53 protein-coding genes and 7 tRNA genes (1 of these 60 cut by a window edge) are annotated in these 55,434 nt (G+C 71.1%); 39 read left to right on the top strand and 21 right to left on the bottom strand.

The window, feature by feature from the left end:
- The 4 genes from IQ210_RS30600 to IQ210_RS30585 form a co-directional block, all read right to left on the bottom strand.
- A protein-coding gene (locus tag IQ210_RS30600) for an FMN-binding protein (protein WP_194082396.1) crosses the window boundary here: on the bottom strand, positions 1-484 show its 5' portion. It extends 296 nt beyond the left edge of the window; 484 of the gene's 780 nt are visible here — the first part of the coding sequence; the start codon lies at positions 482-484; its stop codon lies off the left edge, out of view.
- 74 nt (positions 485-558) lie between these two features.
- On the bottom strand, positions 559-1,941 hold the full coding sequence (locus tag IQ210_RS30595; RefSeq protein ID WP_194082395.1) for a ferredoxin reductase family protein: 1,383 nt from the start codon (positions 1,939-1,941) through the stop codon (positions 559-561).
- Positions 1,942-2,016: 75 nt separating this feature from the next.
- Complete coding sequence (locus IQ210_RS30590; RefSeq protein ID WP_194082394.1) at positions 2,017-2,448, bottom strand: FMN-binding protein; 432 nt, start codon at positions 2,446-2,448, stop codon at positions 2,017-2,019.
- 10 nt (positions 2,449-2,458) lie between these two features.
- Positions 2,459-3,808, bottom strand: coding sequence for a ferredoxin reductase family protein (locus IQ210_RS30585; protein WP_194082393.1), 1,350 nt, complete (start codon positions 3,806-3,808; stop codon positions 2,459-2,461).
- Positions 3,809-4,001: 193 nt separating this feature from the next.
- Here IQ210_RS30585 and IQ210_RS30580 point away from each other — a divergent pair, with 193 nt between their 5' ends.
- Positions 4,002-4,742, top strand: coding sequence for a response regulator transcription factor (locus IQ210_RS30580; protein ID WP_194082392.1), 741 nt, complete (start codon positions 4,002-4,004; stop codon positions 4,740-4,742).
- Positions 4,739-6,274, top strand: coding sequence for a sensor histidine kinase (locus IQ210_RS30575; RefSeq protein WP_322657026.1), 1,536 nt, complete (start codon positions 4,739-4,741; stop codon positions 6,272-6,274). Before IQ210_RS30580 ends, IQ210_RS30575 begins: the two co-directional genes overlap by 4 nt.
- Here IQ210_RS30575 and IQ210_RS30570 read toward each other — a convergent pair.
- The 3 genes from IQ210_RS30570 to IQ210_RS30560 all read right to left on the bottom strand — a co-directional run bounded on the left by IQ210_RS30570 (position 6,261) and on the right by IQ210_RS30560 (position 8,581).
- Positions 6,261-6,965: a L,D-transpeptidase family protein gene (locus tag IQ210_RS30570; protein ID WP_194082391.1), complete on the bottom strand. Its 705-nt coding sequence runs from the start codon at positions 6,963-6,965 to the stop codon at positions 6,261-6,263. The two genes, IQ210_RS30575 and IQ210_RS30570, sit on opposite strands and share 14 nt — an antisense overlap.
- Positions 6,966-6,968: 3 nt before the next feature.
- Positions 6,969-7,556 carry a pyridoxamine 5'-phosphate oxidase family protein gene (locus IQ210_RS30565; protein ID WP_194082390.1) on the bottom strand — a complete coding sequence of 196 codons (588 nt, stop codon included), beginning with the start codon at positions 7,554-7,556 and terminating at the stop codon, positions 6,969-6,971.
- Positions 7,557-7,678: 122 nt separating this feature from the next.
- Complete coding sequence (locus tag IQ210_RS30560; RefSeq protein ID WP_194082389.1) at positions 7,679-8,581, bottom strand: hypothetical protein; 903 nt, start codon at positions 8,579-8,581, stop codon at positions 7,679-7,681.
- A gap of 196 nt (positions 8,582-8,777) precedes the next feature.
- Here IQ210_RS30560 and argH point away from each other — a divergent pair, with 196 nt between their 5' ends.
- The 4 genes from argH (at position 8,778) to IQ210_RS30540 (ending at position 13,476) form a co-directional block, all read left to right on the top strand.
- Positions 8,778-10,205 carry an argininosuccinate lyase gene (gene argH, locus IQ210_RS30555; protein ID WP_194082388.1) on the top strand — a complete coding sequence of 476 codons (1,428 nt, stop codon included), beginning with the start codon at positions 8,778-8,780 and terminating at the stop codon, positions 10,203-10,205.
- A 142-nt stretch (positions 10,206-10,347) separates the two neighbouring features.
- Positions 10,348-11,319 (top strand): aldo/keto reductase, encoded by a 972-nt coding sequence (locus IQ210_RS30550; RefSeq protein WP_194082387.1) that lies wholly within the window; start codon positions 10,348-10,350, stop codon positions 11,317-11,319.
- Between the two features lie 82 nt (positions 11,320-11,401).
- Positions 11,402-11,953, top strand: a complete 552-nt coding sequence (locus IQ210_RS30545) for a TetR/AcrR family transcriptional regulator (RefSeq protein ID WP_228048549.1) — start codon at positions 11,402-11,404, stop codon at positions 11,951-11,953.
- Positions 11,950-13,476 (top strand): MFS transporter, encoded by a 1,527-nt coding sequence (locus IQ210_RS30540; RefSeq protein ID WP_194082386.1) that lies wholly within the window; start codon positions 11,950-11,952, stop codon positions 13,474-13,476. The genes IQ210_RS30545 and IQ210_RS30540 overlap by 4 nt, the downstream gene beginning before the upstream one ends.
- Before the next feature lie 50 nt (positions 13,477-13,526).
- Here the strand turns inward: IQ210_RS30540 and IQ210_RS30535 are convergent, their stop codons facing one another.
- Positions 13,527-14,201, bottom strand: a complete 675-nt coding sequence (locus IQ210_RS30535) for a lysophospholipid acyltransferase family protein (RefSeq protein ID WP_194082492.1) — start codon at positions 14,199-14,201, stop codon at positions 13,527-13,529.
- Between the two features lie 323 nt (positions 14,202-14,524).
- Here IQ210_RS30535 and IQ210_RS30530 point away from each other — a divergent pair, with 323 nt between their 5' ends.
- From IQ210_RS30530 to IQ210_RS30520, 3 genes are all read left to right on the top strand, one after another.
- Complete coding sequence (locus IQ210_RS30530; protein ID WP_194082385.1) at positions 14,525-15,715, top strand: glycerophosphodiester phosphodiesterase; 1,191 nt, start codon at positions 14,525-14,527, stop codon at positions 15,713-15,715.
- Positions 15,716-15,789: 74 nt separating this feature from the next.
- Positions 15,790-16,344, top strand: a complete 555-nt coding sequence (locus IQ210_RS30525; RefSeq protein WP_194082491.1) for a sigma-70 family RNA polymerase sigma factor — start codon at positions 15,790-15,792, stop codon at positions 16,342-16,344.
- A gap of 45 nt (positions 16,345-16,389) precedes the next feature.
- Positions 16,390-16,887: a GNAT family N-acetyltransferase gene (locus tag IQ210_RS30520; RefSeq protein WP_194082384.1), complete on the top strand. Its 498-nt coding sequence runs from the start codon at positions 16,390-16,392 to the stop codon at positions 16,885-16,887.
- Here IQ210_RS30520 and IQ210_RS30515 read toward each other — a convergent pair.
- A complete protein-coding gene (locus IQ210_RS30515) occupies positions 16,877-17,320 on the bottom strand; it encodes a hypothetical protein (RefSeq protein ID WP_228048548.1) in 444 nt (147 codons plus the stop codon). The genes IQ210_RS30520 and IQ210_RS30515 overlap by 11 nt on opposite strands.
- Complete coding sequence (locus IQ210_RS30510; RefSeq protein WP_194082383.1) at positions 17,301-17,660, bottom strand: hypothetical protein; 360 nt, start codon at positions 17,658-17,660, stop codon at positions 17,301-17,303. The genes IQ210_RS30515 and IQ210_RS30510 overlap by 20 nt, the downstream gene beginning before the upstream one ends.
- A 111-nt stretch (positions 17,661-17,771) precedes the next feature.
- On the opposite strand from IQ210_RS30510, the gene IQ210_RS30505 reads away from it, so the two are divergent.
- The 10 genes from IQ210_RS30505 to IQ210_RS30460 all read left to right on the top strand — a co-directional run bounded on the left by IQ210_RS30505 (position 17,772) and on the right by IQ210_RS30460 (position 31,575).
- The gene (locus IQ210_RS30505; RefSeq protein WP_194082382.1) at positions 17,772-18,422 is read left to right on the top strand and encodes an HAD-IA family hydrolase; all 651 of its coding nucleotides are present in this window, start codon (positions 17,772-17,774) and stop codon (positions 18,420-18,422) included.
- Positions 18,423-18,744: 322 nt separating this feature from the next.
- Positions 18,745-19,776 (top strand): methionine ABC transporter ATP-binding protein, encoded by a 1,032-nt coding sequence (locus tag IQ210_RS30500; RefSeq protein ID WP_194082381.1) that lies wholly within the window; start codon positions 18,745-18,747, stop codon positions 19,774-19,776.
- Positions 19,773-20,498, top strand: a complete 726-nt coding sequence (locus tag IQ210_RS30495) for a methionine ABC transporter permease (protein WP_079311824.1) — start codon at positions 19,773-19,775, stop codon at positions 20,496-20,498. The genes IQ210_RS30500 and IQ210_RS30495 overlap by 4 nt, the downstream gene beginning before the upstream one ends.
- A 70-nt stretch (positions 20,499-20,568) precedes the next feature.
- Positions 20,569-21,405, top strand: a complete 837-nt coding sequence (locus IQ210_RS30490; RefSeq protein ID WP_194082380.1) for a MetQ/NlpA family ABC transporter substrate-binding protein — start codon at positions 20,569-20,571, stop codon at positions 21,403-21,405.
- 10 nt (positions 21,406-21,415) lie between these two features.
- Positions 21,416-22,234 (top strand): MetQ/NlpA family ABC transporter substrate-binding protein, encoded by an 819-nt coding sequence (locus IQ210_RS30485; protein WP_194082379.1) that lies wholly within the window; start codon positions 21,416-21,418, stop codon positions 22,232-22,234.
- Between the two features lie 153 nt (positions 22,235-22,387).
- Positions 22,388-23,026 carry a GNAT family N-acetyltransferase gene (locus IQ210_RS30480; RefSeq protein WP_194082378.1) on the top strand — a complete coding sequence of 213 codons (639 nt, stop codon included), beginning with the start codon at positions 22,388-22,390 and terminating at the stop codon, positions 23,024-23,026.
- A 102-nt stretch (positions 23,027-23,128) separates the two neighbouring features.
- Complete coding sequence (cbiE, locus tag IQ210_RS30475) at positions 23,129-24,340, top strand: precorrin-6y C5,15-methyltransferase (decarboxylating) subunit CbiE (RefSeq protein ID WP_194082377.1); 1,212 nt, start codon at positions 23,129-23,131, stop codon at positions 24,338-24,340.
- A gap of 367 nt (positions 24,341-24,707) precedes the next feature.
- Entirely contained in the window at positions 24,708-29,129 is a 4,422-nt protein-coding gene (gene cobT / locus IQ210_RS30470) for a nicotinate-nucleotide--dimethylbenzimidazole phosphoribosyltransferase (protein ID WP_194082376.1), read from the top strand.
- Between the two features lie 330 nt (positions 29,130-29,459).
- Entirely contained in the window at positions 29,460-30,692 is a 1,233-nt protein-coding gene (cobA, locus tag IQ210_RS30465) for a uroporphyrinogen-III C-methyltransferase (RefSeq protein ID WP_194082375.1), read from the top strand.
- Positions 30,693-30,756: 64 nt separating this feature from the next.
- Positions 30,757-31,575, top strand: a complete 819-nt coding sequence (locus IQ210_RS30460; protein ID WP_194082374.1) for a TrmH family RNA methyltransferase — start codon at positions 30,757-30,759, stop codon at positions 31,573-31,575.
- A 9-nt stretch (positions 31,576-31,584) separates the two neighbouring features.
- On the opposite strand, the gene IQ210_RS30455 is transcribed toward IQ210_RS30460, so the two are convergent.
- Positions 31,585-32,991, bottom strand: a complete 1,407-nt coding sequence (locus IQ210_RS30455) for a serine/threonine-protein kinase (RefSeq protein WP_194082489.1) — start codon at positions 32,989-32,991, stop codon at positions 31,585-31,587.
- A 196-nt stretch (positions 32,992-33,187) separates the two neighbouring features.
- On the opposite strand from IQ210_RS30455, the gene IQ210_RS30450 reads away from it, so the two are divergent.
- The 4 genes from IQ210_RS30450 to IQ210_RS30435 all read left to right on the top strand — a co-directional run bounded on the left by IQ210_RS30450 (position 33,188) and on the right by IQ210_RS30435 (position 35,388).
- Positions 33,188-33,463, top strand: a complete 276-nt coding sequence (locus IQ210_RS30450) for a hypothetical protein (RefSeq protein WP_194082373.1) — start codon at positions 33,188-33,190, stop codon at positions 33,461-33,463.
- 197 nt (positions 33,464-33,660) lie between these two features.
- A complete protein-coding gene (locus tag IQ210_RS30445) occupies positions 33,661-33,858 on the top strand; it encodes a hypothetical protein (RefSeq protein WP_194082372.1) in 198 nt (65 codons plus the stop codon).
- A 217-nt stretch (positions 33,859-34,075) separates the two neighbouring features.
- Positions 34,076-35,011, top strand: coding sequence for a phosphotransferase enzyme family protein (locus IQ210_RS30440; RefSeq protein ID WP_194082371.1), 936 nt, complete (start codon positions 34,076-34,078; stop codon positions 35,009-35,011).
- An 80-nt stretch (positions 35,012-35,091) separates the two neighbouring features.
- Positions 35,092-35,388 carry a TFIIB-type zinc ribbon-containing protein gene (locus IQ210_RS30435; RefSeq protein WP_194082370.1) on the top strand — a complete coding sequence of 99 codons (297 nt, stop codon included), beginning with the start codon at positions 35,092-35,094 and terminating at the stop codon, positions 35,386-35,388.
- A gap of 41 nt (positions 35,389-35,429) precedes the next feature.
- Here the strand turns inward: IQ210_RS30435 and IQ210_RS30430 are convergent.
- The 5 genes from IQ210_RS30430 to IQ210_RS30410 form a co-directional block, all read right to left on the bottom strand.
- Positions 35,430-35,501 (bottom strand) — tRNA-Val (locus tag IQ210_RS30430).
- A gap of 29 nt (positions 35,502-35,530) precedes the next feature.
- Positions 35,531-35,602: transfer RNA gene (locus IQ210_RS30425), tRNA-Val, on the bottom strand.
- Between the two features lie 32 nt (positions 35,603-35,634).
- Positions 35,635-35,706, bottom strand: a tRNA-Val gene (locus tag IQ210_RS30420).
- Position 35,707: 1 nt separating this feature from the next.
- Positions 35,708-35,781, bottom strand: a tRNA-Cys gene (locus IQ210_RS30415).
- Positions 35,782-35,822: 41 nt separating this feature from the next.
- Positions 35,823-35,895 (bottom strand) — tRNA-Gly (locus IQ210_RS30410).
- A gap of 177 nt (positions 35,896-36,072) precedes the next feature.
- Here IQ210_RS30410 and IQ210_RS30405 point away from each other — a divergent pair.
- From IQ210_RS30405 to IQ210_RS30395, 3 genes are all read left to right on the top strand, one after another.
- Positions 36,073-37,122, top strand: a complete 1,050-nt coding sequence (locus IQ210_RS30405; protein WP_194082369.1) for a chorismate-binding protein — start codon at positions 36,073-36,075, stop codon at positions 37,120-37,122.
- A 75-nt stretch (positions 37,123-37,197) separates the two neighbouring features.
- Positions 37,198-38,019 carry an aminotransferase class IV gene (locus IQ210_RS30400; RefSeq protein WP_194082368.1) on the top strand — a complete coding sequence of 274 codons (822 nt, stop codon included), beginning with the start codon at positions 37,198-37,200 and terminating at the stop codon, positions 38,017-38,019.
- 64 nt (positions 38,020-38,083) lie between these two features.
- On the top strand, positions 38,084-38,908 hold the full coding sequence (locus IQ210_RS30395) for a GNAT family N-acetyltransferase (protein ID WP_194082367.1): 825 nt from the start codon (positions 38,084-38,086) through the stop codon (positions 38,906-38,908).
- 29 nt (positions 38,909-38,937) lie between these two features.
- Here IQ210_RS30395 and IQ210_RS30390 read toward each other — a convergent pair whose 3' ends face one another.
- Positions 38,938-39,459 carry a DsbA family protein gene (locus IQ210_RS30390; protein ID WP_194082366.1) on the bottom strand — a complete coding sequence of 174 codons (522 nt, stop codon included), beginning with the start codon at positions 39,457-39,459 and terminating at the stop codon, positions 38,938-38,940.
- A 199-nt stretch (positions 39,460-39,658) separates the two neighbouring features.
- Between IQ210_RS30390 and IQ210_RS30385 the strand changes: the two genes are divergently transcribed.
- Positions 39,659-40,099 (top strand): hypothetical protein, encoded by a 441-nt coding sequence (locus tag IQ210_RS30385; RefSeq protein WP_194082365.1) that lies wholly within the window; start codon positions 39,659-39,661, stop codon positions 40,097-40,099.
- A gap of 156 nt (positions 40,100-40,255) precedes the next feature.
- Complete coding sequence (locus tag IQ210_RS30380; RefSeq protein ID WP_020138043.1) at positions 40,256-40,408, top strand: hypothetical protein; 153 nt, start codon at positions 40,256-40,258, stop codon at positions 40,406-40,408.
- Positions 40,409-40,490: 82 nt separating this feature from the next.
- Here the strand turns inward: IQ210_RS30380 and IQ210_RS30375 are convergent, their stop codons facing one another.
- The gene (locus IQ210_RS30375; protein WP_194082364.1) at positions 40,491-41,051 is read right to left on the bottom strand and encodes a CGNR zinc finger domain-containing protein; all 561 of its coding nucleotides are present in this window, start codon (positions 41,049-41,051) and stop codon (positions 40,491-40,493) included.
- Positions 41,052-41,305: 254 nt separating this feature from the next.
- Positions 41,306-41,719 carry an SsgA family sporulation/cell division regulator gene (locus IQ210_RS30370; RefSeq protein WP_004002642.1) on the bottom strand — a complete coding sequence of 138 codons (414 nt, stop codon included), beginning with the start codon at positions 41,717-41,719 and terminating at the stop codon, positions 41,306-41,308.
- A gap of 191 nt (positions 41,720-41,910) precedes the next feature.
- Here IQ210_RS30370 and IQ210_RS30365 point away from each other — a divergent pair, with 191 nt between their 5' ends.
- The 7 genes from IQ210_RS30365 to IQ210_RS30335 all read left to right on the top strand — a co-directional run bounded on the left by IQ210_RS30365 (position 41,911) and on the right by IQ210_RS30335 (position 49,482).
- The gene (locus IQ210_RS30365) at positions 41,911-42,363 is read left to right on the top strand and encodes a TIGR02611 family protein (protein ID WP_194082363.1); all 453 of its coding nucleotides are present in this window, start codon (positions 41,911-41,913) and stop codon (positions 42,361-42,363) included.
- Between the two features lie 63 nt (positions 42,364-42,426).
- Positions 42,427-42,498: transfer RNA gene (locus tag IQ210_RS30360), tRNA-Val, on the top strand.
- A gap of 368 nt (positions 42,499-42,866) precedes the next feature.
- On the top strand, positions 42,867-44,111 hold the full coding sequence (locus IQ210_RS30355) for an ABC transporter substrate-binding protein (protein WP_194082362.1): 1,245 nt from the start codon (positions 42,867-42,869) through the stop codon (positions 44,109-44,111).
- A 14-nt stretch (positions 44,112-44,125) separates the two neighbouring features.
- Positions 44,126-45,082 (top strand): carbohydrate ABC transporter permease, encoded by a 957-nt coding sequence (locus tag IQ210_RS30350; protein WP_194082361.1) that lies wholly within the window; start codon positions 44,126-44,128, stop codon positions 45,080-45,082.
- Positions 45,079-45,954, top strand: coding sequence for a carbohydrate ABC transporter permease (locus tag IQ210_RS30345; RefSeq protein ID WP_194082360.1), 876 nt, complete (start codon positions 45,079-45,081; stop codon positions 45,952-45,954). The genes IQ210_RS30350 and IQ210_RS30345 overlap by 4 nt, the downstream gene beginning before the upstream one ends.
- Positions 45,955-45,964: 10 nt before the next feature.
- Complete coding sequence (locus IQ210_RS30340; protein WP_194082359.1) at positions 45,965-46,573, top strand: hypothetical protein; 609 nt, start codon at positions 45,965-45,967, stop codon at positions 46,571-46,573.
- 170 nt (positions 46,574-46,743) lie between these two features.
- Positions 46,744-49,482, top strand: a complete 2,739-nt coding sequence (locus IQ210_RS30335) for an exo-rhamnogalacturonan lyase family protein (RefSeq protein WP_194082358.1) — start codon at positions 46,744-46,746, stop codon at positions 49,480-49,482.
- A 94-nt stretch (positions 49,483-49,576) separates the two neighbouring features.
- On the opposite strand, the gene IQ210_RS30330 is transcribed toward IQ210_RS30335, so the two are convergent.
- Positions 49,577-52,000, bottom strand: a complete 2,424-nt coding sequence (locus IQ210_RS30330; RefSeq protein ID WP_194082357.1) for an SCO7613 C-terminal domain-containing membrane protein — start codon at positions 51,998-52,000, stop codon at positions 49,577-49,579.
- Positions 52,001-52,066: 66 nt separating this feature from the next.
- Between IQ210_RS30330 and IQ210_RS30325 the strand changes: the two genes are divergently transcribed.
- Entirely contained in the window at positions 52,067-52,513 is a 447-nt protein-coding gene (locus tag IQ210_RS30325) for an SRPBCC family protein (protein ID WP_194082356.1), read from the top strand.
- A 39-nt stretch (positions 52,514-52,552) separates the two neighbouring features.
- Positions 52,553-52,624, top strand: a tRNA-Val gene (locus IQ210_RS30320).
- Between the two features lie 57 nt (positions 52,625-52,681).
- On the opposite strand, the gene IQ210_RS30315 is transcribed toward IQ210_RS30320, so the two are convergent.
- Positions 52,682-53,410, bottom strand: a complete 729-nt coding sequence (locus IQ210_RS30315) for a 3'-5' exonuclease (protein WP_194082355.1) — start codon at positions 53,408-53,410, stop codon at positions 52,682-52,684.
- 168 nt (positions 53,411-53,578) lie between these two features.
- Here IQ210_RS30315 and IQ210_RS30310 point away from each other — a divergent pair, with 168 nt between their 5' ends.
- Both IQ210_RS30310 and IQ210_RS30305 read left to right on the top strand, forming a co-directional pair.
- Positions 53,579-54,145, top strand: a complete 567-nt coding sequence (locus IQ210_RS30310) for a DUF4365 domain-containing protein (protein WP_097261568.1) — start codon at positions 53,579-53,581, stop codon at positions 54,143-54,145.
- Positions 54,142-55,371: a hypothetical protein gene (locus IQ210_RS30305; protein WP_194082354.1), complete on the top strand. Its 1,230-nt coding sequence runs from the start codon at positions 54,142-54,144 to the stop codon at positions 55,369-55,371. The genes IQ210_RS30310 and IQ210_RS30305 overlap by 4 nt, the downstream gene beginning before the upstream one ends.
- The last annotated feature ends 63 nt before the right edge of the window (positions 55,372-55,434 follow it).

Here is a 55,434-nt window from a genome sequence, read left to right as displayed (position 1 = left end):
ACGCGCTCTGCGAGGGCTGGGCGGCCGAGGCGGCGGCGTTCGCCTTGTCGATGGCCGACTGCAGGGACTTCTTGTAGCCCTCGCTCGTGTAGGTCGCCCCCGACACGGTGTCGATGTCGGGACTCTGCTTGGCGACCACGTCCGCGTTGAGCTTGGGCACGGCCAGGTTGGTCTTCTCGGTGCTGGTCCCGCCCTGCGGCGCCTGCACCGCCTCCGACTTGGTGATCTTGTTGCCGACGACGGTGATACGGACCTGGACGGCACCGTACTGGGTCTGCGCGGCGTCCCCGGTGGACGTGCTCGTCCCCGCCGCCTGCGCCCCGCCCTGCGCCGACTCCTGGGCGGCGGCCGGCGGGGCCGCGCCGCCCGCCGCGGACGCGGAGGCCGGGTCGGACGCCGGTTTCAGCGACAGCAGCAGCACGATCCCGGAGACGGTGGCGGCGCCGGCCAGGACGACACGCCGGATCGGATGACTCTTCCTCATGGCTGAATGAACTCCTGAAGTCTGGGGCTGCCGAGCAGAGTTGAGGGCCCGTTACGTCCGTGCGGGAGCGTCGCTCACATCTCGAACGACTCGTGGTGGATACGGCGGGCCGGCACGCCCGCGTCGCGCAGGGAGTCGTACACGGACTGCGCGAAGCCGGGCGGCCCGCACAGGAACACGTCGTGGTCGTCGATGTCCGGCAGCTTCTGCCGCAGCCGGTCCGCCGAGATGTCGGGCCGCTCGCCGTCCGGACTGTTGACCGCGTACATCAGCCGGGCGCCCCGCTCGTCGGCGATGGCGGCCAGCTCGTCCCACAGCGCCAGGTCCTGGGTGCTGTTGGCCCGGTAGAGCAGGGTGATGTCACCGGACGCGCCGGGCAGCGTCTCGAACAGCGCCCGCATCGGCGTGATGCCGACGCCGCCCGCGACCAGCAGCACCTTGCCGCGGCTGCGGCGCTGGGCGGTCAGGGCGCCGTAGGGGCCTTCGGCCCACACACGCGTGCCGGGCCGCAGTTCGCGCAGCCGGGCGGTGTGGTCGCCGATCGCCTTGACCGTGATCCGCAGCATGTCCGGGCGGGGCGCCGCCGACAGCGAGTACGGGTGGGAGCTGAACCGCATGCCGGGCGCCATGAACCGCCAGCGGAAGAACTGTCCGGCCTCCGCGCCCATCCGGTGCAGCTTCTTCCCGCCGATCAGCACGGACACGATGCCCGGCGTCTCCTCGATGACCGCCTCGACGTACATCCGGTGCTTGAGGTTGAGGCGGAGCGGGGTGAGGATCCGGTACCAGACCACCAGCGCGGTGACGGCGCCGTAGAGCCCGTACCAGAAGGTCTTCGCGGTGGGCTGGACGGCGAACTCGTTGCCGGTGGTGATCTGGTGCCAGAACGTCAGGAACACCACGGCGTAGGTGAGCAGGTGCACGTGGTACCAGGTGTCGTACGGCAGCCTGCGCCGGACCCCGCCGACCGACAGCAGCGCGATGACCACCAGCAGCCCGGTGCCGATCGCCGCCTTGCCCATGTCCGGCAGGGTCGTGACCATGTCCATGAACTGCTGGACGATGTCGCCGAGCGTCTTGCCGGCCTGGAGCGCGTACGCCCAGGTGATCAGGAAGACGTGCGCGATGACCAGGCTCACCGTGTAGCGGCCGCTCATCGCGTGCCAGCGGGCGACCCGGTCCGAGCCCACCCGCCGTTCCAGCGCCGGCACCCGGGCCATCTGGAGGACGACCAGCGCCATCAGATAGCCCGCGAGGAGACCGGTGATCCGGCCCGCGGCGAGGATCTTCGCGGTGTTGTCCGCGAGGGAGGGGGTGTTGTCCCACCACAGCCACAGCACCGCCGCCGCGCCCGCCCATAGGGCGATCACCAGCGGGACGGCCGGGGAGCGGCGCGGGCGGATGCGGCGCATCGTCTGGCGGCGGGCGGCGCGGCCGCCTGCGAGCGTGGTGGTCACGATTCCTCCGGGAGCGGGGCAAGGGGGGTGGCGTGGTCCCTTGGCCCAGAGATACGTGCCGTGACGCCTGGGTGTTCAGCCGGTCGCCGAGTCGAGGGCGGACTGGAGCGACTGGCGGTAACCGTCGCTCGTGTAGGTGGCCCCCGAGACCGTGTCGATGTCCGCGCTCTGGGCCTGGAGGGCCTCGGTCCGCAGCCGGGGGAGGGCGTAGCTGTTGATCTCCTGGTCCCGCGGATTGTCCGAGGGATAGACGACCGCCGTGACGTCGGTGAGCTTGCCGCCCTTGACCGTGATCCGGACCTGGACGGGACCCCAGCGGGTCTGCACCGAGTCGCCGGTGAACGTGCCCGCCCCGGCCGCCGACGGGGCCGTGGAAGGTGACGTGGCAGATATCGCGGTCGGGGTGTCGTGCGGTTTCAGCGACAGCAGCAGGACCATGCCGGAGACGGTGGCGGCGCTCGCCAGCACGATCCGGCGCAGCGGGTGGTTCTTCCTCAGTGCGTGCACGTGCGTGGCCTCACAACTCGAACGACTCGTGGTGGATACAGCGGTCGGGCACCCCGGCGGCACGCAGCGCCCCGTACACCTCGCGGGCGAAGCCGTCAGGACCGCACAGGTACACGTCGTGCCCGGCCAGCCCCTCGGGTACGGCCGCGCGCAGCAACTCCGGGGTCAGGCGCGGGCGTTCACCGTCCGGCCCGTTGAGCAGGTAGTGCACCCGCGCCCCGCGCCACCGCGCCAGGGCCTCCAACTCGCCGCCCAGCGCGAGGTCTTCGACCGTCCGCGCCCGGTACAGCAGGGTCACCTCGCCCGGCAGCGTCTCGAACAGCGCCCGCAGCGGGGTGACGCCGACACCGCCCGCAATGAGCAACGCCCGGTGCGAGGTGCGCCGTTCGGCGGTCAGCGCGCCGTACGGCCCCTCCGCCCACACCCGGGTGCCGGGCCGCAGCAGCGCCACCGCCGTGCTGTGGTCGCCGAGCGCCTTCACCGTGATCCGCAACCGGTCCCCGCGAGGCGGCGCCGACAGAGAGTACGGCGACGACGTCCCCCACATGCCCCCGGTGAGGAACCGCCAGCGGAAGAACTGCCCCGCCTGCGCGCCCAGTCGCTCCAGCCCCTGCCCGCGCACGACGACGGACCACACGCCCGGCGCCTCCCGGTGCACGGACTCCACCCGCAGCCGGTGCCGCAGGTTCAGCCGCACCGGCACGAGCACCCGGAACCACAGCACCAGCGCCGCCACCCCCAGGTACAGCGCGTACCAGGCGGCCCGCGCCGGACCGGCCGTGAGGTCGGAACCCAGCTGGACCTGGTGGAAGAAGACCAGGAACACGGCCGCGTACGTCAGCAGATGGACGTAGTACCAGAACTCGTGCCCGACCCGGCGCCGCACGGCCCGCACCGAGGTGACACCGACCGCGAGGAGGACCAGCGTGCCGGCGGTCGCCTTCAGCATCTCCGGATAGTCCAGGACCACCGTCACCGTCTCGTCGACGACCGACCGGCCGTCCTGCGCCGCGTACCCGGCCAGGATCAGCACCACGTGCGCCACCAGCAGACTGATCGTGTAGCGCCCCGCCATGGCGTGCCAGCGCGCCACCCGGTCCGAGCCGATCCGGCGCTCCAGCAGCGGCACCCGCGCCATCAGCCCGACCAGCACGGCACAGGCGTACCCGCACAGCAGCCCGGCGATCCGCCCGGCGTTCGTCAGCCACCCGGCCGCCCCCACCACGGAACCGGTGTTCGCCCACCACAGCGCCACCGCGCCCGCCGCCCCGGCCCACAACAGGGCGAGCAGCGGGCCCGCGGGGGAGCGCCGGGCGGCGAGCGGCACGGGCGGCGCCGTCCGCTCGTACAGGGTGGTCATGGGTACGTCCTTTCGTCCTGCCAGGACGCAACGGCGCTGGCAGGACGCAACTGTGCGGGCCGAACTTCTCAGAACCCTCTGAAACGGCGGCCTCAGAGCGCACTCAGAGGAAACTCAGAGCAAGCGCGGGCGCCGGGCGGCCGCACCAGAGGCGATCCTGGAAGCAGCACGCACACGATTCCTGTGAAGGGCCATGAACACCACCCGCTCCGGCCGCCCCGCCCTCGCCCGCCCCAACGGCACCCCGCTGCGCGTCCTCGTCGTGGACGACGACGAGGACCTCGCCGAGGTCCTGTCCGGCGCCCTGCGCTACGAGGGCTGGCAGGTGCGCACCGCCGGCGACGGGGCCTCGGCGGTCGTCGCGGCTCGTGAGCTGCTGCCCGACGCCGTCGTCCTGGACGTGATGCTGCCCGACACCGACGGCTTCGCCGTGCTGCGCGCCCTGCACGCCGTGAAGCCCGACGTGTGCGTGCTCTTCCTCACCGCCCGCGACGCCGTCGAGGACCGCATCGCCGGGATCACGGCGGGCGGCGACGACTACGTCACCAAGCCGTTCAGCCTGGAGGAGGTCGTCGCCCGGCTGCGCGGACTGCTGCGCCGCGCCGGCATGGCCCGGCAGCTGGAGGAGGGCCCGCGGCTGACCATCGGCGACCTGGTCATGGACGAGGACGCCCGCGAGGTGACCCGCGGGGGCGAACTGATCGAACTCTCCCCGACCGAGTTCGAACTGCTCCGCTTCCTCATGCGCAACCCGCGCCGGGTGCTCAGCAAGGCCCAGATCCTCGACCGGGTGTGGTCCTACGACTTCGGCGGCCGCGCCCATGTCGTCGAGCTGTACATCTCCTACCTGCGCAAGAAGGTGGACGCGGGCCGGGAACCGATGATCCACACCGTGCGCGGCGCCGGATACGTGCTCAAGCCGGTGACCCCGTGACCCTCGCTCTTCTACGACGCCTGCCCCGCCCGCACACCCTGCGCGCCCGGCTCACCTGCGGCCTGGTGGTGCTGCTGGCGGTCAGCTGCGCCGCGGTCGGTCTGGCCGCCGTCGTCGGACTGCGCGGCTTCCTCACCGGCCGCCTCGACGAGCAGCTGACGGAGGCCGGGAACCGCTTCGCGGTGAGCCTGGAGCACAAGGGAGAGCTGCCCAGCGGCACCGACGACCACGACGGCGACGAACACGGCGACACCCGCCACCAGGCCATCGGCACCTTCGGCGCCCGTCTGGTCGACGGCACGGCCACCCACGCGGCGGTCGTCCGCCCGAGCGGCACCGAGAACGTCGCACTGACCGCCGGCGACGAGAAGAGGCTCACCGCGATCCCGGCCGACGGCAAGGCCCACACCGTCGACCTCTCCGCGCTCGACGACTACCGCGTGCTGGTGACGAGCGGCATCGACGGCGACGTCCTGATCACCGGCCTGCCCCTGGAGCCCGTCGAGGCCACGGTCCACCGCCTCGAACTGCTCGCCGGGATCGTCTTCGGCCTCGCCCTCACCGTCACCGGCGTGGCCGGGGCGCTCTGGGTGCGCTGGTCGCTCCGCCCGCTCAGCCGCGTCGCGGCGACCGCCACCCGGGTCAGCGAACTCCCGCTGGCCAGCGGCGAGGTGGCGCTGCCGCCCCGGGCCCCGGAGTCCGACCCCCGAAGCGAGGTCGGCCAGGTCGCCGGCGCCTTCAACCGCATGCTGGGCCATGTCGAGGACGCGCTCACCAAACGGCACGCGAGTGAGGAGCGGCTGCGCAGCTTCGCCGCCGACGCCAGCCATGAGCTGCGCACCCCGGTCGCGTCGGTGCGCGGCCATGCGGAGCTGGCGCTCCTGCACCCCGGGCCGGTCCCGCCGGAGATCAAACGGGCCCTGGAGCGCATCGCCGCCGAGTCGTCCCGCATGGGCGAGATGGTCGACGAGATGCTGCTGCTGGCCCGGCTGGACGCGGGCCGCCCTCTGGAGCGCCACCCGGTCGACCTGACCATGCTGGTCCTGGACGCGGTGACGGACGCCCGGGCCGCGGGCCCCGATCACCGCTGGACGCTGGAGCTCCCCGAGGAACCGGTCACGGTCACGGGCGACGCCCACCGGCTCCAACAACTGTTGGCCAACCTGTTGGCCAACGCGCGTGGGCACACACCTGTGGGCACCAAGGTGACGGTCTCCCTGGAGATCGAGACCGAGACCGAGACCGAGATCGAGACCGAGACCGAGTCCGGGGCTGGGGCTGGGGCCGGGGCCGGGGCCACGGCGGCCGTCCTCACGGTCCACGACGACGGCCCCGGCGTCCCAGAGGACATCCAGCCCGGCGTCTTCGAACGCTTCACCCGAGCCGACCGCCGCCGCACCGACGCCCCCGGTGGCGGTGCGGGCCTGGGCCTGTCGATCGTGGCCGCGGTCGCCGAGGCACACGGCGGACAGGTGAGCCTGCGCAGCGCACCGGGCTCGACCACCTTCACCGTCCGGCTCAGTACCGGGTGATCGCCGTCTGCCCGCCCGTCGTACCGATCGCGATGTGCGGCTCCCGCCCGGGATCGGCCCACTTCAGAATCCGGCGCATCGCGTCCGCCGACACGGACACACAACCCGCCGTCGCCCCATTGCCGTTGACGTGCAGGAAGATCCCGGCACCCCGACCGCGCACCGGCTTCGCGTAGTTGAATCCGATCACCATGGCGTACGCGTACTGCTTCTCGTACGCGATCAGATGCTCGGACTCGGCGGCCCGGCAGTCCTCGGCACGGGGCTCGCTCCAACGGTTGTAGACACGCGAGTCGTTGTCCTGGCACCACCACGAACTCCCGCGCACAGGGCGGTACTTGTACGACGTCCCGCTCGGCGCTGCCTTGATGCCGAAGGCGTACGGCAGGTCGTACAGCCCCGCCGGAGTCGTGTTCGTCCCCTGCCTGCGCGAGGTGCCCTCCACGAGGCCGTTCGCCCCGAACCGCGCCGCGGCCGAACCGGCCTTCACCCACCGCCCGTTGCTGAGCTCCCACCAGGTGACCGTGCCGGAGGTGGCGGAGGCTTTCGCGGCCACCGCGGTGATCAGCTGCGTCCCGCCGCCCGTGTCGGCCATCCGCGCGGGAAGCGGCGGCTGCCCACCGCCGGGCGCGGCGCCGAGCACGAGGAGGGACGCGGACACGAGAGCCGTGGCGACGGCGGGGGAGCCCATGGCTCAGACGGTAGAGGGCGGCAACGGCAACGGCAGCCCGGGTAGGCCATCCAGGCTCGTCGCGATGTGTTCCTTCTTTTCGAAGTAGGCGCTCAGCGATGCGTCGTCCTCACGAGCGAAGCGCCTGGCGTGCAGGTCGCGGTCCTCGTCGTACGTCATGAAGGGCACCGCGTAGCCGCAGGAGTCCCGGATCTGCCGGGCCGTCACCACGATGATCGCCCGCAGGCCGTGCAGGCTCGGGTCGATGTCCGGGAAGTGCGTGAGCAGTTCCTTGAAGCGGGGGTCGTCGCGCAGCACCGCCTCGCCCTCGCCGTGCACCCGGACGATGTTGGGCGGGCCCTGGAAGGCGCACCACATGAGCGTGATCCGGCCGTTCTCCCGCAGGTGCGCGACCGTCTCGGCGGTGGAGCCGGCGAAGTCCAGGTAGGCGACGGTCAGTTCATCGATGACCGCGAAGGAGCCCTTGAGGCCCTTCGGGGAGAGGTTGACCGTGCCGTCGCCGGACAGCGGGGCGGTCGCGGTGAAGAAGAGGGGCTGCTCCTCGATGAAGGTACGCAGCCTGCCGTCTATGCGCTCGTAAGTCTTTCCCATGTCTAACGATTATGGTCGCAAGTCTTTCGCCTGTCTAATGAATCGAGGCGTCCGTTTCCCCGCTCCCCGCCGTGGCCGCCCCGGCCGGCGCAGAACTCGGGGCGGCCACAGCACCTGTCACGTCACTGGGTGAGCGTGCAGGCGGCCAGGGAGTTCAGGCCCTGGGGCTTCTCGGCGGTCCGGCCGATGGAGATGGCGATGCGGTCGATGGTCGACGTCCGCTTGTCCGCCAGCGGGCCGAGGATGGCGTTCTGGACGAAGTTGGGTCCGCCCTGGCCGACCGTGTTGACCAGTCGCGTGTTGGCCTCGTCGATCTGGGTCTGGAGGAGGGCCAGGTTGCGGTCGACCTCGGCCTGCGCGGAGGCCGGGATGGCCGGGAGCTGGGAGGCGACGTCCGGGCAGCTGATGGTGCCGACGCCGGCGTTGCCCGCGTCCTCGCCCGCGCCCGCGTTGCCGGTGTCCTGCCCCGCGTCTCCGGCGGCGTCCGTCGCCGTCGCGCTCGGCGTGGCCTCGGCCTCGTCGCCCGCGCCCGCCTCTTCGCCGGCGCCCGCTTCTTCGCCGGCCCCGGCGGCGCCGTCGGCGTTCAGGGTGCAGGGCGCGAGCGCGTCAAGACCCTGGGGCTTTTCGGCGGTCCGCCCGATGGCCGTGGCGATACGGTTGACGGTCGCGATCCGCTTGTCCTCCAGGGGGCCGAGGATGGCGTTCTGGACGAAGTTGGGTCCGCCCTGGCCGACGGTGTCTACGAGACGCTTGTTGGCCTCGTCGATCTGGGTCTGGAGGAGGGTGAGGTTGCGGTCCACCTCGGCCTGCGCGCTCGCCGGGATGTCCGGGAGCTGGGAGGCGACGTCCGGGCAGGTGATGGTGCCCGGGCTCGCCAGGGTGCGGGCGTTGGTGTCGCCGCTGCTCTTGGAGCTCTCCCCGGCGAGGGCGGAACCGGCGATCACCGCACCGGTCAGCACCAGTGCGGTAGCGCTGCCGATGAGCGCGACGCGGCGCTTGTTGTACTTCGGAAGAGCCCTGGACATGCGGATGCCTCACAAGGGTCGGGAGTGTCGTCGAGTTCTTGGTGTGCACAAACGCGGCGCCTGCGTTCGGGGGGAGGTACGAGCAAGCGGTTTCCCATGTTCAAAGGGAGACCAAAAACCGTGTCAGATTGACGAATCATGCAGAGGTCTGCATACTCATGCATACCCTTGAATGCGGCGATGAGGAGCAACGCAAGTGAGCAGCAACAGCGGTGACGTCCGGCTCTGGGGCGGCCGTTTCGCCGACGGTCCCGCCGAGGCCCTGGCCAAGCTGTCCGCGTCCGTGCACTTCGACTGGCGGCTGGCCCCGTACGACATCGCCGGTTCGCGTGCCCACGCGCGCGTGCTCCACAAGGCGGGCCTGCTCACCGCGGACGAGCTGGAGCGCATGATCGCCGGGCTCGACCAGCTGGAAGCCGACGTGGCCTCCGGCTCCTTCGTCGGCACGATCGCCGACGAGGACGTCCACACCGCCCTGGAGCGCGGTCTGCTGGAGCGCCTCGGCCCGGACCTCGGCGGCAAGCTCCGCGCCGGCCGCTCCCGCAACGACCAGGTGGCGACCCTGTTCCGGATGTACCTGCGGGACCACGCCCGGATCATCGGCGGCCTCATCGCCGACCTCCAGGACGCCCTGATCGGCCTGGCGGAGGCCCACCCGGACGTCGCGATGCCCGGCCGCACCCACCTCCAGCACGCCCAGCCGGTCCTCTTCGCCCACCACGTCCTGGCCCACGTCCAGTCCCTGTCCCGGGACGCCGAGCGGCTGCGCCAGTGGGACGAGCGCACGGCCGTCTCGCCGTACGGCGCGGGCGCCCTGGCCGGCTCCTCCCTCGGCCTGGACCCGGAGGCGGTGGCCAAGGACCTCGGCTTCGAGCACGGCAGCGTCGGCAACTCCATCGACGGCACGGCGTCCCGTGACTTCGTCGCGGAGTTCGCCTTCATCACGGCGATGATCGGCGTGAACCTCAGCCGCATCGCCGAGGAGATCATCATCTGGAACACGAAGGAGTTCTCCTTCGTGACCCTGCACGACGCGTTCTCGACGGGCTCGTCGATCATGCCGCAGAAGAAGAACCCCGACATCGCGGAGCTGGCGCGGGGCAAGTCCGGGCGCCTGATCGGCAACCTGACGGGCCTTCTCGCGACCCTCAAGGCGCTGCCCCTCGCCTACAACCGTGACCTCCAGGAGGACAAGGAGCCGGTCTTCGACTCCTGCGACCAGCTCGAGGTCCTCCTCCCCGCCTTCACCGGCATGATGGCCACCCTCACGGTCAACCGCGAGCGCATGGAGGAACTGGCCCCGGCCGGCTTCTCCCTCGCCACCGACATCGCCGAGTGGCTGGTCAAGCAGGGCGTCCCGTTCCGCGTCGCCCACGAGGTCGCCGGCGAGTGCGTCAAGGCGGCGGAGGCCGAGGGCAAGGAACTGGACGAACTGACGGACGACCAGTTCGCCAAGATCAGCGCCCACCTCACCCCCGAGGTCCGCACGGTCCTCAACGTCAAGGGCGCCCTGGCCTCCCGCAACGGCAGGGGCGGCACGGCCCCGAGCGCGGTGGCGATCCAGCTGGCAGAGGTGAAGCAGGACGTGGCAGCCCAGCACGAATGGGCGACAGCGAAGAAGTAAGCCTAGTTTCAACGCCCCCACGGGCCGTAGGCCCTGTGGGGGCGCGGGGAACTGCGCGAGCAACCACGAAGCGCCTGCATTCGCCAAATCACCGCACAACCCGAGCTCTCCGGCGAACGGCATCCCGCGTTACGTTGTGGGCATGCCCATCGCCCGACTCGCCACAGCCACCACCCCCACCTGCCACATCGGCCTCGGCCTCGCCGCAGTCGGCCGCCCCGGCTACATCAACCTCGGCCGCGACGAAGACCTCGGAGACAACCGCAGCGTCGAATCGCTGCGCACCCGCACGCACGAACTCCTCGACGCCGCCTACTTCCAAGGCGTCCGCTACTTCGACGCGGCCCGCTCCTACGGCCGCTCGGAGGAGTTCCTCGCCGACTGGCTGAACGCCCGCCCCGACATCGACGACGTGGTCATCGGCAGCAAGTGGGGCTACACCTACACCGCCGCCTGGACGACCGACGCCGAGCACCACGAGATCAAGGACCACAGCGTCCAGACGTACGACCGCCAGCGCAGCGAGACCGCCGAACTCCTCGGCGACCACCTCGACCTCTACCAGATCCACTCGGTGACCCCGGACAGCCCGGCCCTCACCGACAAGGAACTCCACGCCAGGCTCGCGGAGGCCGCCGCCGGCGGCATCAGCATCGGCTTCTCCACCAGCGGCCCCGCCCAGGCGGACGCCATCCGCGCCGCCCTGGAGGTCACGGTCGACGGCGAGCCCCTCTTCCGTACCGTCCAGTCGACGTACAACGCCCTGGAGACCTCCGCCGCCCCCGCCCTCGCCGAGGCCCACGACGCCGGACTGACGGTGATCGTCAAGGAGGGCATGGCCAACGGCAGGCTCGCGGACCCGTACGCGCCGGACGCCCTGAAGGCCGTGGCGGCGGAGACATCCCTCGGCTGTGACGCGGTCGCCCTCGCCCTCGTCCTGCGCCAGCCGTGGGCCGGTGTCGTCCTGTCCGGAGCCGCGACGACGAACCAGCTGGCCTCCAACCTGCACGCGGCGGTCGTGGACCTGGACGAGGACCAGTTGGCCCGCCTGGCCGAGCTGGCGGAGGAGCCGCAGGCGTACTGGCAGAAGCGCAGCAGCCTCCCCTGGCACTGAGAGACTCCTGATCCACCCACAGTCATGAGACGCCTCTGCCCACACTGAGACAGTGATGTCTCACATGGGCTATGGTTGTCTCATGGCTGTCGATCGTGCTCACGTGCTGCGCAGTGCCGCGGCCCTGCTGACCCGCAAATCCACCGCGACCATGGACGAGGTCGCCAAGGCCGCGGGGATCAGCCGGGCCACGCTGCACCGCCACTTCGCGGGGCGCGACGCACTCGTACGGGCTCTCGAGGCGCTCGGCATCGAGGAGTGCGAGGCCGCGCTGGACGCGGCCCGCCTCGACGAGGGCCCCGCGAGCGACGCCGTACGCCGCATGGTGCGCGAGATGGAACCGGCGGCCGCGCTGCTGGCCTTCCTCTACACCGAGAACCAGCTGTTCGAGGGCGAGGAGCAGAACGCGGGCTGGACCCGCATCGACGACCGCGTCTCCGCGCTGTTCCGGCGCGGACAGGGGAGCGGCGAGTTCCGCATCGACCTCAGCCCGGCCTGGTTCACCGAGGCGGTGTACGGCCTGCTGGCCTCCGGTGCCTGGGCGGTGTCGGAAGGACGCGTGGCCCGCAAGGACTTCACCCACATGATCGCCGAGCTGTTCCTCGGCGGCGCACTACGGAGAGAGGAATCATGACCAGCACCCTGCAGCCGACGACCACGACCGAGGCGGTGACCAAGCGCCCGGGCCGTTGGCTCGCGCTGTCCGTCCTCGTGCTCGCCGTGCTGCTGGTGGCCGTCGACGCGACCGTCCTCGGTCTCGCGACCCCCTACATCAGCGAGGACCTGAACCCCACCGGTTCCCAGCTCCTCTGGATCGGCGACGTCTACTCCTTCGTCATCGCCGGTCTGCTCGTCTCGATGGGCAGCCTCGGCGACCGCATCGGCCGCAAGCGCATCCTGCTGATCGGCGCGACGGCGTTCGGCGCGATCTCGGTCCTCAACGCCTATGCCACGACACCGGAGTTGATGATCCTCGCCCGCGCCCTCCTGGGCGTCGCGGGCGCGACCCTCATGCCGGCGACCCTCGCCCTGATCCGCAACCTCTTCCACGACCCGCGCGAACGCAGCCTCGCCGTCGGCATCTGGGGCGCCACGGCCTCCGCGGGCACCGCGATCGGCCCGATCGCCGGTGGTTTCCTGCTCGAACACTTCTGGTGGGGCTCGGTCTTCCTGATCAACCTGCCCGTGATGGCGGTCCTCGTCCTCGTCGGCATCAAGCTGCTGCCCGAGTCGAAGAACCCGAACCCCGGCCCGTGGGACCTGATCAGCGTCGCCCTGTCCCTGGTCGGCATGATCGCGGTGGTGTACGCGGTCAAGGAGACGGCCACGCACGGCTTCGGCTGGGAGATCCTCGGCGTCGGCGCACTCGGCGCGGCAGCGCTCTACTGGTTCGTCCACCGCCAACTGACCCTGCCGACGCCTCTGTTGGACATGCGGCTGTTCCGCAACCGCGGCTTCAGTGCGGCGGTGCTGGCCGACCTGCTGACCATCCTCGGACTGTCCGGCCTGGTCTTCTTCCTCTCCCAGTACCTGCAACTCGTCCAGGGCCGACGCCCGTTGGAGGCGGGCCTCGCCGAACTCCCCGCCGCGGTGGGCGCGGTGGCGGCCGGTCTGGTCGCGGGCTGGGCGGCCCGCCGCTGGTCGGTCCGCGCGGTGGTCTCCGGCGGCCTGGCGGCGGTGGGCGTGGCACTGGCCTCGCTGACGGTCATCGACCAGAACACCGGCTACCCGCTGCTCGGCACCGCCCTGCTGGTCGTCGGAATCGGCGCCGGCTTCTCCTTCACGGTGACGGCGGACGTCATCCTGTCGAGCGTCCCGAAGGAACAGGCGGGCTCGGCATCGGCGGTCTCGGAAACGGCCTACGAACTGGGCGCGGCCCTGGGCATCGCGATACTGGGCTCGATCGTGACGGGCGTGTACAGGGGCTTCGCATCTCCGGCGGGTACTCCGGAGGGCGCCCACGAGTCACTGGGCGCGGCGGTGGAGGCAGCGACAGGAATGCCGACGCAGCAGGCAGAGGCACTGCTGACGTCGGCAAGGGATTCCTTCGTGGACGGCTTGGCGATAGCGGCGGGAGCAGGAGCAGCGGTACTGCTCGCTACGGCTATTGCAGCTTGGTTCCTGCTACGAAACCAACGTCTGGACAACGCCGAGTAAGGGGCGCGGGGAACTGCGCGAGCAACCCCCACCGGCCGCAAGCCGAAAAACTACGCCGCTTCCTTGGCCTTCGTCGCATACATGTCCACATACTCCTGCCCGGACAACCGCATGACCTCAGCCATCACGGAATCCGTCACAGCCCGCAGCACATACCGATCCCGGTCCATCCCGTCGTACCGCGAGAACTCCATCGCCTCACCGAACCGAACAGTGACCCGGCCCGGCCGGGGCATCCCCGCACCCCCCGGCTGCAACTTGTCCGTGCCGATCACGGCGAACGGCACCACAGGCGCCCCCGTCATCATCGTCAGCCGCGCGATACCGGTACGCCCCCGGTACAACCGCCCGTCAGGCGACCGTGTCCCCTCGGGGTAGATACCGAAGACCTTCCCCTCCTCCAGCACCCGCCGCCCGGTCATCAGAGCGGCGACGCCGCCCCGTCCACCGTCCCGGTCCACCGGAATCATGCCGACGCCGGTGAAGAACCACGCCATGAGCCGGCCCTTCAGGCTCTTCCCGGTGACGTACTCGTCCTTGCCGATGAAGAAGACCTGCCGGTCGCAGACGAGCGGAAGGATCATCGAGTCGATGAAGGTGAGGTGGTTGCCGGCCAGGATGACCGGGCCGTCCCCCGGGATGTGCTCGGCGCCCTCCACCTGTGGGCGGAACATCAGGCGCATGATCGGTCCGAGCACTGCCTTGATGAGCGCGAAGCGGGACAACGGGCCCTCCGGTGTCAAGGGAATCGGTCTAAGTCTGTGCAGGTGAGGACGATACTCGCGGCCCGGGGGGTCTTGCACATCGGGTTCACCGAGGTCTTACGCAGTGTTGACGCGGGTTTACCTGCGGTGGCGCGCGGAAGACGGCCCGTAACCCGACGGCCATGATGTGACGGACATCGCGCCCACGGCCTGACGGGCTGTCAACTTGCGCCTCATGTACGACATCCCGAGTCACCCGCGTGTTCTGCCGCAGGTCTCCCCGCAGTCATGAACACGCACCTACGATCGGCCCGCAGTGACGAGCCGACGCAAGGAGGGCGCTCATGGGATCGCAGGATTCGCAGGCCGTGAACGGGCAGACGGGTGTAACCGGACGGCGGGCGCTCCTGGGCGCGGCCGTGCTCGGCGCCGGGGGAGCCGTCCTCGGCCTGTCCGGCACGGCGAGAGCCGCCGAGGTCGCCGGGGCCGCCGAGGCGCGGCACGGTGGCGGGGTGAAGAGCCTGCCCGTGCCGACGATCATCGGCCACCGGGGTGCCAGCGGCTACCGGCCCGAGCACACGTTCGGCTCGTACCAGCTCGCCCTCGACCTGGGCGCGCACGTCGTCGAGGCCGGCGACCTGGTGCCCACCAAGGACGGTCACCTGGTCTGCCGTCATGAGCCGGAGATCGGCGGGACGACGGACGTCGCGGACCACAAGGAGTTCGCCGACCGCAAGACCACGAAGGTGTTGGACGGCGTCTCCGTCACCGGCTGGTTCACCGAGGACTTCACGCTCGCCGAGCTGAAGACCCTGCGCGCGATCGAGCGCATCCCCGCCAACCGTCCGCACAACACCCTCTACAACGGGCGCTGGGAGATCCCCACGTTCGAAGAGGTCCTGAAGTGGCAGGACGAGCAGACCCGCAAGCGCGGCCGGCAGGTGTGGATCTACCCGGAGACCAAGCACCCCACTTACTTCCGCAAGCTCGGCCTCGGCCTGGAGGAGCGGGTCGCGAAGCTGTTGCGCAAGTACGGCAAGGACGGCCGCAACTCGCCTGTCATCCTCCAGTCCTTCGAGCCCAGCAGCATCCAGCGCCTGAACCGCCTGGTCGACAACCCGCTGGTGGTCCTGCTCTCCTCGGCGACCAGCCGCCCCTGGGACTTCGTCGAGGCGGGCGACCCGCGCACCGTCGCCGACCTGATCACGCCCGCCGGGCTCCGCGAGATCGCCGGTTACGCCCAGGGCATCGGCCCCACCCTCGACCTCGTCATCCCGAAGGACGCCAACGGCAACCTGACCACGCCGACCACCCTTGTCGCCGACGCGCACAAGGTGGGGCTGATCCTGCACCCCTACACCATGCGCAACGAGAACCCCTTCCTGCCGACGAGCTTCCGCAAGGGCACCGACGCCGACGCGTACGGCGATGTCTTCGGCGCCTACAAGACGTACTTCGCCACCGGCATCGACGGTGTCTTCACCGACAACCCGGACACCGGCCTGCTGGCCCGCGAGGACTTCGTCAACAGCTGAGCGCCCGCCCCCGATCGGGGTGACAACCGGCCGTCCGGGCAACCCGCCGCCCGGACGGCCGCGTCGTGAGCCATATGACGCGCGACCTGCTCACCACCCCGTCGTACGACCTGGCCACCGCCCCGCGGCACGACCTGCTCACCACCCTGCGCCCGCTGCTCACCGCCGAGGCCTCCGCGGAGGCGCGCGCCTCCGGTGCCGAACCCGGCGACCTGGAACAGGCGGTCTGGCTCCGCCTCCTGGAGCGCCTCGACACCGACGGCCCGCCCGTGGACCCGCCGGGCTGGCTCCGCCGGGCCGTCCGCGCCGAGGCGCGCCGCTCCCGTCGTACGACCCGACTCGAACGGCCGTATGAGACGGAACCCGCGGACGAGGCCGGCGGCAGCCCCGAGGACCATGCGCTGGCCGCCGCGCGGCGCCGGGCGTTGCGGGACGCGGTACGCCGACTGCCCGGCCGCTGCCCGCGTCTGATGGAGGCGCTGCTCTCCCCGAAGGACCTCACATACCGGGAAATCGCGGGGGAGTTGGGTATCTCACAGGGCAGTCTCGGTCCGGAACGTTCCAGATGCCTGGGATGTCTGCGTCGTTTGCTCACACCGGAGGTTGCGGCCCGCGGAGCGCGGGGATAGGAGTGAGGGACGACAGGCGATCAGGTGAGCGGGAGGCGTGCGCACATGGGCATGAGCGTGACCATCTCTGCGGCGACCGTGCAGGACGCGGAGCAGATCTTCAGGTTGCAGTACCTGTGCTTCCAGAGCGAGGCGGCGCTGTACGGCAACTACCGCATCGACCCGCTCGTCCAGAGCCTGGACTCGGTCCGTGAGGAGGTCGCCTCGGACTGCGTCTTCGTGGCCCGGCTCGGCGAGGAGGTCGTCGGCTCGGTCCGCGGCCATGTCACCGAGGACGGCTCGGCCGCCATCGGCAAGCTCTGCGTCCACCCTCGCCTCCAGGGCCACGGCATCGGCGCCCGGCTGTTGCGGGCGGCGGAGTCGGCCCTGGCCGAGGAGCGTGGCGCCACGCGCTTCCGCCTCTTCACCGGCCACCGCAGCGAGGGCAACCTCCGCCTGTACCGGAAGGTCGGCTACGAGGCGGTGGGCACGTCCCAGGGCAACGACGGCGTACCGATGATCGTCCTGGAGAAGCCGGCGGGGACGTACGCGGCTACCGCGTAGCGGTGGCGTTACCGGCCTTCCGCAGCCAGTACAGCGCGGACAGCGGCAGCAGCACCGGGATGAAGATGTAACCCATGCCGTAGTCCGACCACACCGTCGCGTCCGGGAAGGCCGAGGGCTCGATCAGCGTCCACGTACCGACGATCAGCACCCCCGCGAGCTCGGCGGCGCAGCACACCTGCGCCGCCTTGCGGGCCGTCTCGCCGCCGCGGACCAGCGAGTACGTGATGAACCCGTACACCAGCCCCGCCACGGCGGACAGCGAGTAGGCGAGCGGCGCGCGGTCGAACTCCGTGGCGATCTGGTACGCCGAACGCGACACCGCGCCGACGACCATCACCCCGTACAGCCAGACCAGCAGCATCCCCGGCCCGCTGATCAGCCGCGCCGGCTTCTCCTCGGTCGCCGCCACCTCAGCCTCCCCAGATGTCATAGAGCCGCACCTCCAGCACCGCCAGCACCACACCGCCGGCGGCCGCCGTCACCGAGCCCCACTTCGAGCGCTCGGTCAGCGACATCAGCCCCGCCGCCGGGACACACGCGAACGCGCCCAGCAGATACGCCACGAAGATCGTCGTCCCCTGCTCCGGCTTCTCGCCCCGGGCCAGCTGCACGATCCCCACGACCAGCTGGACCAGCGCCAGCAGGGACACCACGGCCATCCCGATGAAGTGCCAGTCCTTCGTCGGCTGGTCACGGTAGGCGGCCCAGCCACACCAGGCGGCGAGCAGCAGCGCGGCGACGCCGGTCACGAGCGTCAGGGCATCAAGCATGCAGCGACCTTATTACGACGCGGAAGGCCGACCGGGGTCGCCCCCGACCTCGCCCCGAGGCCCTCTGTAGAGAGATTCGAGCAATCGGTGCGACCCCGTAGGGTCGAGGGCATGAAGATCCGTGCACAGGCCATGCTTTTCGACAACGACGGCACCCTCGTCTCCTCCCTCGCCTCCGTGGACCGCTGCTGGGGGCAGTGGGCCGAGGAGTACGGCATCACGGCCGAGGACTTCGCGCGCGTGGAGCTGCACGGGCGGCCGGCCGTCGAGATAGCGGCCGATCTGCTGCCCGCCGAGATCGTGCCCGAGGCCGTCGCACGGATCGAGAAGCTGGAGGTGGAGGACGTACCCAACGACGGCGTCCAGCTGCTGCCCGGCACCCGGGACTTCCTCGCCTCGCTGCCCGCCGACCGCTGGGCCGTCGTCACCTCCGCCACCCGGCGGCTCGCCGAGGCCCGCCTCGACGCCGTCGGCATCCTGCCCAAGACCCTCGTCTCCGCCGACGACATCACCCGCGGCAAGCCCGACCCCGAGCCCTACCTCCTCGCCGCCCGCGAACTCGGCGTCGACCCCGCCGACTGCATCGTCTTCGAGGACGCGCCCGCGGGCCTCGCGGCCGGCCGCGCCGCCGGGATGACCACCGTGGCGTTGACCACAACCCACCAGGCCCACGAGCTCGAAGCGGACCTGGTGGTCGAGAACCTGTCGGCCTTGTCCGCGCTGGTCACCGACGGGGGAGTGGAGATCTCCGTCCGCTCCTGAACCCTGTCCGCCGCTGTCCACCATGCGGACAGCGGCGGCTGGTAAGGACCATACGTCTGCTTTACTGATTCCATGACCACGACGAGCGACCGCACCTTTGCGACCGAGGCGACCATGACGCCCGGTGCTCGCTGTATGTGTCGAATGTGCGCCTTCTAGAGGGCCCCCGCACCACCCCCTGAGCCTCGCGCCCCGAAGCGAGCAGCCGTGGCATGTCCGTACAGGCCTCGCCGTACGTGACCGTGCTGCCCCGCGCACACCGTTCCTCCCGTACCAAGGCACACCCACGCCCGCGTACGTACCCGACAGTGATGGAATCCCAGTGATCACCACAACGGGCCTGACCAAGGTCTACCGCTCACGCGGCCGCGAGGTCACCGCCCTCGACGGCGTCGATCTCCACGTCCGCGAAGGCGAGGTGTACGGCGTCATCGGCCAGTCCGGCGCCGGCAAGTCCTCCCTCATCCGCTGCGTCAACCTGCTGGAGCGCCCCACCGCCGGCACGGTCACCGTCGCCGGCCAGGACCTCACCGCCCTCGCCGGGCGCGGACCGCGGGCCGGCAAGGAACTGCGCGAGGCGCGCAGCCGTATCGGCATGGTCTTCCAGCACTTCAACCTGCTGTCCTCCCGGACCGTGCAGGACAACGTGGAGCTGCCCCTCGAAATCCTCGGCAAGTCGGGGAAGGAGCGGTCGCGGAAGGCCCTCGAGCTGCTCGACCTCGTCGGACTCGCCGACAAGGCCAAGGCCTACCCCGCCCAGCTCTCCGGCGGCCAGAAGCAGCGCGTCGGCATCGCCCGCGCCCTGGCCGGCGACCCCAAGGTGCTGCTCTCCGACGAGGCCACCAGCGCCCTCGACCCGGAGACCACGCGCTCGATCCTCCAGCTGCTGCGCGACCTCAACCGCCAGCTGGGCCTGACCGTCCTGCTCATCACCCACGAGATGGACGTCGTGAAGTCGATCTGCGACTCCGCCGCCCTCATGGAGAACGGCCGCATCGTCGAGTCCGGGACGGTGAGCGAGCTGCTCGCCACCCCCGGCTCCGAGCTCGCCACCGCGCTCTTCCCGGTCGGCGGCGAGGCCACCGGGGACGACCGCACCGTCGTCGACGTCACCTTCCACGGCGAGGCCGCGACCCAGCCGGTCATCTCCCAGCTGTCGCGCACCTACAACATCGACATCTCCATCCTCGGCGCCGCCATCGACACCGTCGGCGGCCTCCAGGTCGGCCGGATGCGCATCGAACTGCCCGGCCGCTACGAGGACAACGTCGTGCCGATCGGGTTCCTGCGCGAACAGGGCCTCCAGATCGACGTCATCGACGAGCCGGTGCTCGTGAAGGAAGGTGCCAAGTGACCTGGTCCGAGATGCAGCCGCTGCTGTCCCAGGCGTGTTGGGACACCCTCTACATGGTCGGCTGGTCCACCGTCATCGCCGTCGTCGGCGGCCTCCCGCTCGGCGTCCTCCTCGTCCTCACCGACCGGGGCGGACTCCTCCAGAACGTCGTCGCCAACAAGGTCATCGGGCAGGTCGTGAACGTCGCCCGGTCGATGCCGTTCATCATCCTGATGGTCGCGCTGATGGGCTTCACCCGCTCCATCACCGGCACCACCATCGGCCGCGAGGCCGCGATCGTGCCGCTCGCCATCGGGGCGATCCCGTTCTTCGCGCGGCTGGTCGAGACGGCTGTCCGCGAAGTGGACGGCGGACTGGTCGAGGCCGTGCAGTCGATGGGCGGCAACACCTGGACGATCGTCCGCAAGGTCCTCGTACCGGAGTCGCTGCCCTCTCTGATCGCCAGCACCACGACCACGATCGTGGCGCTGATCGGCTACTCCGCCATGGCCGGCACCGTCGGCGCCGGCGGCCTCGGCGACATCGCCATCCGCTACGGCTACCAGCGCTTCGAGACCCAGCTCATGTGGATCACCGTCGCGATCCTCGCGGTCGTCATCTCGCTGATCCAGTTCGCCGGCGACTTCGCGGCCCGCTCGCTGCACAGCCGCGGCGGCAAGACCGGCCCGGCCCCGAAGCTACGGCTGCTGAAGGCCGCGACGGCGGACACCAAGACCGTCTGACTCCACCCCAAAAAACTTCCCCGCACCACAAACCGCGGGGTCGCTCTGCCCAAAAGGAAAGGCACTTTTCGTGCGTAACACCGCAAAGCTCACGACCGCAGTCCTCGCCGCCGGCGCCCTCACCTTCGGACTCACCGCCTGCGGCTCCTCGGACTCCGACTCCGCCGGCTCCTCCGACACGAGCGGCCCGCTCGTCGTCGCCGCGAGCCCCGTCCCGCACGCCGAGATCCTCAACTACGTGAAGGACAACCTGGCGAAGAAGGCGGGCCTCGACCTGGAGGTCAAGGAGTTCACCGACTACGTCACGCCGAACACGGCGACGGAGGACGGCTCGGTCGACGCCAACTACTTCCAGAACCAGCCGTACCTCGACGACTTCAACAAGAAGAACGGCACCCACATCGTGCCCGTCGTCACGGTCCACCTGGAGCCGCTCGGCCTCTACTCCCACAAGGTGAAGAGCGCCGACGCGCTGAAGAGCGGCGCGACGATCGCGGTCCCGAACGACAGCGTCAACGAGGCCCGTGCCCTCAAGCTGCTCGCCGCCAACGGGATCATCACGCTCAAGGACGGCGTGGGCAACGAGGCGACCCCCGCCGACATCACCAAGAACCCCAAGAACCTCAAGTTCAAGGAACTGGAGGCGGCCCAGACCCCGCGCTCCCTGGACGACGTCGACGCGGCCGTCATCAACGGCAACTACGCCATCGAGGCCGACCTGTCCCCCGCGAAGGACGCCCTCGTCCTGGAGTCCGCCAAGGACAACCCGTACGGCAACTTCCTCGCGGTGAAGGACGGCAACGAGGACGACCCGCGCGTGAAGAAGCTCGCCAAGCTCCTCACCTCCGACGAGGTCAAGAAGTTCATCGAGGACAAGTACGACGGCTCCGTCATTCCGTCCTTCTGAGGCGCCCGGCATGCGCAAGACACTCACCGCCGCCTCGGTCCTCGCTCTCGCCCTCGGGCTCGCCGCCTGCGGTTCTCAGGACAGCGGCGGTGGTGACGACGGCACCCTGGTCGTCGGCGCCACCGCCGTCCCGGCCGGCGAGGTCCTGACGTACATCAAGGACAACCTCGCCGACAAGGCGGGCCTGAAGCTGGAGATCAAGGAGTTCACGGACTACGTCCTGCCGAACACCGCGCTCCAGGAAGGCTCGCTCGACGCGAACCTCTACCAGAACAAGCCCTACCTGGACGACTTCAACAAGTCCAAGGGAACGGACCTCGTTCCGGTCGTGGACGCCTATCTCCCGCCCATGGGCGTCTACTCGAAGAAGACCGCGGACGTCACGAAGCTCGCCGACGGAGCCACCGTCGCCGTGCCCAACGACACCACCAACGAGGGCCGCGCGCTGAAACTCCTCGCCTCCCAGGGCGTCATCACGCTCAAGGACGGCGCGGCCACCGACGCGTCGCCCGCGGACATCGCGGCCAACCCCCGGCACCTGAGGTTCAAGGAGCTGGAACCGGCCCAACTGCCGCGCTCGCTCGACGACGTGGCCGCCGCGGTCATCAACAACAACTATGCCCAGGACGCGGGCCTCAGCCCCACCGAGGACGCGATCCTCCTGGAGTCGGCGAAGGACAACCCCTACGCCAACCTCCTCGCCGTCAAGCGCGGCGACGAGGACGACCCCAGGGTCGAGAAGCTCGCGAAGCTCCTGACCTCCGCGGAGGTCAGGAAGTTCATCGAGGACAAGTACCAGGGCAGCGTCCTGCCGGTCACCACCGGCTGACCGCGCGTATACCGCGTATCGCCACGCACAGGGTCCACTCGCTCACCCCGGGTGGACCCTGTAGTGCGGTCCGGTGCTTTCATGCTGCATGCTGGGCAGTTCAGCAGGACCCCGGCAGGACTTGAAGGTTTTCCGAAGGTTACGGAGCGGCGCATGACTAGCACCTTCCCCAACATCTCCATCAGCACGGAGCGGTTGGTGCTGCGTCCCCTCGACGAGGACGACGTGCCCGCGCTGACCGAGATGATGAACGACGAGCAGATCGTCGCCTGGACCGACGTCCCCCAGCCCTTCACCGAGGAGAGCGCGCGCGGCTGGATCACCGAGTACGCGCCCACCGAACGCGCCGCGGGCCGCGGACTCGACCTCGCCGTCACCGAGTTCCTCACCCAGCGCCTCGTCGGCATCGTCCAACTCACCAAGACCAACTGGCACGTCAGGTCGACCGAACTGTCGTACATCATCGCCCCCTGGGCCCGCGGCGAGGGCTACGCCTCCGAGGCCGCGCTCGCCACCGCCCAATGGCTGTTCACCGACCAGAAGTTCGAGCGCATAGAGCTCCGCACGGCCGCCGACAACACCGCCTCCCAGCAGGTCGCCCAGAAGATCGGCTGCATCAGCGAGGGCGTCCTGCGCAACGCCTGCATAGCGCGCGTCCGCACCGAGGACGACACCTGGGCCGACGTCCGCACCGACTTCATCGTCTGGAGCCTGCTGCCGGAGGACATCGAGGGCGCCGGGGAGCAGCTGGCCGACACGAGCGGTTTCACGTCGTACGGCGACTGGAACTGAACCAGGGGGCGTGCGGTACCGCTGCCGCGTTCGCCGGGTCGACCAGGTACCCTCACGAAGCCCGCCCCTGACGACCTGCGCAAACCCTGGAGACTGACGACGATGGCCGACCGGGTCACGGTGATCGGCTGGGACGGCTCGCCGCTGACGGCCGCGGCACGCGCCGCACTCGGCGCCGCGACCCTGGTGGCAGGCGCCGCCCACCACCTGGCACTGCCCGAGGTGCCGCCCGCCGCCGAGCGCATCCGCCTCGGCAGCGTCTCCCTGGCCGCCCGCCGGATCGCCGGCCACCGCGGCACCGCGGTCGTCCTCGCGGACGGCGACCCCGGCTTCTTCGGAGTCGTACGGACCCTGCGCGCACCCGAGTTCGGCCTGGAGGTCGAGGTCGTCCCCGCCGTCTCGTCGGTCGCCGCCGCCTTCGCCCGCGCCGGCATGCCCTGGGACGACGCCCAGGTGGTCGTCGCACACCGCCGCACCCTGCGCCGCGCGGTGAACGTGTGCCGCGCCCACACCAAGGTCGCCGTCCTCACCTCACCCGGCGCGGGCCCCGCCGAACTCGGTCTCCTCATGGAGGGCGTCCACCGCACCTTCGTCATCTGCGAGGAACTCGGCACCGACCGCGAACAGGTCACGATCCTCACCTCCGACAAGGCCGCCGACCACACCTGGCGTGACCCCAACGTGGTCATCGTCATCGGCGGCCCGGTCAGCGCCGGGGAGGGCGGCGGCTGGATCTCCGGGCGCGACCCGGGCACCGGACCGCGCGGCTGGACCCAGCCCGCCGAGGCGTACGACGGCCCGCTCGGCGAGGGCGAGACGGATCTGCTGCGCGCGGCCCAACTCGCCCGCCTCGGCCCGCGCGTGGGCGACCTCGTCTGGGACATCGGCTGCGGCAGCGGCGCCTTCGCCGTCGAGGCCGCCCGGGCCGGTGCCGCCGTCATCGCCGTCGACCGGGACCTCACCGCCTGCGGCCGCACCGACGCCGCCGCCCGCCGCTTCGGCGTCCAGCTCCAGATCGTCCGCGGCACCGCCCCGCACGTCCTGGAGAACCTGCCCGAACCGGACGTCGTCCGCGTCGGCGGCGGGGGAGCCGCCGTCGTCTCCGCGGTCGCCGACCGCCGCCCGCAGCGCATCGTCGCCCACGCCTCGACCCGCGACGAGGCCGAACTCCTCGGCCGCGACCTGACGGAGCACGGCTACCGCGTCGAGTGCGCCCTCCTGCAGTCCGTCGAACTCGACACCAGGGCCTGGACGGAGAAGGAACGGAGCGTCGCGTTCCTGCTCAGCGGGGCGCTCGCCGATCGCACGGTATGACCCTGTACGCCGTCCCGGTGATCCTGTTGTCGTACCGCGCGCGGTAGGCTGGCCGACTGTTGTACCGCACCCGGTGGCCCGGTCTTTCGTTCGTCAATGTCCGGAAAACGCGCCCGTTTTGGGGTGGGTGTGGTACGGCAGAACCGGAGGACGCGCAACGTGGCGCAGTCCACAGCGGGCTGTCGCGGATCAACCTGTCGCGACGGGGGAACGGCCGGGACAATGCCAGTTAATGGCTTTGTCGTCTTTCTCGGCGGGCCGTTCGTGCCGCTGGGCACGCACGCTCGTTCTTCACTGCGGGGGCGGTCGGTGCGCCGTTCCCGGTGAGCTGGTCGTAGAAGCACTAACCGATGGGCGAGGGGTACGCATGACCGACACCGGCCAGGTCCCGGGCGAGGGGCTGCCGGAGAACGCAGGCATGGTGGAGCAGCCGGGCGTCCCCGCGCACGGTGCGTACACCTACCTCTCCGAGACCACCGCCGAGGACGAAGACCTGTTGCTGCTGCCGGGCGCCCAGGGCGCATGGGGCAACGAGGTCGCCCCGCCCGCACCGGAGCCCGTCGTCGAGACCGTGCAGGCGCCGCCGGCGGAAGCCGCGCAGGAGCCGCCCGCGGACGCGGCGCACCAAGCCTTCACGGAGCCGACGCAGCAGGCCTTTGCGGAGCCGGAGCAGCAGCTCTTCGCGGACCCGGCGCACCAGGCCTTCGCGGACGCGGCGCACCAGGCCTTCGCGGACGCGGCGCACCAGCCCTTCGCCGAGCCCGCGCAGGCGTCCCTCGGGAAGTCGGTGCCGGTGTCTTACGAGGACGGCGTGCACGAACCCGGTCCGCACGAGATGGCCGGTCGCGACAGCGGCTCGGTCGACCTCGGTGGCGTCCGTATGCCCGACCCGCAGCCCGTCGCCTCGGCCCCGTCGGCTCCGTCGATGCCGATCCCGCCGATCACGCCCCGCCGGCCCCTGCACCTCGGCCCGCCCATCCCCGACGCCTCCGCGAGCCCGGTCCGCTCCCTCGCCGACCGCGGCCCCGCGGGCGCGCCGACCCGTCACGCGGGCCCGCCGACCACGGGCCCCGAGTACCTCGACATCCCCCAGCCCCTCCGCGAGATGGCCCCACAGGGCGCCACGGCCTGGGGCGCCCCCGCTCCGGCGGGCACGGTGGCCCAGGCTGCCGAAACGGTTGTCCCGGCCGCCGACCCCACGGCCCAGCACGCCCCCGAGCCGGTGGGCGCGGCCCAGGCCGCGGTCGCCCGCCTGACCACGCAGGCGGGTGCCGCCGGTGGGGTGGGGGAGCCGGGGGAGGCGCAGGTGGACGGGGCGCAGGGGGAGGGTGCACCTTCGGAGGGTGTGCAGCCGGGAGGCGTGCTGGAAGGTGCGCAGCCGGAGGGTGCTCAGCCGGAAGGTGTGCAGCCGCAAGGGGCGTACCCGGAGGGGGCGCAGTCGGAAGGCGCGTATCCCGAGGGTGTGCAGCCGGGGTTGGCGCCGCTCGGGAGTGAAGGCGTTCCGGTAAGGGGCGAGGGTGTGCCCGTCGCCGGTGCGGGGGGCGACGCGGTCGGTGGGACGGTCCCGGCGGCCTCTGACACTCCTGCCGCTGCTGGTGCTTTTGCGGCTCCTGTGAACTCGGCAGTTTCTGAGGCTTCTACGGCGGCTCCGGCGCCGGATGCCGGGGGAGTGCCGGACGCAGCGATCGTGGCGGCCACGGACGAAGAGGTTCCGGGGGGCGCGAGCGTGCCCGAGCCCGGTGTGGCTCCGGATGCCGGGGTCGCCCTGCCGGACGGTGGCGAGGCGCCCGTGGCCGGGGAGGCTCCGGCTGCGGTGTCCGAGACCGGCGGTGCGGACGTTTCCGGTGCCGTGGGTGGCGTCGCGGAGCAGCCCGTCGTAGACGCCGCTCAGGGCGTCGAGCCGCCGGTCGCGTCGGAGGCGGCCGAGGCCGGGGAGGCACTCGCGCCGCAGCCTCAGGAGGCGCCGGCGTCTGAGACCGAGCAGACCCCGGTTGCTGAGGCCATCGAGGTGGCCGAGGTCGCCGCTGCCGCAGGACAGACCGTCGCGCCTGACGTCTCCGACCCGGACGCCGTAACGCCCGAAGGGACCGCACCTGCTATCGCCGGGCCCGAGGCCACCGTGCCCACGGCTCCCGCCCCCGAAGCAGTCACCCCCGAAGCCGTATCGGCCCCGCCGGAGGCAGACGTGGAGCAGCCCGCGGCGGAGACCGCGCTAGCCACCGGCCCCGAGGCTGCCGCAGCGGCCACCGACCAGCTCGCGCAGCCGGAGGGCGCCCCAGCCGCGCCCGCCGAACCTGTTGCCACCGCCGAGGCCACCGTCGTAGAACCACCGGCCGAAGTCGCCCCCGCCACCGAGCCGTTGCCCGCCCCCGCGGACATCACACAGGCGCAGACCGAGCAGTCGGCGGAATCCGCAGCTCAGCCGGACGACGCCACCGCATCTCACAACGCGGTCACCCCGTCCCACACGCCGGACACCCCGGCAGCAACCCCCCTGGACGCACCGGCTCCCGCCCCCCTGGCGGACGCGGCCCACCCCGCCGATCTCCAGGCGGCCTCCGCACAGGCCCCGGCCGCCCCGCAGCCGCCCCAGCCCTCGCCCCCGCACGCACTCATCGCCCAACCCGCAGGCCCCCAGGTCCTGTTCATGGACCAGGCCACGCCCGCACAGACTTCGGCCGCCCCGGACCTCGCGCCCGGCGCCCCGCTGGCCGCTCACCCCGACCAGCCCATGGGACAGTTCGTCCCGGTGGAGGGTTCGGTGCCGACCACACCGCATCTGGCCCCCACCCCGCCGCAGCCGCTCGTCCTCCCCACGGAAGCGACGGAAGCCGTGGAGCCCACACAGGCCGCGCAGACGCCCGGGACCGGCGCGACCGAGGCCCCCCCGGCTCAGGGCCAACCCGCCGTCCCCGCCCCCCGAGACGGCGACACCCCCGAACTCGCCGAAGCCGAAGCAGAAGCAGAACTCGTACAGAACGCCGACGACCTGGACACCCGGGCCGCCGATCAGGAAGAAAGCACGGCCACCGTGGAAGAAGTACGTCAGTCCACCGGCCCGGCCGCGCCCGCCTACGACGATGCCGAGCGCGAGGCCGTCCTCAAGGTCATGCGCGAGCGCCGCGACATCCGCAACGGCTTCCGCAGCGACCCCATCCCGCACGAGGTGCTGCTCCGCGTCCTGGAGGCGGCCCACACGGCCCCGTCCGTGGGCCACTCGCAGCCGTGGGACTTCGTCGTCATCCGCTCCGCCGACACCCGGCGCAGCATGCACGAGTTGGCGATGCGCCAGCGCGACGCGTACGCCAAGTCCCTCCCCAAGGGCCGCGCGAAGCAGTTCAAGGAACTGAAGATCGAGGCCATCCTCGACACCCCGGTGAACATCGTCGTCACCGCCGACCCGACCCGCGGCGGCCGCCACACCCTGGGCCGCCACACCCAGCCCCAGATGGCGCCGTACTCCGCCGCCCTCGCCGTCGAGAACCTCTGGCTCGCCGCCCGCGCCGAGGGCCTCGGCGTCGGCTGGGTCAGCTTCTTCGACGAGCGCGAGATGGTCCGCGCGCTCGGCCTGCCTGAGCACCTCGAAGTCATCGCCTACCTGTGCGTCGGGTACGTCGACGAGTTCCCGGACGAGCCCGAGCTGATGCAGGCCGGCTGGTCCAAGCGCCGCCCGCTGTCGTGGGTCGTGCACGAGGAGACGTACGGCCGTCGCGCCCTGCCCGGCGAGGAGCCGCACGACCTGCTCGCCGAGACCGTCGCGCAGATCCGCCCGCTGGACGCGAAGGCGCTCGGCGAGGCGTGGGAGCGGCAGAAGCGGATGACCAAGCCGGCCGGCGCGCTCGGGATGCTGGAGATCATCTCCGCGCAGCTGTCCGGGCTCTCCCGCCAGTGCCCGCCGCCGATCCCGGAGCCCGCGGCCGTCGCGATCTTCGCCGGCGACCACGGCGTGCACGCCCAGGGCGTCACCCCCTGGCCGCAGGAGGTGACGGCCCAGATGGTGGCCAACTTCCTCGGCGGCGGCGCGGTCTGCAACGCGTTCGCGAGCCAGGTGGGCGCCGAGGTCTGTGTGGTGGACGTAGGCGTCGCGGCCGACCTCCCCGCCACCCCCGGTCTGCTGCCCCGCAAGGTGCGCGCGGGCACGTCCGACATGACCGCCGGCCCCGCGATGACCCGCGAGGAGGCCAAGCAGGCCATCGAGGTCGGTATCGAGACGGCCCGTGACCTGGTGGCGGCCGGCAACAAGGCACTGCTGACGGGCGAGATGGGTATCGCGAACACGACGGCGTCCGCGGCCCTGATCTCGGTCTTCACGGACACCGACCCGGCCGAGGTGACGGGCCGTGGCACCGGCATCAACGACGAGACCCTCGCCCGCAAGACCGAGGTCGTCCGCCGTGCCATCGAGGTCCACCAGCCGGACCCGGCCGACCCGATCGGCGTCCTCGCGGCGATCGGCGGCTTCGAACACGCGGCGATGGTCGGCCTCCTCCTGGGCGGCGCCTCTCTGCGCACCCCGGTGATCCTGGACGGCGTCAGCGCCGGCGCCGCCGCGTTGGTCGCCCGCGCGATCGCCCCCGAGGTCCTCGCGGCCTGCATCGCGGGCCACCGCAGCGCCGAGCCCGGCCACGTGGCCGCCCTGAACAAGCTGGGCCTGCGCCCCCTGGTCGACCTCGACCTCCGCCTCGGCGAAGGCACCGGCGCCCTCCTGGCCCTCCCTCTGGTCCAGAGCACGGCCCGGGCGATGCACGAGGTGGCGACGTTCGACTCGGCGGGGGTGACTGAGAAGTAGCGGTCACCGCTTTCAGCCCGTCCGGCGTTAGAGGACGTGGGTTTGCCGCCCTGATCCCCACCCACCCGTTTCTTTCAGCCCGTCCGGCGTTTGAGGACGAGGCCCGTTCAGGGCCGATGGGGGTCTGGGGGCGCAGCCCCCAGGAGGCGGGGTCGAAGGGGCGGCAGCCCCTGGAGGATGGGACGGGTAGGGGCGGCGGGGGCGAGAAAGTCCCCGCCGTGCACCCGCCAACGACGCTCAGCCACCGGACACCTGAGCCGCTTCCCCCGCCCGCCGCGTAAAATCCGCACGTCAGGGCCCCCGCCAAGCCCCCAGAGGAGCCGCACCCTCATGGCCGAAAACCCCGCCTACCCCGTAGGCCTCCGCCTCACCGGCCGCAAGGTCGTCGTCCTCGGCGGCGGCCAGGTCGCCCAGCGCCGCCTCCCGGCCCTGATCGCAGCGGGCGCGGACATCCTCCTCGTGTCCCCCGAGGCGACCCCCTCCGTCGAAGCCATGGCGGACGCGGGCGAGATCACCTGGGAGCGACGCCCTTACGCGACCGGCGACCTCGCCGACGCCTGGTACGCCCTCATCGCCACCAGCGACACCGAGGCGAACACCGCGGCCTCCGCCGAAGCTGAGACGCACCGCGTCTGGTGCGTCCGCTCCGACGACGCCGACCAGGCCACCGCCTGGACCCCCGCCACCGGCCACAGCGAAGGCGTCACCGTCGCGGTCCTCACCACCGACGCGCGCGGCCGCGACCCCCGCCACACCGCCGCCATCCGCGACGCGGTCGTCGAGGGCCTGCGCGACGGCACCCTCGTCGCCCCCCACCACCGCACCCGCACCGCGGGCGTCGCCCTCGTCGGCGGCGGCCCCGGCGACCCGGACCTCATCACGGTCCGCGGCCGCCGCCTCCTCGCCGAGGCCGACGTCGTCATCGCCGACCGCCTCGGCCCCCGCGACCTCCTCGCCGAACTCCCGCCGCACGTCGAGGTGATCGACGCGGCGAAGATCCCGTACGGCCGTTTCATGGCCCAGGAGGCCATCAACAACGCGCTGATCGAGCACGCCAAGCAGGGCAAGTCGGTCGTACGCCTGAAGGGCGGCGACCCCTACGTCTTCGGCCGTGGCATGGAGGAGCTGCACGCCCTCGCCGAGGCCGGCATCCCGTGCACCGTCGTCCCCGGCATCTCCAGCTCGATCTCCGTCCCGGGCGCGGCCGGCATCCCGGTCACCCACCGCGGTGTCGCACACGAGTTCACGGTGGTCAGCGGCCATGTCGCCCCTGACGACGAGCGCTCCCTGGTGGACTGGCCGTCGTTGGCCAAGCTCACCGGCACCCTCGTCATCCTCATGGGCGTCGACAAGATCGGAAAGATCGCCGAGACGCTCGTGGCCCACGGCAAGCCGGCGGACACCCCGGTCGCCCTCGTCCAGGAGGGCACCACCGCCGCCCAGCGCCGCGTGGACGCCACCCTCGCGACGGTCGGCGAGACGGTCGTACGGGAGGATGTGAAGCCCCCGGCGGTGATCGTCATCGGCGCGGTCGTCGGCGTAGGCCCGCAGACATCCGCGTAACCCGGGGTAACCCAACTCGTACCGAGCCGTTGGCACCGCACCCAGAGCAAGGCAGTATCACCCTGTGGCCGATCTCATCACCGTCGACGATCCCGACGACCCGCGCCTGCGCGACTACACAGGCCTGACCGACGTGGAGCTGCGCCGCAAGCGCGAACCGGCCGAGGGCCTGTTCATCGCCGAGGGCGAGAAGGTCATCAGACGGGCCAAGGACGCCGGGTACGAGATGCGTTCGATGCTGCTGTCCGCCAAGTGGGTCGACGTCATGCGCGACGTCATCGACGAGCTCCCGGCGCCGGTCTACGCCGTCAGCCCGGAGCTCGCCGAGCAGGTCACCGGCTACCACGTGCACCGCGGCGCGCTCGCCTCCATGCAGCGCAAGCCGCTCCCGACGGCGACCGACCTGCTCCAGACGGCCCGCCGGGTCGTGGTCATGGAGTCGGTCAACGACCACACCAACATCGGCGCGATCTTCCGCTCGGCGGCAGCGCTCGGCATGGACGCCGTCCTGCTGTCGCCCGACTGCGCGGACCCGCTCTACCGCCGCAGTGTGAAGGTCTCGATGGGCGCGGTCTTCTCCGTCCCCTACGCCCGTCTCGACACCTGGCCCAAGAGCCTGGAGTCGGTCCGCGAGGCCGGCTTCACGCTCCTCGCCCTCACCCCGGACGAGAAGGCCAAGACCCTCGACGAGGCCGCCCCGCACAAGATGGACCGGGTCGCCCTGATGCTCGGCGCGGAGGGCGACGGCCTCTCCACCCAGGCCCTGGTCGCCGCCGACGAATGGGTCCGCATCCCGATGGCCCACGGCGTCGACTCCCTCAACGTCGGCGCGGCAGCAGCGGTCGCCTTCTACGCGGTGGCCACGGGCCGCCCCGAACTGTAGGCCCACGCCTCAGTCGGACGTCTCCAACGTCGACTCGAACCGCTCGGACATCAACTTCCCCTCGTCCAGCGGCGGGTGGTGCACCCACTCCTGCCGTACGACATCACGGTCGTCGCCGATGCCCCGCGCCGGCCCCTGACACCCCTGCGCCGCGGCGATGCCGAGCGCCACCAGCAGGGTCACGACCACGAACACGAACAGCCGCTGCCGCAGCAGCCGCGGATTGGCGGGCCGCCGGCCCGTCCCCGTGGTCCTGGGCGCCGGACGCCCCGTCCCACTGCGCGGCGCCGGACGGCTCCCGCCGCCGGACCGCGTCGTGTTCCGCGAGGCGGGCGTCGGCCGGGCACCCGACCGGGACGTGGGGCCACCACCCCGCGACGGCGTCCCGTTCCGCGACGGAGCGGGCCCGCGCGAGGACGACGGCGTACCACCCCGCGGCGCCGGAGTGCGCTGCGTGGGCCCCGGCTGCGCCCCCTGAGGCCGCCGCTGCTGCACCCGCTGCGGGTCGGAATAGCTTTCGGTGACCCGCCCGGCGGGCCGGTCCGCGTCGGCGCCACGCGGCGCGGGCGGCCGTACGTCGGCAAGCCCCTGCGCCTCCCGCGCGGCGATCTCCTTGAGCCGCAACGACAGTTGAAGCGTGCTGGGCCGCTCCTCGGGGTCCTTGGCGAGACAGGCACGCACGAGCGGAGCAAGAGCGTCCGGTACGCCGTGCAGCTGCGCCTCCTCGTGCACCACCCGGTACAGCATCACCTCGGAACTGCCGTGCCCGAAGGGCGAGTCGCCCATCGAGGCGTACGCCAGCGTCGCACCGAGCGAGAACACGTCGGTGGCCGGAGTGACGGCCGCGCCCCGCACCTGCTCCGGCGCGAGAAAGCCGGGCGAACCGACGGCGGTGCCGACATGCGTGAGCGTCGAGGCCCCCGTCGCCCAGGCGATGCCGAAGTCGATGATCCGCGGACCCTTGGGGGAGAGCAGGATGTTGGACGGCTTGAGGTCCCGGTGCACCACACCGGCCTCGTGCACCGCGACCAGCCCCTCCGACAGCGCCGCGCCGATCGCGGCGACCTCGGCCGCGACCAGGGAACCCTCGTCAGCGACCTTGTCGTGCAGGGAGGGCCCGGGCACGTACTGGGTGGCGAACCACGGCCGCTCGGCGTCCAGATCGGCCGCCACGAGCCGTGCCGTACAACCACCCCTGATCCGCCGGGCCGCCGAGACCTCACGCGCGAACCGCGAACGGAACTCCTGGTCCTCCGCCAGATCGGGCCGGATCACTTTCAGCGCGACCCGCTGCCCCTTCTTGTCGGAGCCCAGGTAGACGACGCCCATACCGCCCGCGCCGAGCCGTCTGTGAAGCCTGAACGAGCCGACGACGCGCGGGTCCTCGCGCCTCAGGCGCATCATCGCCATGTTCATCCCCGCTGCCCGGTCCGTGTGACGAGCCACAGCTTACGTTTATGCGGCCGCCCGCGCGCAGAGGCCGCGCCCTCTCGTCCCGACGGATTGTCAGTGCCCGGTGGGAGAATTGAGGGGTGGTCAGGGAGCGCGCGAACTGCGGGGCTTTGACGCGCGCGCTCTCCCAACCATCCATCACAGAAGGGGGATTGAACCCGTGAAGGGTGATCGCGTGGAGATAGTCGTGGACGCAGGGGACACGACGCGCACATACGAGGTGGTGGCGAGCAGGGCGGGCCGCCGAGTGGAGACGGCGGTCCGCCGAGGTGTGGTGGAAGTGAGCGAAGTCACCCGCAGCGGAACCGTCGTGCGGACCGCCCGCTTCATGGCGACCCGTGTCCTGGCGCTGGTCGAGCAGCCGGTGCCGCGCGAGGACGGCTCGGAGAAACCGGGGCAGACCGGGCGCCCCCTCCGGGAAGACCCGGAGACCTAGGTCCCCGTCTCCACCCAGGGGAGTACTCCGCAGGTCATGGCTCATCCTCCGGGAGGCCCGGCAATCGGTACGAGGGCATGACGTGCGGCGCTCGCCGTCCGCCTAGATTTGAGGTCAAGCGGCGGGTGCAGCACTCGTCCCCCGAGGTCAGACACCCGCCGCTGCCAACGACAACGGAAACGGTCAGGAGAGGGACCATGGCCCACACGGCACCGCGGACGATGATCCGCACACAGGAGCGCACCGCGTTCCGCCCCCGCCGCACGGGCCGTCGCCACCCCTTGGTGGCGACGCTGATGGCCCTTCCTCCTGCGGTCCTGCTCTTCCTCCTCTTCGGAGGCTGGGAGACGGTGGCCACACAGGCGTCGTCCGTGGGCGTGATGCTGGGGCGCTGAGCGGCGACCCCAGGCCCGGAAGAGCGGTCCGGGCGGGGACATCCACCCATGAAACCCCGTGGGGACGGGGGTGCGGCGGACGGCACAAATGCCGGCGCAGCTGGGGAGCTGCGCCGGCATTGCTTTTCTCCGATGCGGTCGTCGCGAACAGCTGAGCCCCGTCGACGCGGGCCCCCGTACCCTCACAGCCTGACCCCGCACCGCCCGAGGGAGCCCCGTGACCGCCACCGCCCTGCTCGCCGAGCTCACCACCCGGGCCAAGGTCACGGCCCATGCCCGCACCACGTCCTGCGTCTGCGGCACCAGCACCCTCGCCGACCGCCCCGACGCCACCGTCGTCCGCCACGCCGACACGGTCGCGAAGGCCCACGCCCCGAGCACCCCCCTCGCGGAGCTGACCCCACGCCTCGCCGCGGCCGGCCGTCTCCCGGGCATCCTCCTCCCGCCGCTCGCCCCCACCCCGGCCGCCCTCCACGGCCGCCTCGTCACGTTCTGGCCGTACGGCACCCCCGTGGACCCGCAGAACCCGGACGCGGCCCCCTGGGAGGAGGCGGCGACCCTCCTCGCCCGCCTCCACCGCACCCCGGCCGGCCCGGACCTCCCTCCGATGCGCGGCCCGGCCAAGGCGGCCCAAGCGGTCGACCGCCTCCGCGCGGCACCCCCGCACCCCGCCACCCGCCCCGTCCTCGACGCCTGGGCCACCCTCCCCGCCTGGGCCCGCGCCGAGGCCCCCATGCCGGACACCCGCACCCTCTGCCACGGCGACCTCCACCTCGGCCAGCTCGTCCGCCACCCCGCCCCTGACGGCCCGTGGCTCCTCATCGACGTCGACGATCTCGGCACCGGCGTCCCCGCCTGGGACCTCGCCCGCCCGGCCGCCTGGTACGCCTGCGGACTGCTCCCGCCCGACGAGTGGACCCGTTTCCTCGACGCCTACCGCGCCGCGGGCGGCCCCGCCGTACCGCCTGAGGGCGACCCCTGGCCCGCCCTGGACGTCCCGGCCCGCGCCCTGACCGTGCAGACCGCGGCCCGCTCCCTCACCAAGGCCCTCGCGGCGGGCCGCCCGCTGGACGAGGTCGAGCAGTCCCTGGTCGACGCCTGTGCCCGAATGGGTTCCGCCCCACCGGAGTTGACCGGCACATTCGCGAAGTAGGGTGCAACCGACCGCAGCCGGACAGTGTCTGTCCTGGCGGAACACGAAGCAGGACCGACCGGCGAGGAGTTGAGCCGACCATGCAGTGCCCCAAGTGCCATGCGCCCATGCACACGTACAACCGCAACGGTGTTCAGATCGAGCAGTGCAGTGGCTGTCGCGGGATCTTCCTGGACTACGGCGAGCTGGAGGCGCTGACCCGCCTGGAGTCCCAGTGGAGCCAGCCCGCCCCGCCGCCCCCGGCCGCCCCGCAGGCGTACCCGGCGGCCCCTGCCGCTCCCGCCTGGGGCGCCCCGCAGCACGGCGGTCACCACGGCGGCCACTACGGCCACCACCAGCGGCACAAGAGCTTCGGCCACATGCTGTTCTCCAGCTGAGACGACGAAGCCCCCGGCACAAGGCCGGGGGCTTCGGTGTGTGGACGATACTGGGATTGAACCAGTGACCTCTTCCGTGTCAGGGAAGCGCTCTCCCGCTGAGCTAATCGTCCAGGTCAGCCACCCCGTGAGAGGGGCTGCGTGCGCGATACTGGGATTGAACCAGTGACCTCTTCCGTGTCAGGGAAGCGCTCTCCCGCTGAGCTAATCGCGCGGGTCAGACCTTCGGTGAACTCGAAGATCCAGTGGACGATACTGGGATTGAACCAGTGACCTCTTCCGTGTCAGGGAAGCGCTCTCCCGCTGAGCTAATCGTCCTTGGAGGTGGAGACGGGATTTGAACCCGTGTAGACGGCTTTGCAGGCCGTTGCCTCGCCTCTCGGCCACTCCACCAGGAGTGTCGGGGGTTCGGGATGATCCCCCTTGCTCTTCCGAGCGAACGACGAGGTTCGAACTCGCGACCTCAACCTTGGCAAGGTTGCGCTCTACCAACTGAGCTACGTTCGCCTGTCTTTCCGTTCCGCTTGCGCGTCCCGGCGACGTGTTGAACTCTAGCGGATTCCTGGGCCAGTACAAAAACGCGTTTGTGCAGCGTGCTGCGGTGCGTCCGCCCGCGCACTTGCTCAGGGGCTCCGAAGGGACATGACCAGGTCACCCGCGGGACACCCGCCATAGACTCGACGCGTGCTCGACCTCGCTCCTCTCGCCCGCTTCGGTGACCGTGTCGCCACCGGTCTCCTCGACGTCACCAGCGACCCGGCCGCCCTGGACTCCAGTGGCTTCTGGGCCGTCTGCGCCGACTTCGAGGGCCGTCTGACCTGCGCCCGCTTCCGGGACGTACGACAGGAGCCGGTGCCCGCCCCGATGCCGGGGGCATGGCACGGCCCGGCGGTCGGCGACTGGACGTCGTCCCTCGACCGTGCCGGGTACACGGCGGGCGTGCGGCGCATACGGGAGCACATCGCGGCCGGCGAGGTCTATCAGGCGAACCTCTGCCGCGTCCTGAGCGCACCCGTGGCCCCCGACGCCGACGTGGACGCGCTGACCGCCCTGCTGGCCCGCGGCAACCCGGCACCGTACGCAGGAACGATCCGGCTGCCGGAGCACGGCGTGGAGATAGCCACCGCCTCCCCGGAGCTCTTCCTGCGTCGTGACGGCGATGTCGTCGAGTCCGGGCCGATCAAGGGCACCGGACGCACCGAGGCGGACCTCCTGGAGAAGGACTACGCCGAGAACGTCATGATCGTCGACCTGGTCCGCAACGACATCGGGCAGGTCTGCGCCACCGGCAGCGTCAGCGTTCCCGACCTGTGCGCGGTGGAGAAGCACCCCGGTCTCGTGCACCTCGTCTCCACGGTCCGCGGCGAGCTCCGCGAGGGCGCCGGCTGGCCGGAGCTGCTGGCCGCCGCCTTCCCGCCGGGCTCGGTCACCGGGGCGCCCAAGTCCAGCGCCCTGCGGATCATCGACGCCCTGGAGACGGCGCCGCGCGGCCCCTACTGCGGCGGCATCGGCTGGGTCGACGCCGACCGGGGCACCGGGGAGCTGGCCGTCGGCATCCGCACCTTCTGGATCGACCGCGCCCAGGGCGAGCTGCGCTTCGGCACCGGCGCCGGGATCACCTGGGGTTCCGACCCCGAGGGGGAGTGGCGGGAGACCGAGCTGAAGGCCGCCCGGCTGCTCGCGGTAGCGTCGGGAACGTACGAGGTGAGTGGAGAGGGACTACAGACGTCCTGAGCCGACCCCGGGGGACACCCCCGGACCCCCGGCCGCCGCGACTCATCCGGCACGGATTCTGCGAGGTAGGGACCAGTGAGGATTTGGCTCGACGGCGGGCTCCAGGACATCGAGTCCGCCCGCGTCTCCGTCTTCGACCACGGGCTGACCGTGGGCGACGGCATCTTCGAGACCGTGAAGGCGGTGGACGGCCGCCCGTTCGCCCTGACCCGGCACCTGGACCGGCTGACCCTCTCGGCGCGCGGTCTCGGTCTGCCCGACCCGGACCTCGACGAGGTGCGCCGCGCCTGCGCCGCCGTCCTCGACGCCAACCCCATGCCGCTCGGCCGGCTGCGCATCACCTACACCGGCGGCCACGGCCCCCTCGGTTCCGACCGCGGCGAACACGGCCCGACCCTCGTCGTCGCCCTCGGCGAGACCAAGCGCCGCCCCGACTCCACGGCCGCGATCACCGTCCCCTGGACCCGCAACGAGCGCGGCGCCCTGACCGGCCTGAAGACCACTTCGTACGCCGAGAACGTCGTCGCGCTCTCCCGCGCGCACGGCCAGGGCGCCTCGGAGGCGCTGTTCGCCAACACCGTGGGCCGGCTCTGCGAGGGCACCGGGTCGAACGTGTTCGTCGTCCTGGACGGCGAGCTCCGCACCCCGCCGCTCGCCTCCGGCTGCCTCGCGGGCATCACGCGCGCGTTGACGGTCGAATGGACCGGCGCCAAGGAGACTGACCTGCCGCTGGACGTCCTGGAGCGGGCCGAGGAGGTCTTCCTCACCTCCACCCTGCGCGACGTACAGGCCGTGCACCGCGTCGACGACCGCGAACTGCCCGGCGCGCCGGGCCCGGTGACCGCGAAGGCCATGCGGATCTTCGACGAGCGGGCGGGGAACGACCTCGATCCGTGACAGCCCCCGGGCCCTCCCGAATATTGGGCTGCCCCGGAGCACGGCAGCGGGTAGAACACCCCTGATGACCACCACCCTGCGGCCGACCGAGCCGCTCCAGCAGAACGCCGACGGCACGCGTTCACGCCGCTACCAGGTGTGCGTGAACAGCCGTCCCGTCGGCACCGTCCACCTCGGCACGTCTCCCGCCTTCGGCCCCTCGGTCGCGCGCATCCGCGAGCTGCGCATCGAGGAACCCGACCGGCGCCGGGGCCGGGGCACGGTGGCCGCGCTGGCCGCCGAGGAGGTCGCGCGCGGCTGGGGCTGCCGGGAGATCGAGATCGGCGTCGAAGCGACCGAGGAGGCGGCGCTGCGGCTCGTCCGGGCGCTCGGCTACGTCCTGCGCAACCGCGGAATGCAGAAGCAGCTCGCCGACACCCCGCCCACACTGCCGGCCGGCTACCGGGCGCGCCCCATGACCCAGGCCGACTTCGACGCCTGGCTGGTGCACGAGTCCGAGGACTACGCCCGCACCTGGATCGCCCGGGGCGTGCCCGAGGCCGAGGCCCGCGCCAAGTCCCGGCGCGACCACGACACACTTCTGCCCCAGGGCTTCGCCACCGAGGACACGTGGCTGCACATCCTCGAACACGAGGGCACGCGCGTGGGCGTGCTGTGGCTCGCCCTGCGGGACGGAAAGCCCTTCGTCTACGACGTCGAAGTGGACGCGGACCACCGAGGCCACGGCCACGGCCGCGCCCTGATGCTGCTGGCGGAGACCCAGGCACACGCCCTCGGCAGCAGCACCCTGGGCCTCAACGTGTTCGCGGGCAACACCCCGGCCGAGCGCCTGTACGAGTCACTGGGCTACGAGACGACGCGGTACGCCTTCTACAAGCCGCTGCTGTAGCCGTCGAGGGGCCTCCGGAGCCGCGGGGTTCAGGCGTTCTCGGCCAGCAGCCGGTCCACGATCCCCTCGATGCGCTCGCGCAGGCCCTCCTGGCTCTTGCCGCCGTCGAGACGCTCACCGTCGACGACGTACGTCGGAGTGCCGGTCACGCCGATCGCCTTGCCCTCGGCCTGGTCGGCGTCCACGATCAGGATGTGCCGGCCGTCGATCAGCGCGGTGTCGAACTCCTCGGCGTCGAGACCCAGTTCACCGGCCACCTCGACCAGGAAGGGCTCCCCCCTACGGTCCAGCTCCTCGACCCGCCCCAGCACGGCCTCGACGTACTCCCACGCCTTGCCCTGCTCCGCAGCCTCCTCGGCGGCCTGCGCGGCGGCGAAGGCGTGCTTGTGCTTCTCCAGCGGGAAGTGCCGCAGCCGCACCTCGAGCCGGTCGCCGTAGCGGGCCCGCACAGCCCGGACGTCGTCCAGGGCGTCACGACAGTCGGCGCACTGGAGCTCGCACCAGACATCGAGCACGGCAACGGCGGGAGACACGGGGGAGGAGTCGCTCATGCCCTCAGTCTCCCAGCCGACCTGCGAACGACCGAATCGACCCCGGTGGGGCCAGGGCGCCGCCGCCCCCGACCGGCACCTGCGGACGACCCGACCCGGAGATGTCCCTGATGTCCCGCCGGAGCATGGCCCCATGGGGTTCGGGCGGTGCAGGATGGAAGGGACGAACTGGCCGATCGACCCCTGCCTGGAGGACCGGATGATTGCCGAGACCGTCTGTTCCGCCGTCTCCGCGGCCGGCCTGGGCATCGCGGCGGTCACGGCGTACCGCAAGCGCTTCCTCGCGGCCGCCCGGATCGCCGCGTACTCCCTCGTGCCGATCGGCCTGGTGATGACCGGCGTCGTCGAGTGGGTGGCCGACACGGCGTTCAGTGTCACGGCGTGGGCCGGCGTCGGCGTGCTCGGCGCCTCCTGGCTGCTCTTCTCCGCCACGCGCGCGGTGGAGCGCCGCCGCGGCGGCACCCGAAAGGAGCGCAAGGCGGCCAGGTCGGCTCAGCGTGAGGCGGTCGCCCCGGCGGCCTCGGCCCCCTCCCTCGGCCCGAGCACCCGCCCCGCGTCCCGCCCCGCCGCCGCGCCGCGCTCCGAGTCCGCGGACGACTTCAGCGACATCGAGGCCATCCTGAAGAAGCACGGCATATGACGGACGCAGGCTGACTGAAACGACACAGTCGGTGCCGATCCCGGACGCGAACGTGAACGTTCTGGACCGGACATCACGGAATCCGGCGAACTACCCTGCGATTCCGGGCGTGTTGGTGACACGAGGGGTCCTGTCTGCGTCATCATCGCCCGCGAGATGCTGGACACGACACAGAGCGACGCCGCGCCGCCTCAGGATGAGCCGCGCGGGTGCCTTTTCGCCCTTTCCCAGCCACCGCTGATGATCTTCCTTGCGGTGATCGGGTGTCTGCTGCTCATGGCTGCGCTGCACGATCTGCTGTTGCTGTGAGCCGTTCCCGCGGTACCCGGCGTCACCCGCCGGGTACCGCGTCGACACCCTGAGATCGAGGTCCCGCTGAGCGGCCGGCTCCTCAGCCCGCCGCCTCCTTCCGACGCGCCCGGTACGCCGCCACGTGCAGCCGGTTACCGCAGGTGCGGCTGTCGCAGTAGCGCCGCGACCGGTTGCGGGAGAGGTCGACGAAGGCGCGCCGGCAGTCGGGCGCCTCACAGCGCCGCAGCCGCTCCTGCTCCCCGGCGACCACGAAGAAGGCCAGCGCCATCCCGCAGTCCGCCGCCAGGTGATCGGCGACGGAGGCGCCCGGGGCGAAGTAGTGCACGTGCCAGTCGTAGCCGTCGTGATCGGTGAGCCGGGGCGTGGTGCCCGCCGCGGCCACCAACTCGTTGATCATCCCGGCGGCGACCCGGGCGTCCGAGGCCGAGAAGATCGCGGCGAACCGTCCGCGGATCTTGCGCACCGCGGAGAGGTCGAACTCGGAAAGAACCCCGACATCACTGATCTCGTGCTTTCGTACGAAATCCTCGAGAGCAACGACGTCCGGCAGCGCGTCCGGGGTCGTGGTGTCCTCCGGTGCGGTGTTCACCAGATCCACCACGGCATCTAGGGCACACCGGGTGTCATGGGTGATCAGCACGTTTCGCTCCCTGGCCTGGGGGGTCGGGCGGGCGCCCGCCGATGCTGGCCGATGGTAGTGGCTTCCCGAGCGGCTGTACCGGTCGCGGCCGCCCGGATCCCGCGCCGACGTGCGGCGGGCGGACAGCACAAGCGCACCGGCGCCGCCCCGCGAGGATCCGCGGTGACAGCGCCGGTGTGCTTACCTATGCGGTTGTCTTGGCCCGAGCCGTCACCCCGAGTCGACGGCGCCGGGCGGCTTGGTGAGGCCTCGCCCTAGCTTTCCGCCAGGATGTGCGAGAGCTCCTGATCGAGGTCGAAGTGCCGGTGCTCGGTGCCGGGCGGCACCGCAGCGTCCGTGCGCTTCAGGAAGGACTCCAGGGCCCGTGCCGGGGCCTCGAGCAGGGCTTCGCCCTCCGGGGAGCTGAGGGCGATGCACACGACGCCCTGACCGTGACTGCGCGACGGCCAGACTCGGACGTCGCCGGTGCCGGTGGGCCGGTGGAGGCCCTCCGCGAGGAGGTCGCGGGCGAACACCCACTCGACGGTCTCCTCGGCTCCGGTGTGGAAGGTGGCGTGCACGGCGTAGGGGTCGGCCGTGTCGTACCGCAGGCCTGCGGGGACAGGCAGGGAGGACTCGCTCGACACAACGAGGCGCAGGTGCAGCTCGCAGCTGACCGTGGTGTTCATAAGCGCCAGGGCCTTTCGCTCAGTGTGCGCTCGGGGATTCGCACGTCGGCGAAATCGACATGCCACCTACGGTGCCGTTGTAAACCCCTCTGAGTGTTTTGCGTGTCTTTACGTAACTCTTCCGGCCGACGTCCTGTTCGCGAGGTACGACCATTCCGGTGACTGGTTTCTCTCCGGTAGGGTTTGGCTGTATGAACACGGGGAGTGACGAGCGGGCCGAGGTGGCCGTGGCATCGGACGAGACGCAGACCAGTGGGGCGCAGGGCGGGCAGGGGCTCGGCTCGAAAGCGCCGGAATTCATCAAGGCCCGCCGCGTGCTGCACCTGAGCTGGCAGGTCGGGATCTTCATCATCGGCCTCGCGGTCGTGGTCCTCGGCATCATCATGCTTCCGCTGCCGGGCCCCGGCTGGGTCGTGATCTTCGGCGGCATGGCGATCTGGGCGACCGAGTTCGTCTGGGCCCAGCTGGTGCTGCGCTGGACGAAACGCAAGGTGACCGAGGCGGCGCAGCGGGCGCTCGACCCCAAGGTCCGCCGGCGCAACATCATCCTGACGTCGATCGGCCTGGTGATCGTGGCCGCGATCGTCGGGGTCTACCTCTACAAGTTCGGCTTCGAGATGCCCTGGAACATCAAGGACCAGTGACCGGTGGCCGTGCGGGGGGTGCTCAGGCACCCCCTGACATGGGGTAATGTTCTTCCTGCGTCCGGGCGATTAGCTCAGTGGGAGAGCGCTTCGTTCACACCGAAGAGGTCACTGGTTCGAACCCAGTATCGCCCACCCGGACCGACGGCCCGTCTGCGAGAGCAGACGGGCCGTCGTCGTTTCCGGTGGCGGAACCTCCGGCGAGTTTCAGCCGGACAACCTCCGGGCCCGGCAGGTCTGTTCATGTTCGGCCGACCGAACCCCGCCTCCTCACCTGCGACTTCGCCGTCTGTGCTCCGGCACAGTCCGGCGATGCGCCGTCAACTCGCCGATCAGTCCCGCAAGAAATTCCTGTCCGAATCATTGACGCCCTCCGAGGGGCTTCGTACCTTGTGCCAGCAAGCGCTTACTTGAAACGATTCATGCAGGCGGCAACGACGCTGCGCGGGGAGGGCCCGACTGTGGGAACCAGCAGGAATGTTGAGAGGCGTACGATCCTGAAGGTGGCCGGTGGAGCGGCGGCCACGCTCGGGCTGGCCACGACGACGGCGTGCGGAGGCGACAGCGGCTCCGGCGACGGGAATGTGACGCTCCGTTATGCCTGGTGGGGCGGCGAGCCGCGGACCATTGCCATGAAGAAGGCGATCGCGGTCTTCGAGAAGAAGTACCCGAAGATCAAGATCAAGCCCGAATTCACCGATTACGCGGCGTTCTGGGAGAAGTTCCAGACGCAGGCCTCCGGTGGAAATCCGCCGGACGTTTTCCAGAATGCCGTCGGATTCCTGCGCAAGTACGACAAGCGCGGAGTTCTGATGGACCTCAAGTCCCAGGCGGACTCCGGGAACCTGGACCTGAAGAACTTCCGCAACGGAGTTCTGGCGAACGGTCAGGTCGACGGCAAGCAGCTCGGCATCCCCGTCGGCGCCAACACCATGGCGCTCGTCATCGACCTCAAGGCCTTCAAGAAGGCCGGCGTCGAGGCGAAGATGGGCTGGACCTGGGACGAGTACTTCGACGCGCTCCAGACCATCCAGGACAAGCTGAAGATCGCCGGTGACACGGGCTACTTCAGCATCATGTACCTGTACGACCTGTACCTCCGTCAGAACGGCAAGGCGTTCTTCACCGACACCGATCTCGGCTTCACCGAGGACGACCTGACGCAGTGGTGGACGGACGGCTACAAGCGCGTGAAGTCCGGCCTTGTCGCCGACCCCAAGAAGATCGAGCAGGTCTACCCCAAGTCGGGTCTGTCCGCCGGGCTCGCCGCGTCCGAGTTCACCTGGGACAACTTCTCCATCCGCTACGAGGGCGAGGGCGAGTCGGACTACGGGCTCGCGCCGATCCCCACCACGGACGGCAAGGACACCGGCCAGTACCTCGGTTCGCTGATGCTCAGCGCCTTCTCCGGGACCAAGCACCCCAAGGAGGTCGCCCAGTTCATCTCCTTCATGGTCCACGACCCCGAGGTCGGCAAGATCATGGGCTACGACCGCGGCATCCTCGCCACGACCGAGCAGTACGACGCCTTCGTACCCGCCGACGACCAGAACAAGGGCGTCAAGGCGTACGAGGAGGAGGTCGCCAAGGCCGGGGTCCTGGGGAAGATCACCCCGCACCCGTCCGGCGCCGATGTCATCGAGGCCGCCTTCCTGCGCATCGGCGGTGAGGTCGCCCAGGGCAAGAAGAAGCCGGCCGACGCCGCCAAGGCGCTGTTCAGCGAGGCCAAGGCCGCGTTCGCGGGCTGAGGGGACGTACCACCATGACGCTCGTCAAGGAAGCGCCCGCGCGCCCGGCGAAGAAGCGGTCCGCCGCTCCTGCCGCCGGGCGGCGCGGGCGGCGCCGCGAGAACATCGCCGGCTATCTCTTCATGTCGCCGTGGATCGCCGGGTTCCTGGTGCTCACGGCGGGGCCGATGATCGCGTCGCTGTACTACGCGTTCACCCGCTACAACCTCTTCACTCCACCGGAGTGGGTGGGCCTCGACAACTTCACGACCATGTTCCAGGACCCGCGCTGGCAGAAGTCGGTCGAGGTCACGCTGAAGTACGTCGTCGTGGCCACACCGCTGAAGCTGCTGCTGGCCCTCGGCGTGGCGTTGCTGCTCGCGCAGAAGCGGCGCGGACAGGGGCTGTACCGGGCCGCGTTCTACATGCCCTCGCTCATCGGCGCCAGCGTCTCCGTCGGCTTCGTGTGGCGGGCGCTGTTCTCGGACGACGCGATCGTGGACCGTACCCAGAAGGTCTTCGGACTCGACGTCGGCGGCTGGATCGGCAACCCGGACTACGTCATCTACGCGCTGGTGGCCCTGAGCATCTGGCAGTTCGGCGCGCCGATGGTCATCTTCCTGGCCGGTCTCAAGCAGGTCCCGCAGGAGCTGTACGAGGCCGCCGAGATGGACGGCGCCGGACCACTGCGCCGGTTCTGGAACATCACCCTGCCGATGATTTCCCCCGTGCTGTTCTTCAACGTGCTGCTGGAGTCGATCCACGCGTTCCAGGTCTTCGGGTCCGCGTACGTCGTCTCCAACACCCAGTGCGGGCCCGCCGACGCCACCCTCGTCTACACCTGTTACCTGTATCAGAAGGGCTTCAAGGAGGCCCAGATGGGCTTCGCCTCCGCGATGGCCTGGACGCTGGTGGTCGCGGTGGCGCTAGTCACGGCGGTCCTGTTCTGGTCGCAGAAGAAGTGGGTGCACTACGAGGAGGCCGCCAAGTGACCAGCGCCACCAGTACTCCTGTCGTCCGGTCCGCGAGCGAGCGGCGGCGCACCGGGTCGATCGCCTGGCACGTCGGCGCGCTCGCCGTCCTCGCGGTCGTCCTGTACCCCGTGATCTGGGTGCTCGGCGCCTCGTTCAAGCCGAGCAAGGACATCATCGCCAGCATCGACCTGCTGCCGACCAAGCCGGTCTGGGCGAACTTCTCGGGGCTCGCCGACGGCATCTCCGGCATCTCCATCAGCACGTTCTTCCTGAACTCGCTGACCTACGCCGGGCTCGCCGTCGTCGGTGTCGTGATCTCCAGCTCGCTGACCGCGTACGCCTTCGCCAAGATCGGGTTCGCCGGGCGGAACCTGCTGTTCACACTGATGATCGGCACGCTGCTGCTGCCGTACCACGTGCTGCTCATCCCGCAGTACGTGATGTTCCGCAAGCTGGAACTCGTCGACACCATGGTGCCGCTCGTGGCGGGCAAGTTCCTGGCGACCGAGGCGTTCTTCGTCTTCCTCATGGTGCAGTTCATGCGCGGGCTGCCGCGCGAGCTGGACGAGGCCGCCAAGCTCGACGGCTGCGGGCACTTCCGGACCTACTGGTCCATCGTGCTGCCGCTGAGCCGGCCGGCCATCATCACCAGCGCGATCTTCACCTTCATCAACGCGTGGAACGACTTCATGGGGCCGTTGATCTACCTCAACACCCCCGAGAAGTACACCGTCTCGCTCGGTCTGATGATGTTCCGCGACCAGGAGGGCATCTCCAATTACGGAAGCATGATCGCGATGTCGCTCGTGGCACTCGTGCCGGTCATCGCCTTCTTCATGGCCTTCCAGCGGTACCTCATCGACGGCATGGCGACGTCCGGACTGAAGTGAGGCGGTCAGCATGGCGCAAGCACGGGTGAAGGCCCGCACCTCGCGGGCCTCGCGCAAGGAGTCCATGTTCGGCGACCGCTTCAGCCTCTTCGCCGAGAGCCTGCTCACCGGCGTGTGGATCGCCGTGGCCTGTCTCGGGGTCGTCACCTACCCCGCGGCGTTCGCCGCCGGCGCCCGGCATCTGCGACGGCGTATCGGTCACGAGGTGGGTGGCTGGCGGGAGTTCGGCGCGGACTTCCGGGCAGCCCTGCGCCGTGGGTGGGCCGTCGGGCTCGCCGGCTGGGCCGTGGCCGGGGCGGTCTGGGTGGACGTCCTGGCCGCGCGGGCCGGGATTCCCGGCGGGCCGTTCGTCGGGGCCGTCGGCCTGTTCGCCCTGATCGCCGTGGTCGTGGCCCTGCTGCGGGCGGCGGCCGTCTGGACACCGGAGGCCTCCTGGCGGGCGCTGTTCTCGGACGCCGGGCGCCGCACCCTGCTCGACCCCGCCGGGTCCTTCCTGATCGTGGGCGGGCTGGGTGTCGTGGCCCTGTCCGCCGCGTTCGTCGCGCCGCTGGCGGTTCCCGTCCTGGGAGCCGTCGCGGCGGCGGCCGTCGCCGTGGAAGAGCGCTACCGGCACCGCTGACGGGCGGTGCGCTTATCCGCAGCCGGCACCGCTGACGGGCGGTGTGTTCCTTCGCAGACGCACCGCTGACGGGCGGGCCCCTGCGCAATCAAGGTCGGTGCCCCGGGCGCCGTACCTCTCTCTGTCATGCCCCTGACCAGCCGCACAGCCGCACATGGAAAGGAATGACCATGTCTCCCATCCCCCGCAGGTCCATCCTCAAGGCAGCCGCCGTCGCCGGCGCCGCCGCGCAGTTCAGCTGGGCGCTAGGAGCGAAGGACGCGCAGGCCGCACCCAGAGCCGCCGAGGCCGACGACGGTCCGGTGACCCTGGACTGGCTGGAGGACGGCGGACTCGGCGCCGCCCCCGGCTCCACCCTGGGCGTGCCCTGGCCGAAGGGCGTCCACCAGGAGGACCAGACCTTCGCGCTCACCGATGCGGACGGCAAGTCCGTGCCCGTGCAGTCCTGGCCGATCGCCTACTGGCCGGACGGCTCCCTCAAGTGGACCGCCCACGCGGTCAGTTCGGGCAACGGCAAGCTCACGCTCACCGCGGGCGAGGCCGCCGTACCCGACAAGAAGGTCACCGTCGACCAGGGCGGCGGCACGATCACCGTCTCCACGGGCGTCATCACCGCGAAGATCGGCAAGTCCGGTGCCACGCTGATCAAGTCGGTCACCCGTGGCTCCACCGAGATCGCCAAGAACGGCAAGCTCGTCCTGATCCGCCAGCCCGAGATCGAGGACGAGGACCAGGGCACGGTCAAGACCGAGCGCTTCGACGGAGCCATCTCCGACGTGACCGTCGAGCAGGACGGCCCGGTCCGCGCGGTCGTCCGCATCGACGGCAAGCACCGCCGGGGCGACCGGAGTTGGCTGCCGTTCTCCATCCGCCTGTACTTCTACGCCGGCGCCGACTCCTTCCGCATGGTGCACACCATCACCTTCGACGGCACCCAGGAGCCGGGCAAGGCCAGCGGTGACTTCATCCGCGGCATCGGCGTCCGCTTCACCGTGCCGATGCGCGACCAGTCGTACGACCGCCACATCCGCATCGGCGGCGAGGGCACCGGTCTGCTGCGCGAGGCCGTCAAGGGCATCACGGGTCTGCGCCGCGACCCGGGGGCCGCCGTCCAGGCCGCCCAGTACGCGGGCGAGAAGCTGCCGGACCCGTCCACCTGGGACCAGCGCGTCACGACCCGCCTCCAGTACATCCCCGAGTGGGGCGACTACACCCTCTCCCAGCTCTCCGCCGACGGCTTCACCCTGCGCAAGCGGACGAAGAAGGGACACGGCTGGATCGGCGCCGGCGGCGGCAAGCGGGCCTCCGGGTTCGGGTACGTCGGTGGCGTCAGCGGTGGACTCTCCTTCGGCCTGCGGGACTTCTGGGAGAAGTTCCCCGCCCAGCTCGACATCCGCGACGCCCAGACCGACGAGGCCGAGGTCACCCTTTGGCTCTGGTCGCCCGAGGCGCAGCCCATGGACCTGCGCTTCTACCACGACGGCATGGGCCAGGACACCTTCGCCGAGCAGCTCGAAGGCCTCAACATCACCTACGAGGACTACGAGCCGGAGTTCGGCACGCCGTACGGCATCGCCCGTACCTCGGAACTGCTGTTCTGGGCCAACGAGTCGACGCCCACCCCGGCCGAGCTCGCCGAACAGGTCGAAGCCGTACGGGTGTTGCCGCAGCTGGCCGCGCCGCCCAAGCAGCTCATCAAGGCGAAGGTCTTCGGGCCCGGCCTGTACTCCGAGCCCGACCGCTCCACCGCCGCCAAGGCGAAGATCGAGGACCACCTCGACTTCCTCTTCACCTACTACAAGGACCAGGTGGAGCAGCGCCGTTGGTACGGCTTCTGGGACTACGGCGACATCATGCACACCTACGACACCGTCAGGCACCAGTGGCGGTACGACATCGGCGGCTATGCCTGGGACAACTCCGAGCTCTCGCCGGACCTTTGGCTGTGGTTCGCGTACATCCGCTCCGGCCGCGCGGACATCTTCCGGTTCGCCGAGTCGATGACCCGGCACACCGGTGAGGTGGACGTCTACCACCTCGGCAAGTGGGCCGGCCTCGGCACCCGGCACGGTGTGCAGCACTACGCCGACAGCGCCAAGCAGCAGCGCATCGCCAACACCACGTACCGGCGCTACTACTACTTCCTCACCGCGGACGAGCGGGTCGGCGACCTCATGCACGCCAACGTCGACTCCGACGAGACGTTCCTCGTCCTCGACCCGCTGCGCAAGGTCCGCACCGACGTCTACACGCCCGACCGGCACGCCCTGTCGGTCGGCTTCGGCACCGACTGGTCGGGTCTGGTGTCGGCGTGGCTGACCGAGTGGGAGCGCAAGGGTCCCAAGTGGGAGAAGGCCAAGGCGCGGGTCCTGTCGACCATGGAGGGCATCGCCGCGCAGCCCAACGGGTTCGTGCAGGGCAGTGGCTTGTACGACCTCGACACGGGCAAGTTCGCGGTCGCCTCGACGCCGGTCGTCGGGGTCTCGCACCTCTCCGCCGTGTTCGGGCTCAACGAGCTGTGCGCCGAGCTCATCGACCTCGTCGACATGCCCAAGTTCAACGAGGCGTACTTCGACTACTGCCGCTACTTCAACGCCACCAAGGCTGAGCAGGCGGCGCGGTACGGGTCCAACTTCGGGACGCTGCTGCTGTTCCAGGGCCACTCGCGGCTCGACGCGTACGCCGCCGTGAAGACCGGGGACGAGAAGCTGGCCAAGCGGGCGTGGGAGAAGTTCTACAACTCCGACGGGTACAAGGAGTCGGCGCCCTGGAAGACGGAGGAGTTGAGCGGTCCGGTGACGTTGGTCGCGGGTAGTGAGGCGGCCTGGATCTCTACCAACGACACGGCTCTGTATGGGCTTGCGGCGATTGAGAACCTGGCGCTGTTGGGGGACAAGATGCCTTCGTAGCGATTCAGGTCGTGGGGAACTGCGGGGCTGTTGTGGATGGTCGCGCCCGCGCGGCGGAGCCGCAAATCGACACAGCCCCGCGCCCCTGGGTGGGCTAGCTCATCCTTCCCAGGATGTTCCGCATTCTTCGGACGTCCCTGATGCGGCGCTCGTATGTCGCTCCCAGGGCGAGGAGCAGGAGGCCTGCCAGCGCCGGGGGCACCCAGCGGGGGAGGGCGTCCGTCACCTGGACTATGTACGGGGCCAGTTCGTGGAGGGCGTCCAGGGTCAGGACCGAGCCGCCCAGGACCAGGGGGGCCTGGAGGCTGTAGCCGCCGCCCAGCAGGGTGAGGGACAGGGCCGCCAGGCCCAGGAGCAGCGGGCGGGTCCAGTGCGGGTCGCCCCAGGCCATGACCAGGCTCGGCAGGAGCGTGGCGGCCAGGCCCGGTCCGTACGCCGTCCAGGACGAGGTCTCCGGGGCGCGCCGCCTGCGGAGGAAGCCTACGAACAGGGCCGGGACCGTGACCGGGAGCGTGTACGCCTCGGGGGTGTCGACCTCCCAGGCCGCCAGGCGCACCCAGGTGGCCAGGAGGAAGAGGGCGGCGGACGCGTAGCCCACGGTGTGGCGGTCGGGGCGGAGGGCGGTGCCCGCGGCGATCACTCCGCACAGGGACAGGACCAGGGCCAGCATCGGCAGGTCGGTCGCGGCGAGGGTGAGGGCCAGGAGGGCGGCGACGGCTCCGGTGACCTCCACCGTCACCGTCGCGCGGGGCTCCTTGAGCCGCGCCGCCAGCAGGGCCGCGGACACCGGGACCGCCAGCACGAGCAGGGCCGTGTACTGCGGCTGCCAGTCCGCCGCCGCACCGATCGCGCAGGCCAGCGTCGTGGCGTAGGCGAGGGCCGCCGGGGCCGTGACGGCCGTGAACCGCCAGGAGACCACCGTGAAGAACGCCGTCAGGGCGCCGAGCGCGGTGAGGGTCGCCGACTGGGAGGCGAGGGCGGCGAAGCCCAGGTTCGCGGAGGTGGCGAGGGCGAGAACGGTCGCGGTCGGCTGCCCGTAGGGCGACGCCAGGATCACGCCCGTTACCGAGCCCAGCATCAACAGGCCGAGTGTGTACGGCAGTTCGAGGACCGCGGGAAGCGTCAGCACCGCCGCCCACGTCAGCACCAGCGCGCCGGTGAGGGCTCGCGGACGCCAGTCGGTGTGCCGTACCGCCAGGGCCAGTACGGCCGCCACGGCCACCAGCACGAGCGGAGCCGTCGCCGCGTCCGGCGGCCAGGGGGCGTCCACCGTAACCGCCTCGCGAAGGTCCGCCGGCGCCCCCGACCAGGCGTGGGTCACCCACGCGACCGGCCCCAGCAGCGTCACCGCCACGACGGGCAGCGTCCACACCACGGCCAGGGCCTGCACGGCACCGGAGGCCGCGCCGAACCCGCGCCGTACCGTCTCCGGCAGCCGATCCGCTCGTACCGCCGCCAACAGGGCGATGCCGCAGGCGAGATGGACCGGAACCGTCCAGGTGCCGGGAAGCGCGGAGCGTGCCATGCCGCCGAGTGCGGCGACCAGCAGGAGGGCGGAGGCGATCGAGAGGCCGAAGGCGTGACCGGTGCCCTGCGTTGCCGGGAGGCCGGTGCCGGGCGCGGTGTCCTGTGCGCTCGTGCCTCGCCACGCCGCCGCCAGGGCGATCGTCGCGGCGAGGAGGAGGAGCGCCGCCGCACGGGCGGCGGCGCTCGGGCCGGTTGCCGTCCAGGACAGCGAACCGGCCGCCCAAACGCCCGAGCCGCCCAGGCCGTACGCGCCGACGACGGCGAGGAAGCGTACGAGGCCGGCGGTCGCTCGGAGCGCCACAACTGTGTCGAACGCGGCCGTCACCAGCAGAGCCGCGGTGACCCCGTACGCGTCGGCGTCCAGCGCGAGTGCGCTGTAGAACAGCGGCAGTTGGGCCGCGAGGACGGCCGCGGGGAGCGGCAGGGCCAGGTCCTTCAGGGGCGGCAGCAGGCCGTAAGCCAGCCACAGGCCCGCGAGCAGCGCCGACACGATCGCCGTGTACGGCGCGCCCTCCGCCCCGGTGAAAACCGCCCCGTGCAGCGCGTACGCGTCGAGGACCGTCAGCGCCAGGCCCAGGCCCGCCACCGACTCGGCCGTCGAGCGCAGGCCGCGCCTCAGCAGCGCCACCGGCGCCGCGAGCGTCGCCGCGGTGACCGCGCCGAGCACCGTGGCCCGCCCGGAGATCCCCAGGTCACCCCAGCTGACCAGGGTGAACGCCGTCGCCGCGATGAGCAGCAGGACACCGCCGAGCATCAGCAGCACGTTCTGCACCCGGGGCGCGGTGGCCTCGGGGCGGGCGGCCACGGTGGGCCGGGGCGGGGGAGGGGCCGGGGTCTGGAGGGCGGTGACCAGCCAGGCGCGGCGCCGGAGCAACTGGGCCCGGCGGGCGTCGAGGTGGAACAGCTCCGCGTCCAGGAGCCGCAACTCCTCGGCCGGGGGCGGAAAGTGCGTCATGCCTTGGAGTGTGGTCCGGGTCACGTCGTACGACATGAGTGCGCGTACTCAGAACGTACTCAGATGCACGACCAGGGGCGTCCGGACCGGCAGACTCCTGCCATGGACTGGACGCACTACCGCTTCCACACCCGCTGGGCGCTGCCCGCCCCGCCCTCCGCCGTCTACGACGTGCTCGCCGAGGCCGAGGACTACCCGCGTTGGTGGCCGCAGGTCCGTGAGGTGAACCGGCTCGACGACACCACCGGGGTGATCGTGATCCGGGCCACCCTGCCGTACTCCCTGTCCTTCACCGCGCGCGAGGTGCGGCGCGACCCGGCGGCCGGGGTGCTGGAGATCGCCATGACCGGGGACCTGGAGGGCTGGGCGCGCTGGACGATCAGCGCGGACGGCGCGGGGACCCTCGCGGTGTACGACCAGGTCGTCGACGTGAACAAACCGCTGCTGCGGTGCCTCGCCGTACCGGGGCGGCCGGTGTTCCGGGCCAATCACCGGCTGATGATGCGGGCCGGACGGCGGGGCCTGGCCGCGTACTTGGAAGCGGTTTGAAGGAAAGCCGCCGGGACCTGTATTGTTCAGTGCGTTCCCGGGCGATTAGCTCAGTGGGAGAGCGCTTCGTTCACACCGAAGAGGTCACTGGTTCGAACCCAGTATCGCCCACCGGGAGAAAGCCGGTCCGCAGCACGCGGACCGGCTTCTTTTATGTCGCCCGGTCCTTCAGGCGGCCGCCGCCGGCAGCTCCGGACGCAGCGGCCACGCCGGGTCCACCGCCTCCGGGGCGCCGCTGCGCGCGAACCACGCCTGGAGGCCCCGCGCCTGCGCCGCGTGCCAACCCGCCTGGAGGTTGTGCAGCTCGTTCGGGGACAGCCGCTCCAGCCGCGCCGCGAAACGCCGCCCCACCGCTCGTACGACCTCCAGCGCGGCCAGCGCGTCCGCGCCCGCGTCGTGCGCGCCGTCCAGCGTGACCTCGTAGTGCGCGCACAGGTCGGTCAGCGTGCGGCGGCCCTTGCGGTAGCGGTCCAGGTGTTTGTCCAGGACCCGCGGATCGAGGACCAGCAGCGGTGACGACTCGAACCAGCGGTCCAGGGACGACGCCCGATGGCGGCGCAACTCCCGGTCCAGCAGCGTCAGATCGAACGGCGCGTTCATCACCACCAACGGCCGCCCCGCGGACGCCTGTTCACCCAGCTGTTCCGCTATCTCGTACATCACCGGCGCCGGCCAGCGGCCGTTGCGCTGCAGATGGTCCTCCGTCAGCCCGTGCACCGCCGTCGCGCCCTCGGGCACCGGCACACCCGGGTTCACCAGCCACCGGCTCACCCGCGGCCGGGTGCCCGGGGCGTCCTGGACGACTATGGCGGCCGACACGATCCGGTCGGTCTCCACGTCGACACCCGTCGTCTCCGTGTCGAAGGCGGCCAGGGGCCCCTCGTACCAGCACGTCATACCTACACAACCCCTCGTTCACCCACGGCAGCTGACGCACCGTCTTCTGCCGCTTTGGTGATACCCGGGCTGTTTGCGCCGTACGCCGGACGGACACAACAGGAATACGGGTCTTTGCAGTTCAGAGACCCGCGGTTCGGATTCACCGAGCGTGGAAGGCTGTTGGTCATGGCGATAGCGCAGCCCGAGCGGGGCGGGCTGCTGCCCGAACGTACGGGCCCCCTTCGCGGCACACTCGCCACCACCGCCTGCATGGAGACCTTGCAGGTGGGCTATCTGCACGCCGTCGCCGCGGCGGCCGGTTGTTCCTTGTCGCAGCCGTTTCCCGACAACGGCATCGACTGGCACGTCAGTCACGGCTCGCCGGGGCACACCGTCGACGACGAGGTCACCATCAAGGTGCAGCTCAAGTGCACCTACCAGGTCGCGCCCAACCCGCCCGGGCGGTTCTTCTCCTTCACGCTCGACAACGACCATCTGCGCAAGCTCGCGCGCACCCCCGTCTCGGTGCACAAGATCCTCGTGGTCATGCTCGTGCCGAGATCCCAGGACGACTGGCTGCGCGCCAGCCACGACCGCCTCGACCTCAGGCACTGCTGCTACTGGGTCAACCTCGCCGGGCACCCGGTCACGGGCCGGACCCGGACCACCGTGCGGATACCGACCGCACGCATCTTCGACGACCGGGCGCTGTGCGAGATCATGACGCGGGTCGGGACGGGAGGCAGACCATGACCCACCGCCCCGTGGAGGAGCCCCTGCGGCCGGTCCGGCCGCATCCCGTCGACGCCGCCGCCTGGAACCGCGCCCCCGAGCCGGACGACGTCGACCCCGCCGTCCTCAGCGCCCTGCTGCACCGGCACGGCTGGCAGCGCCGCGGCGGCGCCCCCGGACGCTACGGCCGCTGGACCCCACCCGGACCGGGCACCGGCGGCACGAGCCTGCTCGTCCCCGAGAGCCGGGCCTTCCCCGACAGCGACGACCTGCTCGGCGAGGCGCTCGTCGCGCTCGCCCGCAGCGGCATGCCCTCCGCGCGTGAGGTCCTCGTCGGCCTCGCCGTGCCCAGCGACGAGATCCGCTGGTGGCGGGACGTGCCGACCGGGCCGGCGGGGGCCGCGTCCTGGGCGGTGGAGGAGCAGTTGCGCGCCGCTGCCCGGCAGACCCTGCTCGCGGGCGCGCTCGCCACACGCGCGCGTGCCGGTTACTACGGTGCCCGGCATCGCCGTGCCGCTCTTTCGCTGCTGGAGAGCGTCCTCGTCGGCGCCGCCACCGACGGCCGGCTCACCGCCTTCGTGCCCGTCGGCACCGGACGCCCGCTCGCCGTACGCCTCCACCAGGCCCTGTGCGCGGCCCGCGAGGCCATCGACTACCAGCGGGCCACCGGTGGCATGGACGCCTTCGACGGGGCCGTCGAGGCGGGCGTCAGCCGTGAGCTCACCGAGGCCCTCATCGCGCTCGTGCGCGGTACGGAGGGGGCCCGCATCGCCGTGGACTGGGCGCCGGCGGCCGGGGTGCCCGAGGGGTGCGCCGCTTCCGGGGAGCCCGTCGAGTTCTCGCCGGGCGACCTGCCCGTGCTGCGTGAGGCCGGGGCCCGCTATCTGCGCGAGGAGCCGTCCGTGCCGGTGCGGGTCACCGGGACGGTGGTCAGGATGCGCAGGTCGGGGCCGCGCGGGGAGGGCAGCGTACGGCTCCGGGTGATCGCCGGGGTGGAGGTGCCGCACGTGCGGCTGACCCTGGACGAGGAGGCGTACCGAATCGCGGGCCACGCGCACCTCGTCGGGCTGCCGGTGCGGGTGCACGGGCGGCTGGAGAGCCGGGGCGGGTTCCGGAGGCTGACGGGCGCCTCGGGCGTCGTACCGGTGCAGGTGGACGAGGCGGAGCGGGACCGGCTGATGAAGTCGTTGCAGGAGAACCTGGACTTCTTCGAGGAGGCCTGCGGGGAGGCCTCGGCAGGGGACTGATTTCGCGGTCGGTGGGTGCGGGTCGGTACGATCCCCTATTGCGCGCGCTCACGGTATGGCGCT

Source organism: Streptomyces justiciae, assembly GCF_015163075.1.
GTDB classification, from domain to species: domain Bacteria; phylum Actinomycetota; class Actinomycetes; order Streptomycetales; family Streptomycetaceae; genus Streptomyces; species Streptomyces justiciae.
Note: the sequence above shows the minus strand (reverse complement) of the source record. Positions and strands in the feature narration are given on the sequence as shown.

What these genes read in the sequence shown, in the direction of transcription:
- IQ210_RS30315 (WP_194082355.1), bottom strand. Translation starts at nt 53,410, where the DNA reads ATGACGTGCTGGTACGAGGGGCCCCTGGCCGCCTTCGACACGGAGACG.
- IQ210_RS30480 (WP_194082378.1), top strand. Translation starts at nt 22,388, where the DNA reads ATGACTAGCACCTTCCCCAACATCTCCATCAGCACGGAGCGGTTGGTG.
- IQ210_RS30540 (WP_194082386.1), top strand. Translation starts at nt 11,950, where the DNA reads ATGACCAGCACCCTGCAGCCGACGACCACGACCGAGGCGGTGACCAAG.
- IQ210_RS30515 (WP_228048548.1), bottom strand. Translation starts at nt 17,320, where the DNA reads ATGACATCTGGGGAGGCTGAGGTGGCGGCGACCGAGGAGAAGCCGGCG.
- IQ210_RS30385 (WP_194082365.1), top strand. Translation starts at nt 39,659, where the DNA reads ATGATTGCCGAGACCGTCTGTTCCGCCGTCTCCGCGGCCGGCCTGGGC.
- IQ210_RS30435 (WP_194082370.1), top strand. Translation starts at nt 35,092, where the DNA reads ATGCAGTGCCCCAAGTGCCATGCGCCCATGCACACGTACAACCGCAAC.
- IQ210_RS30380 (WP_020138043.1), top strand. Translation starts at nt 40,256, where the DNA reads ATGCTGGACACGACACAGAGCGACGCCGCGCCGCCTCAGGATGAGCCG.
- IQ210_RS30330 (WP_194082357.1), bottom strand. Translation starts at nt 52,000, where the DNA reads ATGTCGTACGACGTGACCCGGACCACACTCCAAGGCATGACGCACTTT.
- IQ210_RS30370 (WP_004002642.1), bottom strand. Translation starts at nt 41,719, where the DNA reads ATGAACACCACGGTCAGCTGCGAGCTGCACCTGCGCCTCGTTGTGTCG.
- IQ210_RS30455 (WP_194082489.1), bottom strand. Translation starts at nt 32,991, where the DNA reads ATGAACATGGCGATGATGCGCCTGAGGCGCGAGGACCCGCGCGTCGTC.
- cobT (WP_194082376.1), top strand. Translation starts at nt 24,708, where the DNA reads ATGACCGACACCGGCCAGGTCCCGGGCGAGGGGCTGCCGGAGAACGCA.
- IQ210_RS30520 (WP_194082384.1), top strand. Translation starts at nt 16,390, where the DNA reads ATGGGCATGAGCGTGACCATCTCTGCGGCGACCGTGCAGGACGCGGAG.
- IQ210_RS30350 (WP_194082361.1), top strand. Translation starts at nt 44,126, where the DNA reads ATGACGCTCGTCAAGGAAGCGCCCGCGCGCCCGGCGAAGAAGCGGTCC.
- IQ210_RS30560 (WP_194082389.1), bottom strand. Translation starts at nt 8,581, where the DNA reads ATGTCCAGGGCTCTTCCGAAGTACAACAAGCGCCGCGTCGCGCTCATC.
- IQ210_RS30565 (WP_194082390.1), bottom strand. Translation starts at nt 7,556, where the DNA reads ATGGGAAAGACTTACGAGCGCATAGACGGCAGGCTGCGTACCTTCATC.
- IQ210_RS30505 (WP_194082382.1), top strand. Translation starts at nt 17,772, where the DNA reads ATGAAGATCCGTGCACAGGCCATGCTTTTCGACAACGACGGCACCCTC.
- IQ210_RS30525 (WP_194082491.1), top strand. Translation starts at nt 15,790, where the DNA reads ATGACGCGCGACCTGCTCACCACCCCGTCGTACGACCTGGCCACCGCC.
- IQ210_RS30550 (WP_194082387.1), top strand. Translation starts at nt 10,348, where the DNA reads ATGCCCATCGCCCGACTCGCCACAGCCACCACCCCCACCTGCCACATC.
- IQ210_RS30390 (WP_194082366.1), bottom strand. Translation starts at nt 39,459, where the DNA reads ATGAGCGACTCCTCCCCCGTGTCTCCCGCCGTTGCCGTGCTCGATGTC.
- IQ210_RS30485 (WP_194082379.1), top strand. Translation starts at nt 21,416, where the DNA reads ATGCGCAAGACACTCACCGCCGCCTCGGTCCTCGCTCTCGCCCTCGGG.
- IQ210_RS30365 (WP_194082363.1), top strand. Translation starts at nt 41,911, where the DNA reads ATGAACACGGGGAGTGACGAGCGGGCCGAGGTGGCCGTGGCATCGGAC.
- IQ210_RS30305 (WP_194082354.1), top strand. Translation starts at nt 54,142, where the DNA reads ATGACCCACCGCCCCGTGGAGGAGCCCCTGCGGCCGGTCCGGCCGCAT.
- IQ210_RS30510 (WP_194082383.1), bottom strand. Translation starts at nt 17,660, where the DNA reads ATGCTTGATGCCCTGACGCTCGTGACCGGCGTCGCCGCGCTGCTGCTC.
- IQ210_RS30335 (WP_194082358.1), top strand. Translation starts at nt 46,744, where the DNA reads ATGTCTCCCATCCCCCGCAGGTCCATCCTCAAGGCAGCCGCCGTCGCC.
- IQ210_RS30340 (WP_194082359.1), top strand. Translation starts at nt 45,965, where the DNA reads ATGGCGCAAGCACGGGTGAAGGCCCGCACCTCGCGGGCCTCGCGCAAG.
- IQ210_RS30570 (WP_194082391.1), bottom strand. Translation starts at nt 6,965, where the DNA reads ATGGGCTCCCCCGCCGTCGCCACGGCTCTCGTGTCCGCGTCCCTCCTC.
- cbiE (WP_194082377.1), top strand. Translation starts at nt 23,129, where the DNA reads ATGGCCGACCGGGTCACGGTGATCGGCTGGGACGGCTCGCCGCTGACG.
- IQ210_RS30310 (WP_097261568.1), top strand. Translation starts at nt 53,579, where the DNA reads ATGGCGATAGCGCAGCCCGAGCGGGGCGGGCTGCTGCCCGAACGTACG.
- IQ210_RS30395 (WP_194082367.1), top strand. Translation starts at nt 38,084, where the DNA reads ATGACCACCACCCTGCGGCCGACCGAGCCGCTCCAGCAGAACGCCGAC.
- IQ210_RS30325 (WP_194082356.1), top strand. Translation starts at nt 52,067, where the DNA reads ATGGACTGGACGCACTACCGCTTCCACACCCGCTGGGCGCTGCCCGCC.
- cobA (WP_194082375.1), top strand. Translation starts at nt 29,460, where the DNA reads ATGGCCGAAAACCCCGCCTACCCCGTAGGCCTCCGCCTCACCGGCCGC.
- IQ210_RS30445 (WP_194082372.1), top strand. Translation starts at nt 33,661, where the DNA reads ATGGCCCACACGGCACCGCGGACGATGATCCGCACACAGGAGCGCACC.
- IQ210_RS30580 (WP_194082392.1), top strand. Translation starts at nt 4,002, where the DNA reads ATGAACACCACCCGCTCCGGCCGCCCCGCCCTCGCCCGCCCCAACGGC.
- IQ210_RS30585 (WP_194082393.1), bottom strand. Translation starts at nt 3,808, where the DNA reads ATGACCACCCTGTACGAGCGGACGGCGCCGCCCGTGCCGCTCGCCGCC.
- IQ210_RS30545 (WP_228048549.1), top strand. Translation starts at nt 11,402, where the DNA reads ATGGCTGTCGATCGTGCTCACGTGCTGCGCAGTGCCGCGGCCCTGCTG.
- IQ210_RS30530 (WP_194082385.1), top strand. Translation starts at nt 14,525, where the DNA reads ATGGGATCGCAGGATTCGCAGGCCGTGAACGGGCAGACGGGTGTAACC.